This window comes from Halorubrum sp. Hd13 (genome assembly GCF_002252755.1).
Classification (GTDB): Archaea; Halobacteriota; Halobacteria; order Halobacteriales; family Haloferacaceae; genus Halorubrum.
This window is the reverse complement of sequence record NZ_NHOY01000071.1, coordinates 53,795-98,066: the sequence shown is the minus strand read 5'-3', so window position 1 is coordinate 98,066 and position 44,272 is coordinate 53,795. Positions and strand designations below refer to the sequence as shown.

Annotated in this window: 38 protein-coding genes and 1 pseudogene (1 of these 39 only partly in view); 15 read left to right on the top strand and 24 right to left on the bottom strand. The window is 70.6% G+C overall.

Annotated elements, in window-relative coordinates:
* The first annotated feature begins 216 nt into the window (after nucleotides 1-216).
* Nucleotides 217-1,107 carry a hypothetical protein gene (locus DJ81_RS10010; protein WP_094522457.1) on the top strand — a complete coding sequence of 297 codons (891 nt, stop codon included), beginning with the start codon at nucleotides 217-219 and terminating at the stop codon, nucleotides 1,105-1,107.
* A 27-nt stretch (nucleotides 1,108-1,134) separates the two neighbouring features.
* On the opposite strand, the gene DJ81_RS10005 is transcribed toward DJ81_RS10010, so the two are convergent.
* Nucleotides 1,135-1,431 (bottom strand): hypothetical protein, encoded by a 297-nt coding sequence (locus tag DJ81_RS10005; protein WP_094522455.1) that lies wholly within the window; start codon nucleotides 1,429-1,431, stop codon nucleotides 1,135-1,137.
* 105 nt (nucleotides 1,432-1,536) lie between these two features.
* Between DJ81_RS10005 and DJ81_RS10000 the strand changes: the two genes are divergently transcribed.
* Together DJ81_RS10000 and DJ81_RS09995 are read left to right on the top strand one after the other, a co-directional pair.
* Nucleotides 1,537-2,424, top strand: a complete 888-nt coding sequence (locus DJ81_RS10000) for a DMT family transporter (protein WP_094522453.1) — start codon at nucleotides 1,537-1,539, stop codon at nucleotides 2,422-2,424.
* A gap of 60 nt (nucleotides 2,425-2,484) precedes the next feature.
* Nucleotides 2,485-4,125 carry an ATP-binding protein gene (locus tag DJ81_RS09995; RefSeq protein WP_094589506.1) on the top strand — a complete coding sequence of 547 codons (1,641 nt, stop codon included), beginning with the start codon at nucleotides 2,485-2,487 and terminating at the stop codon, nucleotides 4,123-4,125.
* A 28-nt stretch (nucleotides 4,126-4,153) separates the two neighbouring features.
* On the opposite strand, the gene DJ81_RS09990 is transcribed toward DJ81_RS09995, so the two are convergent.
* Complete coding sequence (locus DJ81_RS09990) at nucleotides 4,154-4,651, bottom strand: SRPBCC family protein (protein ID WP_094526215.1); 498 nt, start codon at nucleotides 4,649-4,651, stop codon at nucleotides 4,154-4,156.
* 143 nt (nucleotides 4,652-4,794) lie between these two features.
* Here DJ81_RS09990 and DJ81_RS09985 point away from each other — a divergent pair, with 143 nt between their 5' ends.
* Both DJ81_RS09985 and DJ81_RS09980 read left to right on the top strand, forming a co-directional pair.
* Nucleotides 4,795-5,721 (top strand): DNA-3-methyladenine glycosylase, encoded by a 927-nt coding sequence (locus DJ81_RS09985; protein WP_094522447.1) that lies wholly within the window; start codon nucleotides 4,795-4,797, stop codon nucleotides 5,719-5,721.
* Nucleotides 5,722-5,809: 88 nt separating this feature from the next.
* Nucleotides 5,810-6,196: a DUF555 domain-containing protein gene (locus DJ81_RS09980; protein ID WP_094522445.1), complete on the top strand. Its 387-nt coding sequence runs from the start codon at nucleotides 5,810-5,812 to the stop codon at nucleotides 6,194-6,196.
* A gap of 222 nt (nucleotides 6,197-6,418) precedes the next feature.
* On the opposite strand, the gene DJ81_RS09975 is transcribed toward DJ81_RS09980, so the two are convergent.
* The 5 genes and pseudogenes from DJ81_RS09975 to DJ81_RS09955 all read right to left on the bottom strand — a co-directional run bounded on the left by DJ81_RS09975 (nucleotide 6,419) and on the right by DJ81_RS09955 (nucleotide 10,728).
* Nucleotides 6,419-6,652: a UPF0058 family protein gene (locus DJ81_RS09975; protein WP_094522443.1), complete on the bottom strand. Its 234-nt coding sequence runs from the start codon at nucleotides 6,650-6,652 to the stop codon at nucleotides 6,419-6,421.
* Nucleotides 6,653-6,861: 209 nt separating this feature from the next.
* Nucleotides 6,862-7,041: a hypothetical protein gene (locus DJ81_RS09970; protein ID WP_094522441.1), complete on the bottom strand. Its 180-nt coding sequence runs from the start codon at nucleotides 7,039-7,041 to the stop codon at nucleotides 6,862-6,864.
* 107 nt (nucleotides 7,042-7,148) lie between these two features.
* Nucleotides 7,149-8,159 (bottom strand): transcription initiation factor IIB family protein, encoded by a 1,011-nt coding sequence (locus DJ81_RS09965; RefSeq protein WP_094522439.1) that lies wholly within the window; start codon nucleotides 8,157-8,159, stop codon nucleotides 7,149-7,151.
* A 273-nt stretch (nucleotides 8,160-8,432) separates the two neighbouring features.
* Nucleotides 8,433-9,387 (bottom strand): annotated as a pseudogene (locus DJ81_RS09960) (mechanosensitive ion channel family protein).
* A gap of 72 nt (nucleotides 9,388-9,459) precedes the next feature.
* A complete protein-coding gene (locus DJ81_RS09955; RefSeq protein WP_094526218.1) occupies nucleotides 9,460-10,728 on the bottom strand; it encodes a Zn-dependent hydrolase in 1,269 nt (422 codons plus the stop codon).
* A gap of 95 nt (nucleotides 10,729-10,823) precedes the next feature.
* Between DJ81_RS09955 and DJ81_RS09950 the strand changes: the two genes are divergently transcribed.
* Entirely contained in the window at nucleotides 10,824-11,036 is a 213-nt protein-coding gene (locus DJ81_RS09950) for a PLDc N-terminal domain-containing protein (protein WP_094522434.1), read from the top strand.
* A gap of 4 nt (nucleotides 11,037-11,040) precedes the next feature.
* Here the strand turns inward: DJ81_RS09950 and DJ81_RS09945 are convergent, their stop codons facing one another.
* The 4 genes from DJ81_RS09945 to malA form a co-directional block, all read right to left on the bottom strand.
* Nucleotides 11,041-12,072, bottom strand: coding sequence for a sodium:calcium antiporter (locus DJ81_RS09945; protein WP_094526222.1), 1,032 nt, complete (start codon nucleotides 12,070-12,072; stop codon nucleotides 11,041-11,043).
* 4 nt (nucleotides 12,073-12,076) lie between these two features.
* Nucleotides 12,077-13,567: a 4-alpha-glucanotransferase gene (malQ, locus tag DJ81_RS09940; RefSeq protein WP_094526225.1), complete on the bottom strand. Its 1,491-nt coding sequence runs from the start codon at nucleotides 13,565-13,567 to the stop codon at nucleotides 12,077-12,079.
* Between the two features lie 77 nt (nucleotides 13,568-13,644).
* A complete protein-coding gene (gghA, locus tag DJ81_RS09935; RefSeq protein ID WP_094589504.1) occupies nucleotides 13,645-16,308 on the bottom strand; it encodes a glucosylglycerol hydrolase in 2,664 nt (887 codons plus the stop codon).
* Entirely contained in the window at nucleotides 16,308-18,440 is a 2,133-nt protein-coding gene (malA, locus tag DJ81_RS09930) for an alpha-amylase MalA (protein WP_094522427.1), read from the bottom strand. The genes gghA and malA overlap by 1 nt, the downstream gene beginning before the upstream one ends.
* Nucleotides 18,441-18,552: 112 nt before the next feature.
* On the opposite strand from malA, the gene DJ81_RS09925 reads away from it, so the two are divergent.
* On the top strand, nucleotides 18,553-23,283 hold the full coding sequence (locus DJ81_RS09925; protein WP_094589502.1) for a glycoside hydrolase family 15 protein: 4,731 nt from the start codon (nucleotides 18,553-18,555) through the stop codon (nucleotides 23,281-23,283).
* A gap of 27 nt (nucleotides 23,284-23,310) precedes the next feature.
* On the opposite strand, the gene DJ81_RS09920 is transcribed toward DJ81_RS09925, so the two are convergent.
* Together DJ81_RS09920 and DJ81_RS09915 are read right to left on the bottom strand one after the other, a co-directional pair.
* Nucleotides 23,311-23,787 (bottom strand): hypothetical protein, encoded by a 477-nt coding sequence (locus DJ81_RS09920; RefSeq protein WP_094589500.1) that lies wholly within the window; start codon nucleotides 23,785-23,787, stop codon nucleotides 23,311-23,313.
* Entirely contained in the window at nucleotides 23,780-25,627 is a 1,848-nt protein-coding gene (locus DJ81_RS09915) for a DNA mismatch repair protein (protein ID WP_094522421.1), read from the bottom strand. Before DJ81_RS09915 ends, DJ81_RS09920 begins: the two co-directional genes overlap by 8 nt.
* A 132-nt stretch (nucleotides 25,628-25,759) precedes the next feature.
* Here DJ81_RS09915 and DJ81_RS09910 point away from each other — a divergent pair, with 132 nt between their 5' ends.
* Nucleotides 25,760-26,434: an MBL fold metallo-hydrolase gene (locus tag DJ81_RS09910; RefSeq protein ID WP_094589498.1), complete on the top strand. Its 675-nt coding sequence runs from the start codon at nucleotides 25,760-25,762 to the stop codon at nucleotides 26,432-26,434.
* 28 nt (nucleotides 26,435-26,462) lie between these two features.
* Here DJ81_RS09910 and DJ81_RS09905 read toward each other — a convergent pair whose 3' ends face one another.
* The 4 genes from DJ81_RS09905 to DJ81_RS09890 all read right to left on the bottom strand — a co-directional run bounded on the left by DJ81_RS09905 (nucleotide 26,463) and on the right by DJ81_RS09890 (nucleotide 31,189).
* Nucleotides 26,463-27,611 carry an acyl-CoA dehydrogenase family protein gene (locus DJ81_RS09905; protein ID WP_094522417.1) on the bottom strand — a complete coding sequence of 383 codons (1,149 nt, stop codon included), beginning with the start codon at nucleotides 27,609-27,611 and terminating at the stop codon, nucleotides 26,463-26,465.
* A 64-nt stretch (nucleotides 27,612-27,675) separates the two neighbouring features.
* On the bottom strand, nucleotides 27,676-29,607 hold the full coding sequence (gene menE, locus DJ81_RS09900; protein ID WP_094589512.1) for an o-succinylbenzoate--CoA ligase: 1,932 nt from the start codon (nucleotides 29,605-29,607) through the stop codon (nucleotides 27,676-27,678).
* A gap of 27 nt (nucleotides 29,608-29,634) precedes the next feature.
* Nucleotides 29,635-30,069: a universal stress protein gene (locus tag DJ81_RS09895; protein WP_094580947.1), complete on the bottom strand. Its 435-nt coding sequence runs from the start codon at nucleotides 30,067-30,069 to the stop codon at nucleotides 29,635-29,637.
* Nucleotides 30,070-30,232: 163 nt separating this feature from the next.
* Nucleotides 30,233-31,189 (bottom strand): transcription initiation factor IIB family protein, encoded by a 957-nt coding sequence (locus tag DJ81_RS09890; protein WP_094522413.1) that lies wholly within the window; start codon nucleotides 31,187-31,189, stop codon nucleotides 30,233-30,235.
* A gap of 290 nt (nucleotides 31,190-31,479) precedes the next feature.
* Here DJ81_RS09890 and DJ81_RS09885 point away from each other — a divergent pair, with 290 nt between their 5' ends.
* Both DJ81_RS09885 and DJ81_RS09880 read left to right on the top strand, forming a co-directional pair.
* Complete coding sequence (locus DJ81_RS09885) at nucleotides 31,480-31,869, top strand: hypothetical protein (protein ID WP_094522411.1); 390 nt, start codon at nucleotides 31,480-31,482, stop codon at nucleotides 31,867-31,869.
* A gap of 3 nt (nucleotides 31,870-31,872) precedes the next feature.
* Nucleotides 31,873-32,496: an METTL5 family protein gene (locus DJ81_RS09880; protein WP_094526240.1), complete on the top strand. Its 624-nt coding sequence runs from the start codon at nucleotides 31,873-31,875 to the stop codon at nucleotides 32,494-32,496.
* Between the two features lie 58 nt (nucleotides 32,497-32,554).
* Here DJ81_RS09880 and DJ81_RS09875 read toward each other — a convergent pair whose 3' ends face one another.
* From DJ81_RS09875 to DJ81_RS09865, 3 genes are all read right to left on the bottom strand, one after another.
* The gene (locus tag DJ81_RS09875; protein ID WP_094589495.1) at nucleotides 32,555-34,462 is read right to left on the bottom strand and encodes a rhomboid family protein; all 1,908 of its coding nucleotides are present in this window, start codon (nucleotides 34,460-34,462) and stop codon (nucleotides 32,555-32,557) included.
* Between the two features lie 68 nt (nucleotides 34,463-34,530).
* Nucleotides 34,531-34,809, bottom strand: coding sequence for a UPF0058 family protein (locus DJ81_RS09870; protein WP_094522405.1), 279 nt, complete (start codon nucleotides 34,807-34,809; stop codon nucleotides 34,531-34,533).
* A 116-nt stretch (nucleotides 34,810-34,925) separates the two neighbouring features.
* Nucleotides 34,926-35,141, bottom strand: coding sequence for a cell surface protein (locus tag DJ81_RS09865; protein ID WP_094522403.1), 216 nt, complete (start codon nucleotides 35,139-35,141; stop codon nucleotides 34,926-34,928).
* 343 nt (nucleotides 35,142-35,484) lie between these two features.
* Here DJ81_RS09865 and DJ81_RS09860 point away from each other — a divergent pair, with 343 nt between their 5' ends.
* Complete coding sequence (locus DJ81_RS09860; protein WP_094522401.1) at nucleotides 35,485-36,123, top strand: sulfite oxidase-like oxidoreductase; 639 nt, start codon at nucleotides 35,485-35,487, stop codon at nucleotides 36,121-36,123.
* 114 nt (nucleotides 36,124-36,237) lie between these two features.
* Nucleotides 36,238-37,599, top strand: coding sequence for an isochorismate synthase MenF (locus tag DJ81_RS09855; protein WP_094558379.1), 1,362 nt, complete (start codon nucleotides 36,238-36,240; stop codon nucleotides 37,597-37,599).
* Nucleotides 37,600-37,694: 95 nt separating this feature from the next.
* On the opposite strand, the gene DJ81_RS09850 is transcribed toward DJ81_RS09855, so the two are convergent.
* Nucleotides 37,695-38,435, bottom strand: a complete 741-nt coding sequence (locus DJ81_RS09850; protein WP_094522399.1) for a proteasome assembly chaperone family protein — start codon at nucleotides 38,433-38,435, stop codon at nucleotides 37,695-37,697.
* A gap of 112 nt (nucleotides 38,436-38,547) precedes the next feature.
* On the opposite strand from DJ81_RS09850, the gene DJ81_RS09845 reads away from it, so the two are divergent.
* Both DJ81_RS09845 and DJ81_RS09840 read left to right on the top strand, forming a co-directional pair.
* Nucleotides 38,548-39,495 (top strand): RsmB/NOP family class I SAM-dependent RNA methyltransferase, encoded by a 948-nt coding sequence (locus DJ81_RS09845; protein ID WP_094558380.1) that lies wholly within the window; start codon nucleotides 38,548-38,550, stop codon nucleotides 39,493-39,495.
* Entirely contained in the window at nucleotides 39,492-40,052 is a 561-nt protein-coding gene (locus tag DJ81_RS09840) for a hypothetical protein (protein WP_094522395.1), read from the top strand. The genes DJ81_RS09845 and DJ81_RS09840 overlap by 4 nt, the downstream gene beginning before the upstream one ends.
* A 97-nt stretch (nucleotides 40,053-40,149) precedes the next feature.
* Here DJ81_RS09840 and DJ81_RS09835 read toward each other — a convergent pair whose 3' ends face one another.
* The 3 genes from DJ81_RS09835 to DJ81_RS09825 all read right to left on the bottom strand — a co-directional run bounded on the left by DJ81_RS09835 (nucleotide 40,150) and on the right by DJ81_RS09825 (nucleotide 42,553).
* Nucleotides 40,150-40,407 (bottom strand): hypothetical protein, encoded by a 258-nt coding sequence (locus DJ81_RS09835; RefSeq protein WP_241881481.1) that lies wholly within the window; start codon nucleotides 40,405-40,407, stop codon nucleotides 40,150-40,152.
* 13 nt (nucleotides 40,408-40,420) lie between these two features.
* Complete coding sequence (locus DJ81_RS09830) at nucleotides 40,421-40,954, bottom strand: DoxX family protein (protein ID WP_094522393.1); 534 nt, start codon at nucleotides 40,952-40,954, stop codon at nucleotides 40,421-40,423.
* Nucleotides 40,955-41,038: 84 nt separating this feature from the next.
* Nucleotides 41,039-42,553: a DUF790 family protein gene (locus DJ81_RS09825; protein ID WP_094589493.1), complete on the bottom strand. Its 1,515-nt coding sequence runs from the start codon at nucleotides 42,551-42,553 to the stop codon at nucleotides 41,039-41,041.
* Nucleotides 42,554-42,640: 87 nt separating this feature from the next.
* On the opposite strand from DJ81_RS09825, the gene DJ81_RS09820 reads away from it, so the two are divergent.
* Nucleotides 42,641-44,272 carry the 5' portion of a tRNA uridine(34) 5-carboxymethylaminomethyl modification radical SAM/GNAT enzyme Elp3 gene (locus DJ81_RS09820; protein WP_094522387.1) on the top strand. It continues 117 nt past the right edge of the window, so only the first 1,632 of its 1,749 coding nucleotides appear in the window; it begins with the start codon at nucleotides 42,641-42,643; its stop codon lies off the right edge, out of view.

Sequence of the window (44,272 nt, the reverse complement as noted above, 5' to 3'; positions counted from 1 at the left end):
CGCGGTTCGCCGCCTGCCCATTCATAGGGGCGATTGCCCCACACGATTTTTTTGGAGACGCGTAGCGCGAGCGGTCGGCAGAGTTGACCGTGGTACGACCCCGGCAACCGCGGTGCGACCAGTTTACGTCACCGATCGCCGCGAAGCAGCCGAATTTCAATATTGAGATGTCTACCCATAAGTTTATGAATTTTGTCGCTGAAGCTAACGTCACACATGGCCGTTCCGACGGACCCTGATCACGACGTCACGGTGCGACTGTCCGCGACGGGGCAGCCACCGGTTCGTGACGATGTGCCGTCGGAACGAGTGATCTCCGTGCTGTTCGGAACCGGAATCGAGGAGTGGCGACGCGGGTGGCGCGACTCGCCCGGGTCGGGGCCCTCCAGCGAGGCGATCGTCTCCGCGAGCGACACCACCCGGGGATCGACGGCGACGACACAGGTCGTTCCGGGACGGCGGCTCGCGTACACGATGCTTGACGCGTCCACCGAGCTCGATCGCGTGGTCGACGCCGTTTCGACGTACGTCGCCGATTCCGAGGGGGAAGTGCCCTCGATCGTCGTTGACGACATCGTTCCGGTGGTGACCGACAGAGGAGTCGCTGCGGCTCGGTCGTTCGTAACGGGGTTGCGCGGGCTGTCCGGCGTCGACGACGTCGTCGTCGGGTGTTCGTATCGTCCCGAAGTGGCCGCGGACGTCCGATCGCTGTTCGATCCGACCGGCGACGTGGGAAGCGTTGACCATCCCGTCGCGGGAGCCCTGGACCGACTGCACCGTGACGACCCGACGACGTTCGGGTACGTGCGCCGCCACTGGGCAGAGGCGCGCGAGGGGGTGGAGCGCTGTACGCGGAATTACCCCCAGTCGCGGCAGGTCCACGCCGCCCTCTCCGACCCGGAGACGACGCCGCGGACGCTCGGCGCGACGCTGTCGGGGCTCGTGCGGCTCGGTGTGCTCGACACGTGGGGGGAGACCGTCGGCTCGACGCGGTACGATCTCACCGCGTACGATCGAGATCGGATGTGGGTCGTCGGGGCCGTCCTCGCGGCGTCGGCGGACGAGACGGATCCGGACGGCGGACCGGGGACGGTCGGCGACGACTGACCGGTGGACGCGTTCGTCCCGTCCGATTCACTCCGTCTCGTCCTCCGGCGTTGAAGTCGGGGGGTTGAGCTCGTGTGACACGACGGTACCGTCCGATTCGAGCGTGACGGTCCCCAGCGTGACGGTCGTCTCTGCCTCGAACCGTTCGGCGATGGTCCCGAGAACGACCTGCTGATCGAGCAGGTCCCAGACGGTCTCTGCGACCAACGATTGGAACGCCTCGGGGTCGGTCCACCCGGAGTCGACGTCCGACGGGACGTGAACGACGAACTGGAGTTCCGTATCGGTGAGGTGGATCCCCACGCCGAACGTGTCAGCGCACATGCGTCGCCGTTCGAACCGGAGTCGCAAATCTCCGTCGGCACGTTACCGAAGGCGACGACTCGTCCCGAAACCCGTAAGCGACGGGGGGCGAAACGACCGACGACGATGTCCGCCGACCCTCGCGTCCCACCGACGGCCGCCCTCGCGACCGCGGTCGTCGCCGTGAGCGCCGGGGCGATTCTCGTCAGGCTCAGCGCGGCGCCGAGTTCGGTGGCCGCGTTCTACCGCGTCCTGTTCACGACGCTACCGCTCCTTCCGGCCGCGATCTGGCGGTATCGGACCGAGTTCGTCCGAATCGGCCGCCGCGATCTCGCGTTCGCGACGCTGTCGGGGGTCGCGCTCGCGCTCCACTTCGCCGCTTGGTTCGAGAGCTTGGAATGGACGAGTGTCGCGGCGAGCGTCACGCTCGTCCAGGCGCAGCCGGTGTTCGTCGCGCTCGGCGCGTGGCTGCTCCTCCGAGAGCGAGTGACGCGCCGAATGGCCCTCGGCATCGCTGTCGCGGTCGCGGGGATGGTCGCGATGTCCGTCGGCGACCTCCTCGGCGGAGTGCTCGTCGGTCCGCGACCGCTCTACGGGAACGGATTGGCGCTGTTCGGCGCGGTGACGGCCGCCGGCTACGTCCTCGCCGGTCGCTCGCTCCGGCAGCGCGTCTCGCTCGTCCCGTACGTGGTCGTCGTCTACGGCGTCTGTACCGTGGCGCTCTTCGCGGTCGTGCTAGCAAAGGGGCATCCGCTCGGCGGGTATCCACCCCGTGAGTGGGCGCTCTTCGCGGGGCTCGCACTGGGCCCGGGACTGCTCGGTCACACCGTGCTCAACTGGGCGCTCGCGCACGTCGAGTCGAGCGTTGCGTCCGTGTCGCTGCTGGGCGAACCGGTCGGCGCGACCGTGCTCGCGTTGGTCCTTCTCGCCGAGGTTCCGACTCCGATCACGCTGGTAGGGGGCGCCGTCGTCCTCGCTGGGATCGCGCTGACGTCGACGGGGACGGCGAGCTAACGTTCTCACGGCCGATATTCGGGCGTTAACGTTGAAATGTTATCGGCCGGACCTATCTGTATGCCTCGTCGTTCCGCAGTCGTCTACGTCGGTGACGACACGAACGTCCGCCGCCGCGTCCGCGAAGCGGTCGCGGACGCGTGGAGCGCCCCCCGGACGCCGGAGTACGGGGTGGCCGCCCCGGCGGCGCTAGCGCCAGCCGCGGAGGAGGAGCGGTCGCCGCTCGCCGACGCCTGCGGGATAGTCACCACGGCCGATGCCCTCGCGTCGGGAGACGTTCGGAGACGCCTCGCGGCGACCCCCGAGAGCGTGCCGGTGATAGTCGCCGTGGAGGAGCCGGGAGTCGAACTGACCCGCACCGTCATAGACGCGGGCGCGGACGACGTCGTCCGCGTCGATCCGAACGAGCGAGCGGAAACTGACGGAAGTTGCACCGACTCACTCGTCGAGCGCCTCCGGGACGCGATCGAACCCGCGCTGACGCGACTCGGCGCTGACGACGTCGTACGGCTTCGGGAGGCGCTGCTGGACGCCGGTACCACGCTGATGAGCACTCGGTCGGACGAGGTCGAGACGAAAATCGTCTGGACGATGGAGCAGGTCGGCCGGCAGGTCGAGGTGGACCGAATCATCTGTTACTTGGACGCTGGAGACGCGTTCGAGCCGGCGTATCACTGGTCCTCGGGGAACTGCGACCCCGGCTCGAAATCGTACGCGGAGTTTCCGGGTCCCGAGGCGCTGTCCACGTTCGAGAACGTCGTCCGTCCACCGATCTCCGCCGGTAAGTCCGGGGACGCGACCCCGACCGACGAGGGTCCGCTGTCGGACACGGGATCGCCCCCGGGCGCGAACGCCGGTTCGGTTCCGGGTGCCGGGGACGGAGCCCCGCCGGCGACGGTTCACGTCCCGCTCGTCAGCGACTGGGAGCTCATCGGCGTCCTCGCGTTAGAGACCGATGAACCGCGAGCGTGGACCGAGGACGAAGTCGCCGCGTACCGCACCTTCGGTGACCTGATCGCGCACACCCTCGCGCGGAACGAACGCCGGCTCGAACTCCGTCGCCAGACGGAACGGCTCGAGCAGTTCAGCGCGGTCGTCTCTCACGACCTCCGGAACCCCCTCAACGTCCTCTCCGGGTACCTCGACCTCGTCGAGGACGACGTCGCGCGCGCGGAGTACGAGGCGATGGAACGCGCGGTACACCGGATGGAGACGCTCATCGAGGACCTCCTCATGCTGGCGAAGCGCGGCGACGCGATCGACGAGACGGAGTCCGTCCCGGTGGCGTCGCTCGCCGAGGGCGCTTGGGACTGCGTGCGGGCGCCGAAGGCGACGCTGACGGTCGGGGACGACGTCGGTCACGTGGAAGCCGATCCGGAGCGTTTGCGGCAGCTGTTCGAGAACCTCTTCCGGAACGCCGTCGACCACGGCGGGCCCGATGTCAACATCGAAGTGGGAACCGACGGCGATGGCTCGGGCGCGCGTGGGCTGTACGTCGCTGACGACGGACCGGGGGTACCGCCCGACGCGCGCGACTCGCTGTTCGACTCGGGGTTCTCGACCGCCGGGAGCTCGGGGCTCGGGCTCGCGATCGTCGACCGGATCGCGGACGCCCACGGCTGGGTGCTCGAGGTCCGAAACGACGGCGGTGCGGTGTTCGAACTCACCTTCGGAGCGGAGACGGCGGCCGCTCCCGCCTGAACCGGCGAACCGCCCGCTTCCACGACCGTTACGCCTCGAACCGCTCGATCGTCCGCCGGTGTCGGTCGCGGAACATCCCCTCGAACCCGACCTTCGCGAAGGGGCCGGCGACGTCGCCGAGCGGGCCGAGCGGGAGCCGGTACGAGACGCTGTCGACGAGGAGGGTCTCCTCGCCGTCGGCGTAGAAGGCGTGGGTGTGTTCCCACCGACGGAACGGGCCACCGACCATGTCGTCGACGAAGCGCGCGCTCTCCTTGACCGGGGTGTCGCCGTCGGGCTTCCGCTCGACGATTCGGGAGACCCACCGCTGTCGGGGCCCGACGCCGAACGGTCGCATCGACATCCGTATCCGCGATCCCTCGACGAGCACCGCCGGGTCCGGCTCCCCGTCCGGCCCCTCGACGCCGGCGATCCGGAGGTTCATCCAGTCCGGTGTGAGTGCGCGGAGGCCGTCGATCGTGGAGTGAAACGCCCACACTTCGTCGATGGGGGCGGGCACGCGGGTCGTCCGGCGGTACGTCGGCATACACCCGCTACGTGGCGACCGGTCAAAAACCCCGCTTCGCCCGTGGGAGTTGCCGCCGATCGGTCCCGACGTCTCGGACGCGACGTCGCTGGCCACCGCCGGTACCGAAATCCGAATACGGCTGCGACCCTCTCAGATCGGTAATGGAACGAGGCGCGATAGATATCGCGGACCTGGACGGGCCGTTCGATCTGCAGGCGACCGTCGAGAGCGGTCAGAGCTACCTCTGGAACCGCGCGGACGGCGAGACGTACGCGGACCTCCACGCCCACGGCGGCGACGACTGGTACGAGACGGTCGTCTCCCCGATCCCCGGCGTCGTCGACGAGCGCGTCCCGCTGCGGGTCAGACACGAGGGCGGGGTCCACGACGGGAGGCTCCACTGGGAGTCGGCGATCGACGCCGTCCCGCTCCTCAAACACCTGTTCCGGCTCGACGACGACCTGGACGCGATCCTCGACGCGACCCCCGACCTCCCCCTGCTCGAACGAGCGTACGACGCGTACGAGGGAATGCGACTCACTCGCGATCCGGCGTTTCCGTGTCTGATCTCCTTCATCTGCTCGGCGCAGATGCGCGTCGCGCGGATCCACGGGATGCAGCGCCGCCTCCGGGAGACGTACGGCGACGTCGTCGAACTCGACGGAGCGGCGTACCACGCGTTCCCGACGCCGAAGCAGCTCGCCGCCCGGACGGAGGCGGAGCTTCGCGACCTCTCGCTGGGCTACCGCGCGCCCTACGTGCAGCGGACGGCCGAGATGGTGTCGTCCGGCGAGGCGGACCCGCTGGCGGCGGCGGAGCTCCCGTACGAGGAGGCGCGCGAATCGCTGACCCGGTTCGTCGGCGTCGGGGACAAGGTCGCCGACTGCGTGCTGCTGTTCTCGCTCGGCTTCCTCGAGGCGGTGCCGCTCGACACCTGGATCCGGACGACGATCGAGGAGTACTACCCCGACTGCGAGCGCGGCGGCTACGTCGAGACGTCGCGGGCGATCCGCGAGCGCTTCGGCGGCGAATACGCCGGATACGCCCAGACGTACGTGTTCTACTACCTCCGGGCGGGCGGCGAGTGAGTCGGGACGCTCGCGCGCGGTCGTCGTTTCGACGTTTCGACCTGTCGGCCGAAGTTTCATACTCGCGCGTGTGGTACACGTCACCGTGATGGACTGCCGAGTCGTCGTGGAGGCCGCCGTCCCGGTGTACGACGTCGGGACCGCTGACGAAGCCGTCCGGATCGCGATCTCGAAGACCGGCGAGATGCTGAATCCGGACCTCAGCTACGTCGAGATAGAGACCGGGAGCCGCACGTCTCCCGCCGGCGAGGAGCTGCCGCCGGCCTTCGTCGCCGCCGACGAGGCGCTCGTCGCGCTCGAACTCCGCATGGACGTGTTCAACGTCGAACGCGCCGAACACGCCAGCCGGGTCGCGCGCAAGGAGATCGGCCAGCGCCTCCGGAACATCCCCCTGAAGGTACTCGACGTCGAGGAGTTCGAAACGGACGACGAGGGGGACGACGAGTCGGAGTCGCTACCCGACGACGGGCCGTAACGCGCCGGCGACCCCGAGCGAGACCGTGGATCGGAGCGAGTCGGACAGCCCTTGGTGTCGACGTCGCTCTCGCGGGCCGAGAGATCCACCGGGTCGACTACCGACTGGGCGACTACCGACTGAGCGAGTGCCGACTACGCGAGCGTCGACTGCGCGGGAGGCGAGCCCGCGAGTACGGCTACCGCTCGGCGAGCGGGGAAGGACAGGAAGCGGGACGAAATTTCAGTCTGCGGTCGGGGCCAGCGGCTCCGATTCGGACTCCTCCATCGGCTCCGTGATTCCCTCGGTCAGCTTAAAAACGGCCGCTTTGTGGTCGGTCTTCGACTTGTGAATCGATGTCGGCTTGACGCCAAGTTCTTCGTAGGCTTCGAGGTCAATATCCTCGTTCCAGAATTCGCACTGTTTTCGTACCTCCGCGAGAAGGCCGTGAAGATGGATGAGCTCCTGCTTCTTCATGAGTAACAGCCCTTTGCTACCGGAGGTTTATATTATTATCTTGAGTCACGTTACCATGCAACTTTGCGTATTCACCGGATACGAGGCGTAGACGGGTCTTTTCGGGTTATCGATCGGGAAGGATTCGTTCGCACGCGCCCGCTGAGGGGGCCCGAGACGGAGAGCCGTCCCGCCGCGGAGCTGACTCGGTTTCGAAGGTCGCGTGCGACTTACTGGAACTGCTTGACCGCCTCGAGGTCGCGCTCGGTCCGCATGAACTCCGTCAGCCGGCGGGTCGCGTGACACTCGGGGCAGCTGAAGTTCGAGCGGAGGCTCTGGAGATCAGCGGGGTTGTCCTGCCATTCCTTCGTACACTCCGGACAGACCAGTCTGACGAACGCATCCACCATGGCCTGCCGTACACGCGGCCGGGTTAAAAGCGTACGTGGCGAGGGCTATTCGAACGCGCTCGAACGCGGGAAGAAATGACAGGGAGAGAACGGATCGAACGGCGGTGTTAGGCCGCCAGCCCCTCGCTCGCTTCGAGGAGCTCCTTGTACCGGTTCCGGATGGTGACCTCGCTGATGTCGGCCACGTCGGACACCTCGCTCTGGGTCACCTTCTCGTTCGAGAGGAGCGCGGCCGCGTACACTGCGGACGCGGCGAGCCCGACCGGGGACTTCCCGCTCGTGATGCCGGACTCTTTCGCGCCGTCGAGGAGCTCGCGGGCCAGCCGCTGGGTCTCCTCGGAGAGCTCCAGCCGCGAGACGAACCGCGGGACGTAGCTCCCGGGGTCCGCAGGCTGGACGCGAAGCCCGAGTTCGCGGATGACGTAGCGGTACGTCCGGGTGAGCTCCATCTTCTCGACGCGGGAGACGGCGGTGAACTCGTCGAGGCTCCGGGGGTTCCCCACCTGCCGGGCGGCCGCGTACAGCGACGCGGTCGCGACGCCCTCGATGGAGCGGCCGGGCAGGAGGTTCTCGCTCAGCGCGCGGCGGTAGATGACCGAGGCGGTCTCGCGGACGTTGTCCGGGAGGCCGAGCGCCGAGGCCATGCGGTCGATCTCGCCGAGCGCCTGCTTCAGGTTGCGTTCCTTCGAGTCGCGGGTGCGGAACCGCTCGTTCCAGGTGCGGAGCCGCTGCATCTTCTGGCGCTGCCGGCTCGACAGCGACTTGCCGTAGGCGTCTTTGTCCTGCCAGCCGATGTTCGTCGAGAGCCCCTTGTCGTGCATCATGTTCGTCGTCGGGGCGCCGACGCGCGACTTGCTGTCCCGCTCGCCGGAGTTGAACGCGCGCCACTCCGGCCCGCGGTCCACCGAGTCCTGTTCGACGACGAGCCCGCAGTCGTCGCACACCGTCTCGCCGTGCTCCGTGTCGGTGATGAGGCTCCCGCTACACTCGGGGCAGGTCGTGGTCCGCTCCGCCGTCGTCGACTCCGTTTCCTCGGATTCCGTCTCGGTCGTTCCGCTTCGATTCGTTCGTTCTCGCTCCGTCTCCCCGCCGTAGTCGCGCGTACGTGTTTCTGTCATGGGTTCTCTCCGATCGAACTCCCGACCGAAATACTGGTGCCGGGCTCGCCGATTCGTTAACCAATAGTAAGTCACCAGAGTATATAAATGTGACGTGTTTAAAGTTACCACACACCTCATTTAACGGCCCATATAGGCCCGATACCGCCCGTTTCCGTATTATCGCATCTTCGTCGGGATCGGCGGCCGGATGACGACCGAATAGTTACAGTATATAAATCATGACGGAACGGCGACCGACCTCCGTCCGGCGGCGGCTCGATCGCCTCCGCGCTAGCGATTTCGGCTCACCGGGAACGCCACGCGACCGGGCGCGTCGTTGAAACGGTCGAGGATCCGCTCGTTCAGCCGGTTCTTCACGCGCTGCCGCGACGCGGATGCGCGAGGTACCGGACGCGGAGCTCCACCCACGACTCGCCCTGCGTCACGTTCACTATCGGACGGTCGTGCACCTCCAGCTCCACGGGCGTCTCGGCGAGGGCCTCCCGGTACGCCGCGATTCCGGCGGCCATCTCGTCGCCGATCAGGTCGCTCGCCTCCTCGGCCATGACCTCGCGCGCGAAGTCGAGATCGGTCTTGTAGGCGACCTGGACCCCGACCTCGTTCCACACGTAGGGGGAGCCGCCCCCGCCGAAGTTGACGACGTTCGAGGAGAGCACGACGCTGTTGGGCACCGTCACCACGCGTCCCGACGGCTGGTTCGTCGTGACGAGCTCGCCGTTGATCTCCCACAGCGTCGTCACGAGGAAGTCGACGCCGATCACGTCTCCCTTCGCGTCGTCGATCCGGACGCGGTCGCCGACGCCGTACGGTTGTTTCACGGTGATGTACACCCACGCGATCAGCGACAAGAGGGGCTGTTGGAGCGCGAACGTGACCGCGAAGCCGATGACCCCGAGCGAGAACAGGAGTCCGAGCCAGTTCTCGGTCAGCACCGCGAGCGTCGCGATCGTCCCCACGAAGCCGAAGACGAGTCGCAGGAGGTTGCGCGTGTTGTACGTGCGCCGCTTGTTCGCCGACCGCATCAGGACGCCGACCGCGAGGAGGTACGACCCGTACAGCAGCGCCCCCACGGCGACAACGAGCAGCGCCCGCCCGACGACGAGCGTCGCGGGGTAGCCACCCAGGTCGGGCCAGCCGCCGAGGACACCCGTCGTTTCGACGATCGTGCCAACGGCGGCGGCGACGACGCCGAGCGCGACGGCGGCGACGCGAGTGGACGTCTCACGCTAGCCGCTCGCAGCCGACCGGCAAAACGGTTGTGACGTCCGGTCGTCCGATCCGACCCCGAGTCGCCCCGCTACGCCTCGTCGCCCGTGACCCGCGTCAGCGCCCCCGCCAGCACCTCGGTCGCGGCCGCGCAGTCCTCCCAGTCGGTCCACTCGCGGGGGTTGTGCGAGATCCCGTCCCGCGAGGGCGCGAAGAGGAGGGAGGCGTCGGTGACGCGGGCCACGCGCATCGCGTCGTGCGCCGCGCCGGAGTGGAGGTCGAGCGCGTCCCGTTCGGCGTCCGCCGCGGCGGCGTGGGCGGCCTCTCGGAGGCGCTCGCTCATCGGCGTCGGCGCCACGTCGAAGGGGCGGTCGAACGACGTCTCGACCCCCCGTTCGCGCTCCAGTCGGGCGAGCGACTCGCGCGCGGCCGAGACGATCGCGTCCATCGATTCGGTCTCGACGTCGCGCACGTCGACGCCGGCCTCGACGTGGCCCGGAACAACGTTCGTCGCGTTCGGCGAGACGGAGAGCGACCCGACGGTGCCGACCGCGGAGACGCTCGACTCGTCGACGACGTCGTTCGCGGCCGCCTCCACGTCGAGGACGAACTCGCTCGCGGCCGCGAGCGCGTCGGTCCGGTCGCCCATCGCGGTCGCGCCGGCGTGGTTCGCCTCGCCCTCGACCGTCACCTCGCAGTGGGTGATCCCCGTGATCGTCGTCACCACGCCGGCGTCGGCGCCCGCCTCCTCCAAGACGGTGTCCTGCTCCACGTGGAGCTCGTAGAACGCCGCCCACGACGCGGGGTCGATCGCGTCGTCGCCGCGGTAGCCGATCCGGTCGAGCGCCTCGCCCAGCGTCTCGCCGGCGTCGCTCTCGTACGCGAGGGCCTCGTCGACGGCCGTCTCGCCCGTCGCCACCGACGACCCGAGCAGCCCCTCCCCGAAGGTGCCCCCCTCCTCCTCGGTGAAGCTGACGACGCCGACCGGTCGCGCGGGTTCGACGCCCGCATCCCGCATCGCGCGCACGGACTCCAAGGCGGCGTACACCCCGAGCGGGCCGTCGAAGATCCCGCCCTCAGGAACGCTGTCGAGGTGGCTCCCGCTCACGACGGGAGCAGCCTCCGGGTCCGCTGAGTCGGGGACCCACGTTCCGAGCACGTTCCCGACTCCGTCGACCGCGACGTCGAGGCCGGCCGCCTCCAGGCGCTCCACCAGCCGGTCTCGCGCGGCCGCGTTCGCCTCGCTCCCGGTCCGGTTCGTCCGTCCGCGCCTCTCCGGGTCGTCGTACTCCACGCGTCCGAACGCCGCGTTAGCCTCCAGGTCCGCGCGGAGTCGTTCGGCGTCGACTGGCAGGTCCATGCGCGGATCGGAGGGCCGCCGGAGCAAAACGGTTCATGGTCGGCGCGGGACCGGGCCCCAAAGACACTTATTACGCCCCCGAGTGATATCGGCCGATGTCCCCGATACTGCTGCAGGAGGCCTTGGCCGGCGGGATCGCCTTCCTGTTCGGTCTGCTGGTGCTGCTCGTACAGCTCGCCATCATCGTCTGGATCTACTCGGACGCGCAGCAGCGTAGCGACCAGCCCGCGTTCCTCTGGGCCATCGTCGCCTTCCTCGCGCCGCTGCTGGGCCTCGTGCTCTACTTCATCATCGGTCGGACTCGGTAGGCGCTCACACCCCCCGCAGGAGGCTCGTTACGCCGACCGTCTCGGCGATCATCCACGCCACGAACAGCAGGTACGTCGCGAGTAGGATGTACGACTCGCGGCTCGTGAGCGACAGGTCCGTCCGGAGCGCCGCGAACAGCAGGACCGTCGCCGCCGTGAGCACCCCGAACATCGGAACGGCCGTCGAGAAATTCACCTCAACGCGGCCGACGATGAGCACGCCCAGCGGGATGGCGACGAGGAGGTCGAACGTGTTCGAGCCGAGCACGTTCCCGAGGCTCGTCGCGCCGCGCCCCTCCTGCGCCGTCCGGAGGCTCACCAGCGTGTCGGGGAGGCTCGTCGCCGCCGCGACGATCGTGACGCCCGCGAGGAACTCCGGGATGCCGAAGGTCGTGCCGAGCGACTCCACCGACGCGACCAGCCGCTCGACGGTCACCACGATGACGAGCAGTCCGGCCGCGAGCTTCCCCCACTCCCGTCTGACGTCGACACCGTCGCGCACCGTCTCGATGTCGGCGTCGCCCACGTCTTGGTACTGAATGAACAGGTAGAGCCCGTACAGCGTCAGCGGGATAAGCGCGAGCGGCCGGGTCAGCTCGCCCGCGATCGCCTCGGCGGGAACCGGGACGTAGATGACCGCGAGCGAGAAGGTGACGACGAGCGCCGCGACGGCGATCATGTAGAACTGCGCCTCCTTGTACACGATCGTCCGGCTGGACTCCAAGGGGCCTTGGGCGCCGATCCCGGCCAGCGCGGGGATGACGAGCACGTTGAAGATGGCGGAGCCGACGAGCGCGCCCACGCCCATGTCGAAGACGCCGACGAGCGCGGTGACGAGCACGCTCACCAGCTCCGGGAAGCTCGACCCGACGGCGACGACGATCGAGCCCTGCACGACGGCCGGCAGTCCGTAGTACGCGGAGAGCGTCTGGGCCGACTCCTCGATCCACCCGCTGCCGACCCAGATGGCCGCGGTCGCTCCGGCGATCACCGCGACGTGGAAGAGTGGCGAGTCCGGGAGGATGCCACCGAACACCGCGTTACCGGACGTGCCGTCCGGCGAGCTCCCACAGGCGGTCGGCGATCTCGTCGTCGAGGTCGTCCCGAGTCACGCGCCACTCCCAGTTGCCGTCGACGGTCCCCGGCTCGTTGAACCGCGACTCGCTGCCGAGCCCGAGCAGGTCTTGCATCGTCGTCACGGCGAGCACAGCCTCGGAGTCCCACACCTCGTCGATGATCTCCCACTCGGGCGCGCGGTCGCCGTCGGCGCCGACGTTGTACCGGAAGCAGTCCCGCTGGCGCTCCGGGAGGTCCTCGAAGTAGCCGATCCACGTGTCCGTGTCGTGGGTCGAAGTGTAGCCGACGACGCCCTCGGGGTAGTGCATCGGCTGGTACGGGTTCCCCTCCTCGCACCAGTCGGCGTACTGGGAGACGCGCATGCCAGGGAAGCCGAACTCCGCCATCAGCTCGTTCATCGCCCGCTCCTCGAACCCGAGGTCCTCGGCGATGAACGGGGCCTGTCCCAGCTCGCGCTCCACCGTCTCGAACAGGTCACGCCCCGGCCCCTCCCGCCACTCGCCGGCGGCCGGGTCGTCGCGGTCGGCCGGGATCGCCCAGTACTTCACGAACCCCAGGAAGTGGTCGAGCCGCGCGACGTCGGCGAGCTCGAACAGCCGCCGGAACCGCGCGATCCACCAGTCGTACTCCCGCTCGGCGAGCCGATCCCAGTCGTAGACGGGGTTCCCCCAGCGCTGTCCGTCGTCGCCCGGGTTCGGCGGGACGCCGGCGACCGCGGTCGGACGGTTCCCCTCGTCGAGTCGGAACGCCTCGGGCTTCGCCCACACGTCGGCGGAGTCGAGCGCGACGTATATCGGCACGTCGCCGACGATCGAGACGCCCTCCTCGGCCGCGACCGATCGGAGCTCGCGCCACTGCCGGTCGAACGTCCACTGGACGAACTCGCGGAACCGGACCTCGGTCGCGCGTTCCTCGCGCGCCTCGGCGAGCGCCTCGGGGTCGCGGGTTCGGATGGGTTCCGGCCACTCGACCCACGTGTCCTCGGGCCGCGCGTCGGCCAGCGCCCGGAACAGCGCGTAGTCGGCGAGCCAGGGCTCGCGATCGCGGAACGCGTCGAGGTCCGCCTCGTCCTCCTCTCCCGCTTCCGCGTCGAACCGCTCGAATGCGTCGCGCAGCAGCGGGAGCTTGTACTCCCGGACCGCGCCGTAGTCGACGCGGTCGTCGGGGAAGTCGGGGACCGGTTCGAGGTCGGACGAGTCGAGCCAACCGTCGGCGACGAGCCCGTCGAGGTCGATCAGGAGGGGGTTGCCGGCGAACGCCGACGGCGACTGGTACGGCGACTCCCCGGCGGCGTGTATCGTCGGCCCGAGCGGACAGATCTGCCAGTGGTCGACGTCGGCGTCGCCGAGGAACGAGAGGAACGCCGCGGCGCCGTCGCCGAGGTCGCCGATCCCGTGTCGTCCCGGCAGCGAGGTGACGTGGCAGAACACGCCGTCGGAGCGGTCGAATCGCATGCGTCTCCCTGTGACCCCCACCGACTCAAGCGTTGCGTCCGAACGGGGGGCTCGGATGTCGCGGCCAGGCGGCCGACTCAGTCGCCGCGGCCCGCGCGCCAGACGACCGCGTCCGCGGTCTCGAGCGTGACGACCCCCGCGTCCGATCCCACCGAGGCGTCGGTGTCGGGCGCCGCGAGCGCGACGGTCCAGTCGGGCGCCCCGTCGCGCTCGCCGCCGTCGTCGCGCCCGGCGACGCCGAGGTCGTCGAGGACGTCCGTCGGCGACACCTCGACTGGGGTTCCCTCCACGTTGCATGCGACGAGCAGCGCCTCGTCTCCGTCGGGGTCGCGTCTGAGCGCCTGGTACACCACGGTTCCCTCCGTCGGATGCCGGTAGCCGAACGCCTCGCCGCGGTCCGGGTCGACGTCGCGGCGGAGCCAGGGCCGCGGCTGGCGGAACTCGCGGACGCGGCGGTCGAACGCGGTCCGCGCATCGCCCTGAGCGTCTTCCCAGCGGTCCAAGACGAGGTACTCGGCCACGTCGGCGCTCCAGGCGAACGAGAACGCTTGGAGGTCGGTGGCGGCGAGTTCGCCGCGAGCGTTACCTCGAAGGGGGGTGCCCTTGACCGACAGCAGCTCCGCGATCAGGTCGAGGTCGTAGTCGGTCGCGTCGACCAGGGCCGCGAGCGTCGTGACGAACTCCCTCAGCTCGGCGCGCGTCTCGAATCCGAGCTGTTTCAAGCGCGTGAACGAGTCGCGCTCGCCGTACGCCCCCTCCGGGACGTGCCAGTCGATCCACGGCGCCTCCTCGGCGACGACCTTCACGTTCCACGTCGGGTCGGTGTCCCTGACGAACCCCCACGGCGCCCGGTAGTTCGCGTGGAGGAAGTCCATCGGGACGCCCGGCATCGCGACGTGGAACCAGACGAGCGCGGCGGGGCTGTCGTACGCCTCGCGGATCGTCTCGGGCGGCGAGTCGGCGAGGTACGGGTTGATCAGCGCGCCGCCCCAGTCGTCGGTCACCTCGACCTGCGAGCCGCGCCGCAGCGTGTCGTGGTTCGCGACGCCGGTGATCCACTGGCTTCCCATCTCGCCGACCTCGCGCATGCGCCACCACTTCGTCGCCCAGAACGTGAGGAGCGCGGGCTTGTTGTGCGCGAACGTCACCGGCGACCACTGGAACGCGTGCGGGTGCTGCTCGATCAGCGTGCGGTACGTCGACGCGAGCTCCCAGTCCTCCCGCGGCCACGGGCGGCCGTCCTCGTAGATCATCCACGGGCGGTACTCGGTCCCGGCGACCTCGTGGGTCACCCGGTCCATCTCGGCGAGGAACGCGTCGTCGTGGACCTGCTCGCCGGTCTCCTCGTCGTGGTACGTGAAGTCCTGCGCGCCGTCGATCCGGATGCCGTCGGCGCCGAAGTTCGCTTTCCGGCGCTGTAACTCGAGTATGATCGCCCGAACGACGGGCTGGCGGTAGTTCAGGTGGAGGCCGTACATCCCCGGCCCCTCGAAGAACGGGTCGGGAAGCAGCTCCGCCGCCGACTCGTCCGCGTGCCCGAGCGCGACGTCGAAGACGACCCGGATCGGGTCGGGCATCCCGTGGCAGGCGGCGATGAACTCGACGAGCTCGTCGGGCCGTCCCGTCTCCAGTATCGCGGGGTTCGCCGCTCCGAAGCCGCTCACAACGACGTCGTACCCCCAGTTGGTCTGGTCGGGGCGCTCGACGCCGACCCTCGCGCGCTCCAGGTCGCGCTCGCGGTCGAACGCCGACGCGGGGTCGACTGGCGCGTCGTCCGACCCGCCGCCGCGCTCCGGGCCGGACCCGCGAGCGTCCTCGCCGTCTCCGGGCTCGTACGTTCCGCCGGGGCGCCAGTACCACTGGCGCCCGTACGCCTGCGTTAGCGGCTCGACCGGCATGAGCTGGATCGCGTCGTACCCGACGTAGTTCCGCTCGTGAGGTGCGAGCGGCTCGCCGGTTCGGAGCTTCTCGCCGATCGCCTCGAACCGCTTCGCGAGCGCCGCGAGCGACCCCGATTCGGTCGACGTGCCGGGGTGGATCTCAACCATGCTCGTCGCGGGGTCAATCCGCGGGAGCCCGTCGTCCGCCGTCGTCGGGAGCGCCTCCTCGTCGGTCCCGAGCGAGTCGAAGTGGTCGCCGTCGGGGCGCGTCGCGTCGAGGCGCGGCCAGTCGTAGGCCTCCGCGGGCGCGAACGCCCCGAACGGGAGCGAGTACGCGAGGGGGTCCCGAACCGTCTCCCATTCGTCGCCGCCAGCGGTCCGGTACACGAGCTGATACAACGCGCCGAGCCGGTCGCGCGTCCCGAGCGCGATCCCGTCGACGGCGACCCAGTGGAACTCTTCGTCGCGCTCCACCGGGAGTCGGTCGACGCGAAACGTGGCCTCGCGGAGGTCGTCGCGGCCGGGGTCGACCGCCGTCTCGTCGCCGTCGCCCCCGTCCTCGGCGACGGGAGTGAACAGCTCCAGTCGCACGTCGTCGACGGGGACGCCGGCGTCGACGAGGTCGGGCGTCCAGAAGCCGAAGGCGACGCCCTCGGGCGGGTCGGTCGCCGGGTCCGCGCCCTCAGGTCTGATCGGATGCGCGCCGAGGCGCTCGGCGAGCGACCGGGCCGCCTCGAACCGATCGGCCGCCGCCTCGCGGTCGGCCCGCGCCCGCTCGACGAGGGCTTCGGTCCGGTCGGGGAGCGTCTCGCGCGTTCGATCGCGCGACGCGTCCCCCGCGTCCCCCGCGTCCCCGCTCATCACTCCGTCTCCCTGACGATAGCGACCTCGTCGACGCGGATCCGCTCCGTCCCTTCCCCGTCGACGACGACGCACGACTCCCCGGTGACCAGGTCGCGGTCCGTGTGGTCGGCGTCGACCGCGACGCTGGCCTCGTCGGGCGCGAAGTTGAGGACGACGATCAGCGACTCCGCGCCGTCGCTCCGGCGGAACGCCACCACGTCGTCCGGGTGGACGTCGCCGCTAGCGACGATCGGCCGCTCGCTCAGGTCGCCGCTGGCGACGTGGTACCCCACCCGTTCGAGGCCGCCCTCGGGCCCGAGCGCCGGGTGGTCGTCGCGAGTCGAGAGCAGGCGCTCGTAGCGATCTCGGACCTCGTCGCGCGCGTGCTCCCACGCGATCGCGTCCCGGCGGCCGCGCTGACCGATCTCCTGTCCGGCGTACACCATCGGCACGCCGGGCAGGGTGAACGTCGCGGCGCCCGCGGCGGCCGCGGCGGCGTCCCCGCACTCGACGCGGTAGCGCGTCTCGTCGTGGTTCTCGATGTACTGGAGGAAGCCGGCGTGGTCGGGGAAGCCGATCTCCGCGCGCTGGTCGATCGCGTCTAACACCGAGGCGGCCGGCTCGGCGCCGCGGCCGACCTGCCGGAGCTGGAAGTACAGCGTCGCGTCGAAGTGGATGTCGAACATCCCCTCGTGGAAGCCGGGGATGTACGGGATCGTCTCGTCCATCAGCAGGAACTCGCGGTCGATGTCTTTCACCCGGTCGCGGAGCTCGCGCCAGAACGAGTCGGGGACCGCCCACGCCATGTCACAGCGGAACCCGTCGACGAGCGGCGCCCACTCGTCGATCACGTCGAGGAGGAACCGCCGCACGTCGAGGTTCGCGTGGTTCAGGTTCGCGATCAGCTCCCAGTCGAAGTACGTCCCCGGCTCGCCCGACTCCTGCCACTCGAAGCGGTCGCGGTACGGAGAGTCGGGGTTCCGGTAGGCGTCCTCGAACCACTCGTGGTCGCGTGCGGTGTGGTTGGCGACGAAGTCGAACAGCACCCGCATCCCGTGGTCGTGGGCGGCCTCCACGAGCGCCTCGTACTCGTCGCGGTCGCCGAGGTCCTCCGCCACGTCAAAGAAGTCGACGATGTTGTAGCCGTGCGGCTTCCCGTCGTGCTGGAGCACGGGCGTGAGCCACAGCGTGTCGACGCCGAGGTCGGCGATCTCCGGGATCCGCTCCGCGATCGACTCGAACGCCTCGCCCTCGTCGGCGTCGGCGAACGTCCGGACGTACACCTCGTAGACGGTCGCGTCCGCCGTCCACTCGGGCGGCTGGTTCAGTCGGACCGTCTCGAAGGCGGGGCCGTCGGCGTCGACGGGGGTCGTCAGGTCCGGGTCGGCGGTCTCGTCCTCGTCAGCGTCCGCGAGCTCGCTCCGGTCGGCCCGCTCGACGGCGACCGCGTCGGCGACGCTCACCCGCTGTTCGCGACCCGGCTCGCGGGCGACGGCGACCGCGTGGACGCGGAGCCGGTCCGGGACGGCGTCGACCGGAATCCGAAGCGCGCGTCCGTCGTCGGTCGTCCGGAACGCGTCCCGCGGGTTCCGCCGCCCCTCCGCGACCGCTCGCTCGACGTCGCGATCGTCGACGACGAAGGTGACCGCGAGCTCCGACGCGTCGAGGGCGGACTCGGGGTTCGGTGTCGGCGTCGCGCGAACGACGACCTCGGTGCGCTCTCCCTCGCCCGCTGCGTCTCCGCTCGCTCCGCCCCCCTCCGCCTCCTCGACGGTCGCGTCGAGCCGGACGCGGGGACGGCCGACGCCCTCGTGGGGCCGCTCGGCGCCGTAGTCGATCGCGGCGTGGTCGGCGTCGCGGTCGCGGATCGCCGTTCCGCTGCCGCCGGCGACGTCGACGCCCTCGTAGCTCGCCGCGAACGCGCGGACCGTCAGGAGGTGGTCGCCGTCGGGCGCGTCGAGGCCGAGGCGGTACTGTCCGGGGACGTCCGGCGTGAACTCGGTTACCGAGTCCTCGCCGACTGTCGCCTCGCTGTCCGGCGGCGCGTCGGCGACGCGCCACTCGTACTCCGCCGTCGGGTCCGGGTCCCGCGGGGCGAGCTGCGTCGTCTCCCCGGTCGAGAGGAATCGGGGGGGTCCTGGGTGGTGCATGTGCCATCCATCGGCACCCGGGGTATTCGTTGTTCCCCTTCGCCGGATCGCGGCGAAACCGGTCGGTCGCCTCGTTCGTCAAGGCTTTTACCGAGGGAATCGCAGGGCGACTATGCGACTGCGAACCGCTCTCACGGAGCACGAACGTCGGCGCGGCGAGCGCTATCCGGCGGAGCGTCCCACGACCGCCGGCGCGTTCACGGGCGACGACGGCCGTCTGGTCCACGTCGGGCCCGACGGCACCGTCCACGACTGTTCGTACTCCCTGTCGGGAGTCGGCGGGGCCGACCGGCTCCGGATGGGGATCACGGCCGGCCGCGGCGTCCGCTGGTTCGACGATCTCACGACGACGCGACAGCACTACGACGAGGACACGCCGCTCGTCGAGACCGAGTACGACGCGGGCCGGTACACGATCCACCAGTTCGACCTCGTCGTGAGCGACACCCACCTGACGCACATCGAACTGCGGGGCGCGCCGCCCGCGGGCGCCGAGCTCGTCGCCGCCTGCGCGTTCTCGCCCGACATGGTCGAGGGCCGCGTCGGCAACCTGGTCCACGAGGGGGCCGGACCGGACGACGGGAGCGTCGTCGAGGTGTACCACCGCTCCGAGCACGACTTCCTCACGGCGTCGACGGGGCTCACGGCGGCGCACGGCCAGCGGCTCCGCACGATCACTGAACTGCTCGGCGAGGGCGGGGCAGGGTTCCCCCACCGCGGGGAGATCGACCAGCGCGAGGACTCGCGGCTCACCCCGGACGTCGTCGTCCGCGCGCCATTCGAGCGCGACGGCCGGACCGAGCGCGTCACGCTCGCGAGCCGGGCCGTCGTCGACCGGCAGGAGACGCGCGAGACGGGCGACGACGCGTTGGCCGCGCTCTCCGACGGTCCCGACCGCCGCCGGCGGATCGAGGAGCTCTCTCGGATCGCGACCGCCTACCCGGACGCCGACGACCTCCGCGAGGCGGCGGCCGGCCGTGGGCCGGAGGTGCCCGAAGACGTGCCGCGGCGGGACGTGATCAGGAGCGACCTCCGGGCGCTCGACCTGCTGACGGCCGAGTCCGGCGCTCGGATCGCCGCCCCCGAGTTCGACCCCTTCTACTCGACCTCCGGCGGCTACGGCTACACCTGGTTCCGCGACGAGGCGGAGACCGCGACGGCGCTGTTGACCGCGAGCGAGGAGGTCGGCCTCGACGCCGACGAGGAGCTGCTCGCGACCGCCTCCTTCTTCTGTCGCACGCAGGACGCCGACGGCTCGTGGCCCCACCGCGTCTGGGCCGACTCCGGCAAGGTCGCCCCCGGCTGGGCGAACGCCAGGATCGAGGGCGCGAACGGGACGGCCGGACCGAACGACCAGCTGGACCAGCCCGCGTCCGTGGTCGCGTTTTTGGCCCGACTCCGCCGGACGACCGACCTCCCCGAGGAGTGGCGCGAGCGGATCGACGCGACGATCGCCGACGCGGTCGCCTTCCTCCGCGAGACGACCGAGGACGACGGGCTCCCCCGGCGTTGTCAGAACTGCTGGGAGAACGCCCTCGGGCGGTTCACCCACACCGGCGCGGCCTACCTGCGCGCGTTCGCCGCGGTCGCCCGTGCCCCGGTCGACGACGAGACGCGCGTCGCGGCCGCGGCGGCGGCCGACGAGGCGATCGCCGGGCTCGACGACCGCTGGAACCCCGACACCGAGCGATTCCCCCAACGGGCGAGCGCGGAGAGTCGCGACGACCGTGCGGACGCCAGCACGTTCGCGCTGGCGAGCGCGACCGTCGAGTACGCGGCCCTCCGCGAGGAGCGCGCGGACGTCGACGGCGCGGTCACCGACGGCTCCGGCGCGGCGGTCGCGACGGCCGACTTCGAGGCGTTCCTCGACCGCGTGGAGAGGCACGTCCGGAACTCGATCGAGGCGCTCCGCCGGGAGACGGCCGATGTCGAGGGGATCGTCAGGTTCACCGGCGACGACTGGCGCACGGCCGAGCAGGGCGCCGCGAAGGTGTGGTCGATCGCGACGCTGTGGGGCGCGACGGCCGCCGCCTCGCTCGGCGGGCTCGTGCGTGAGCGCGACGGCGACGCCGACGAGCTGTTCGGGGCGGCCCGAGACCTCTACGCCCTCTGCGAGCCAGACGGTCACTTCGTCAACGACGCCGGGCTGTTCGCCGAGCAGGCGTTCGACGACGGGGACCTCGACGGCGCGACGCCGATCGGGTGGTCGCACGCGCTCCGGATCGAGGCGACGGTGACGCTCGCGAAGCACGGCGCGCTCCCCGTCCCGCACGACCGACCGACCGGACCGAGCGAGGCGCCCCACTGGACGACGGGCCGGAAGTTCGGCGTCGGGACCCCCGCCGACCACGAGGCCGACGACCCGGTCCCGGTCTGGTTCACCCTGACCGAGGGGGCGCTCACCGAGGCCCGCTTCCCGCGGATCGACGTGATGAACGTCCGCACGTTCGACTTCCTCGTCGCCGACCCGGAGACGGGCCACACCGTCCGGACGTTCGACGAGACGAGCCACGTCACGGCGACGGAAACTGTGGAGCGGACGACGGAACCGACCGCCGGCGACGCGCTCGCGTACACGCAGACGATCCGCGAGACCGGCGACGGCCACGGCCACGAGTGGACGCTGACCGTCGAGTACGCCGTCGACACCGACGGTGACGCGGTCCTCGCGGACGTCGACTTCGAGGGCGAGGGTGAGTACGACGTGTACGCGCTGGTCGACACGACGATCACGAACGTCGGGACGAACGACCGCGGCGACCGCGTGGCGGGCGCCGACGGGTACCACCTCCTCGCGCGCAACGACGACGCGGCCGAGCGGAGCACGGGGAAACTCGTCGACGACGGCGGCGACTCCTTCGAGGTCGCGCTCGCGCTCGCCAGCGACGACCGGTTCGAGTGGGCCAGCGTCCTCTCGGCCGGCGGTGACGAGGCCGACGCCCTGTTCAGCGAGGGGGAGCGCGGCGACGGCACCGCGGAGGGGACCGGCAACGTCGTGCTCGCCGGGCTCGTCGGGAGCGGGACCGCGGTCTCCGACACGGTCGCGCTCGGCTTCGCCGAGAACGCCGACACCGCGGCCGCGCTCGGCGAGGCCCGCGGCGCAATCTCGCGCGGCTTCGACGACGTCTCCGCCTCCTACGTCGAGACGTGGCGCGACTGGCTCGCCGGCCGGGAGTTCCCCGACTCGGTGACCGGCGACGCGGAGCTGGAGGCGCAGTACCGCTTCGCGCTGATGACCCTCGCGGCCGTGGAGGACAAGCGCCACGACGGCGCGGGGATCGCGAGCCCGTCGGTGCCGTGGGGCGAGACGGAATACGCCGCCGAGGACCGCGGCTACGGCTACAACTTCGTCTGGTCGCGCGACCTCTATCAGGTGTTCACAGCGCTGATCGAGGTCGGCGAGGTCGAGCGGGGCGCGAACGCGCTCGCGTACCTCTACAACACCCAGCAGGACGACGACGGCTTCCTGCCGCAGAACACCTACATCGACGGCCGCACCCGCTGGGGCGGCGAGCAGATGGACAACATCGCGTTCCCGTCGGTGATGGCGTGGCAGCTGTACGAGCACGGGACCGCGCCGGCCGACGCCGACTACACCTACGACCAGGTCCGGCGCTCGCTCGGCTACATCGCGGCGAACGGTCCGGAGACGGCCCAAGAGCGCTGGGAGGAGGAGGCCGGCTTCTCTCCGTCGAGTATCGCCGCCGAGATCGCCGGACTCGTCTGCGGCGCCGCCCTCGCGCTCGCGGAGGCGGGCCGGATCGAGTCCGGCGGCGGCCCGGCTGGCGGCTCGCGCGACGACCCCGCCCCCGACGAGCTCCGCGCCGACGCGCTCGCGTGGCTCGGGCTCGCGGACGATTGGACCGCGCGCGTCGAGGAGTGGTGCGCGACGTCGACGGGGACCGATCGGCACGCCGAGACGCCGTACTACCTCCGGGTCACCGCGGACGGCGACCCCGACTCCGGGCGACCGCGGACGATCGCCAACGACGGGCCGACCTACGACGAGCGGGAGATCGTCGACGGAGGCTTCCTCGAACTCGTCCGGCTCGGGGTGAAGCCGGCCGACGACGAGACGGTCCGGAACTCCGTCTCCGTCGTCGACGAATCGATCCGCGTCGACACGCCGTACGGCCCCGCGTGGTACCGCTACGTCGGCGACGCCTACGGCGAGATCGCCGCCGGTGACCCGGGCGCGCCCTGGGCCGGCACCGGCGACGGCCGCGGCCGGCTGTGGCCGATCTTCACCGGCGAGCGCGGCGAGTACGAGCTCCGCGCCCGCGCCGACGGCCCCGACGCCTTCGGCGGCACCGAGGAGGCCGAGCTCGAACCCGCCGCCCTGCTGGAGACGATGGCCGGGTTCGGCAACTCCGGGCGGATGCTCCCCGAGCAGGTGTGGGACCGCGAGCACCCGACCGACTACGGCTGGGAGTTCGGCGAGGGAACCGGGGGGGCGACCCCGCTCGCGTGGTCGATGGCGGGCTACATCCGGCTCGCGCACGGCGTCGACGCCGGGGAGCCGGTCGAGACCCCGACCGTCGTCCGTGAGCGGTACGTCGAAGGCGACCGCCCCGCGGCGCCCGACCTCACCGCCGCCGTCGAGTACGCGGGCGAGGACCTCGTCGTCTCCGGCGAGACCGACGCCGAGGCGGTCGCGGTGTACACCGCCGACGGCTCGACGCTCGCGACGCCCGACGACGGCGCGTACGAGGTCCGACTGGACGCCGACCTCGACGCCGACACGGTGGTGGTCGCGGCGGCGACGGCCGACAGCGGCGACGCGGACGCGGCGCTCGCCGACTTCGGCGGCGCCGGCACGTCGGTTAAGCGGCTTCGGCTGTAACGGATCCGCGGCCTCTTTTAAAAATAGTCACCCGAGCGCGGTCACGTCGACCGCGCGGGTCTCGCCGTCGACCTCCAGCTCGACGGCGTCGACGATCGACCCGCTGACGCGCTCGCGCCACCCCTCGACGGCCTCGGCGTGACGCTCCCGGCGGGTCTCGACGTCGGCGTCGGGGTGTGCCGCCGCCGTCTCGTCGACCTCGGGGTACGGGGGGACCTCGGCGACGAGGTCGCGGGGATCGACGTGAATAGGGGTCGGGGAGTCGCCGTCGCGTCCGCTCGTCTCGCTTCCGTCCGCTTCCGCGACCTCCGTCCCGGTGTCGATCGCGTGGAGTCGGGCCCGCATTCGACCGGAGAACGGCGGCGTCACCCGCAGGACGACCTCGCGGTCGCTCCGGAGCGTCGCCTCGAGCGCGCTCGCGACGTCCTCGCGGTGGACCGCGATCGACCGTATTCGCCCGCCTCCCGCGCCCTCCGCGGGGCCGCCCGCCTCCTCGTCAGTCATCGTCACCCGCCCACTCCGCGTCCGAGAGGGTGCGCTGGACCGCCTCCTCGCCGACGGCGCCGGCGAGGTGCTCGAACCCCGCGCGCACGCCGCGATCGCTCGCGTTCGCGACGAGTCGAGAGACGATGAACTCCGGCGTCGACTTGCCGATCGTACCGAAGCGGGGCTGGTAGTCGACGCGCAGTTCGAGGTCGTTCGTGAGCCCCTCCGCGAAGATCCCGTCGATCCGGGCGGCCTCCGGGAGCGGGCTCAGGTCCTCCGCGAGGTGCGTGACGTACACGCCGAGCGCGCCCCGCTCGACGGTGAGCGTCACGAGACCGTTCAACAGGTCGGCGGCCCGCCCCGGCTCCGTGATCGCCTCGAACTCGTCGACGAGCATCAGCGTCCGGCCCTCTTCGACGAGCGGCGGGACCACCGACTTCAGCGTCGACTCCAGTACGCCGGCGTTGAACGAGGCGTGGCGCCGGTGGAAGACGATCCGGTCGAAGGAGCCGACCTGCGCCTCCTCTGCGGGCACCGGGAGCCCCATCGACGCGAGCAGGGCCACCGCGCAGACCGTCTCCAGCAGCGTCGTCTTCCCGCCCGAGTTCGCCCCCGTAAGCACGCTCACGCGGTCGCCGGTCGGCGGCGCGTCGACGCTCGCCACGCCCGCGTCGCCCGCGAGCGAGTGGGTCCCGACCGCGTACGACACCGGCTGCACCTCGCCGGCGATGAACGGGTTCCGCGCGTTCCGCACCGCGATCCCGTCGTCGACGAGCGTCGGTCGCGCGAGGTCGTACGCGGCCGCGAAGCGCGCGAGCGAGAGCAGGAACGCGGCGTCCGAGACGGCGGTCACCGCCCGGGCGACGTGGCTCTCCCGCTCGTCGTCTCCGTCGCCTCCGCCGTCTTCGCCCGAGTCCGCCCGCGCGCCGCCGATCCGCTCCCGGATGTCGGCGGCGACCGCCGCCTCGCGCTCCGCGACCTCCGCCTCCAGCTCCGCCGCGAGGTCGCGGAGGGTCGCCGAGACGAAGTCGGCGGCGTCGAGCGCGTCGTCGGGAGCCACCGACCGCACCGTCGCCGGGTCGACGCCGGTCTCGCTCGCGACGTGGTCGATCGTCGCGGCCTCCAGGGCCTCGAAGTCGCGCAGCGAGCCGTCCCGGACCGCGTCGAGCACGTCGAACGCGGAGTTCGCCAGCTCCTCGGCCGCGTCGAGCCGGTCGCGCAGGCGGTCCAGCTCGTCGTCGGCGCCGCGAGCGACCTCGATGTCGCCGTCGCCGTCGACGCTCGTCGGGTCGATCGACCCGCGCACGTCGGCGAGGGCGCCGGCGGCGTCCCGCAGGGCGTCCGCCTCCAGCGCGCCCACCGCTTCGAACGGGCCGTCGTCGAGCCCCGCTTCCCGCAGCGCGATGGCGGTTTCGACGGCCGCGAGGTCCGAACCCTCGGCGTCGTCGTACGCGTCGAACGCCTCGGTCACGCGCTCGCGGTCGGCCTCGACGAGCCCCTCCCACGCGTCGCGCGCGGCGACCACGCCGTCGAGTCGGGCCTCGACCGCCTCCCGGTCCGCTAGCGGCGTCAGCACTCGGATCCGGTCGGCGGCGTGGGCCGTCAGCGCGTGGCCGGCGGCCAGCGAGAGCAGGTCGTCGTACACCGAGCGGGTGTCCCCCGTCGCGAGGACGTCCATGCCGGCCTCGCCGTTGGCCCGGCGGAGGATCCGGGTGGCTCGCCCGCGGTGGAGTCCGGCGTCGACGAGCGCCCGGACGTCGGCCGCCTCGATCGCCTCGATCGCCCGCGAGGTCCCCAGCGCCGAGACGAGCCGCTCGCTCGTCTTCGGGCCGATCCCCCAGTAGTCCTCGAGTCGCATACGCCGACGTGACGCCGCGGCGTCTTGGCGTTTTCGTCGGCGGTGCGGTCGCCGATGCGAACACCGGACGCGGTGACTCCCGCCGTCCCTCGGTCGCCACCGTCAAATCCCCGTCGGTCGTTACCACTCGGTATGCCCACGGAACTCGCGGACGGAGTGTGGCGGTTCGAGCTGCGGGGCGTCAGCGCGTACCTCGTCGACGACGACGTCCCCACGCTCGTCGACGCGGGGACCCCGTGGGACGACGCAGCGATCCGGGAGGGGCTCGCCGAGGCCGGCGTGGACGTCGCGGACATCGGCCGAGTGCTGTTGACCCACTACGACCTCGACCACGTCGGGGCGCTCGCGGCGCTGACGCCGGAGCTCGACGCGACCGTGTACACCGGCGCGTTCGACGCGGCGATCCTCCGCGGGGAGCGGTCGCCGCCGCTGCGCAATCACAAGGGAGCGTTTCAGCGCCTCGCCGGCCTGTTCACGACGCATCCGGACCTGGAGGTCGAGTCCGTGTCCGACGGTCAACGGCTCGGCTCGTTCACCGCGTACCACACGCCCGGCCACACCCCGGGTCACGTCGCGTACGTGAGCGAGTCGCTCGGCGTCGCGCTCCTCGGCGACCTCGTCTCGGCGTCCGACGGCGGGCTCGACCCCTCGGAGTGGTTCATCAGCTACGACACGGACGCGGTACTGGAGAGCATCCGCGACCTCGCCGCCCGCACCCCGCCGTTCGAGGTGGCCTGCGTCGGCCACGGCGACCCCCTCACGTCGGGCGGAAGCGAGGCGCTCGCGGCGCTGGCCCGTCGGATCTGAGAAAAGCGGCCGACCCGCACTCCCGGCTCTACCGCGACTGGCGGTAGATCAGGTTCCGCTGGATGTCGTTGGCGCCCTCGTAGATCACCGGGATGCGCACGTCGCGGTAGACGCGGGCGATCCGGCGGTCGGTGAGGATCGACCGCCCGCCGTGGAGCTTCATCCCCTTCTCGGCGCAGTCGGTCGCGACCTCCGTGGACTTTGTCTTCGCCAGCGCGGCCCAGTACCCCGCGTCTTCGTTGTTCGCGACCTTCTCGCAGGCGCGCCAGTTGAGCGCGCGCGCCGACTCGAAGCCGATCCGCATGTCCGAGAGGGTGTGCTGGACCGCCTGGAACTCGTTGACCGTCCGGCCGAAGGCGTTACGCCCGTGAACGAACTCCTCGGCCTCCTCGATGGCGGCCGCGGCCAGCCCGAGCCCGTGCCCGCCGACGACCACGCGGCCGTGGTTGAAGAAGTCCGCGAGGACGTAGAAGCCGCCGCCCTCGCTGCCGACGACGTTCTCCTCGGGGACGAAGCAGTCCTCGAAGACGATGTGGCCCTGCTTCGAGGCGCGCATCCCCATCTTCTCCGGGATGTGCTCCGCCTCGTACCCCTCGCTGTCGGTCTCGACGATGAACAGCGTGTAGTTCGAGTAGCGGTCGTCGCTCTCGCCGGTCTTCGCGTAGACGGTGAGCCAGTCGGCTTCGACCGCGTTGCCGACCCAGTACTTCTCGCCGGTGATCTCGTACCCGCCGTCGACCTTCTCGGCTTTCGTCGTCATCCCCGCGAGGTCGGAGCCGGTCTCCGGCTCAGAGACGGCGAGCCCGGAGATCTGGTCGTTCTCCGCGACCGGCCGGAGGTACTCCTCCTTCTGCGCCTCGGTGCCGTACTGCTCGACCATCTCGCAGCCGAAGCTCGCGAGCTGGAGGGTGAGCGCGATGCCGGCGTCGGCGCGGTAGAACTCCTCCGCGATCGCGAGCACCTGCGCGAGGTCGAACCCCTTCCCCCCGTACTCCTCGCCGATGTCCTGCGCGATGAGTCCCGCGTCCATCGCCGCCTCCAGCACCTCCCACGGGTACTCGCCCGAATCGTAGTACTCCGCCGCGTTCGGCGCGATGTGCTCGTCGGCGAACTCGCGGGCCTCGGCCTTCACGTCGCGCGCGCGCTCCGGCACGACGCTGTCGTCCAGTAGATCCATGTCCGATCCGCGGGCCCCGCGGTCAAAACGTTCGTGGAACAACGAGAAATATCGGGAGAGTTTATTACTCGCCTCGGGCGTCGTCGGCATCGACGACCTCGACGTCGACCTCTGAGGTGTCCTCGTCGGGATCGTCTTCGCCTTCGCTTTCGTCGTCTCCGTTTTCGTCTTCGCCTTCGCTTTCGTCGTCTCCGCTTTCGTCTTCGCCTTCGCTTTCGTCGGCGTCGGCGACGTCGGAACCGCCCTCACCCGCGGTGGCGACGTCGGAGTCGTCCACGCCGTCGGCTCCGTCTGCCGCCTCGCCGGCGGAGTCGTCCGCGTTTTCCGCGGAGTCGTCCGCGTTCGCGACCTCTTCGGCATCGTCGATCTCGACTCTGTCGTCGCCGTCGTCGTCCGGGGGTTCGGTCGGATCCGCGGGCTCGAAGCCGGCCGTCTTCAGTTCGGCCTCCGGATCGCGATTCAGGTCCCGACCGGTCTCCCGAAGCGCCTCCCGCGCGGCCTCTCGATCGACAGTGCCCGAGACCGTCCGCGGGAGCTCGTCGACGAGGGCGATCGTTTTCGGGATCTTGAACCCGCTGAGCCGCTCGCGGGCGAACGAGGCGAGCGCCGCCTCGTCCACCGGTTCCCCCGTCCGGTCGCCGACCGCGAGCAGCGCGGCGACCCGCTCGCCCCACATCTCGTCGTCGAGACCGACGACGGCGACGTCCTCGACCGTGGGAAACTCCCGAAGCACGTCGCTCACCTCGCCGGGCTCGACGTTCTCGCCCCCGGTGATGATGCGGTCGTCGAGCCGGTTGAGCACGTAGAGGTAGCCGTCTTCGTCGATCCGTCCCACGTCGCCGGTGTGAAGCCCGTGGGGGCCGAAGATGGACTGATCGAGTTCGGCGGTCGCCCCGTCGCCCGCGTCCGTCGGGGGCTTCAGATACCCCGGCGACACCGTCGGGCCGTCGACGACGATCTCCCCCGACTCCCCGGCTTCGACCGGCGCGCCGTCCTCGTCGACGACCGTCACCTCGGTTCCGAACAGCGGGCGGCCGACCGTGCCGAGCCGCCCCTTCGTCTGCCGGGGCGTCGCGGTCGCGATCTGCGAGGCCGACTCGGTCATCCCGTACGTCGGATACACCGGGACCGAGTAGTCGCGGCAGCGCTCCAACAGCTCGTCCGGCGCCGGCGCGCCGCCGAGCAGGACCACGCGAAGCGTGTCCGACAGGGTGCCGCGCCTGTCGAGCATCCGCTTGAGCATCGTCGGGACGAGCGAGACGCCGGTCACGTCGTACGTGTCGATGTCGTCGGCGGTGCCCCCGGCGTCGAACCCCTCCCGGAGCACGAGGGTCGTCCCGTACAGCGCCGAGCGGTAGACGGGCGCGAGCCCGCCCATGTGGTGTAACGAGAGAGAGACGAGCCAGCGGTCGCCGGGGTCGACACCGAGCCGGAACGCGGAGGCGACGGCGGAACTGCACACGTTACCGGCGGTGAGCGGAACCGGCTTCGGCTCCCCCGTCGTGCCGGACGTGAAGAGGATACAGAGGTGATCGTCGAACTCCCACTCTGGGGGATCGACCGTCGCGGGCTCGACGTCGTGGACGGCGGTGACGGTCCCGTCGGTCGGGTCGTCGACGGAGAAGACGGGCGTGTCGTCGATCCCGTCGACGGCCGCCAACGCGTCGTCTTCCGTCGGCTCCGCGCAGACGACCGCGGAGAGGTCCGCCCGCTCCGCCCGCTCCGAGAGCTCCCTGGGCGTGAGCTCCTGTCCGAGCGGGACGAAAGTCGCGCCGATCCGCATCGCCGCGTGGACCAGTCCGACCGTCCCGACGTACGGGGGCGTGATCACGCCGAGCCGGTCGCCCGCCTCGATCCCGTGGGCGACGAGGCGCCCCGCCGTCTCCGAGACGAGTTGGTCGAGGTCCGTGTACGTCCAGGCCTCGCCGTCCTCGGCCCGCACGAGCGCCGCGGCGTCCGGGGAGGCGGCGACCCGGTGTGACAGCCAGTCTCGCACGGGGGTCACCCCCGTCGCGGCGGGCACTCACTCATCGCTCGGCTGTCGGACGGTGAGGACGGGCACGTCCGAGGTTCGGACGACCCGCTCGGTGACGCTGCCGAGGAGATACCGGTCGAGCCCCTTCCGGCCGTGCGTCCCCATCACGATCATGTCGATGTCGTTCTCGTCCACGTAGTTCCGGATCGAGCGGTACGCGGTCCCCGTCGTGACGACCGCCTCGCAGCTCACGCCCGCGCTCTCGGCCGCGTCCGCGACCCGCTGCGTGGCCTCCTCTCCCTCGGACTCGAGCGCGTCGACCACGATCTCGGCGCCCGCTTCGAGCGTCGCGTACGCCGCGCCGTCGACGACGTACAGCGCGTGGAGCGTGGCGTCGTACTGCTCGGCGAGGTCGATCGCATGTTCGATCGCGGCGTCCGACGCGGGGCTACCGTCCGTCGGGACGAGGATATGCGAGTACATCTCGCGAGAAGATACGCTCGGTACCGATTAAAAACCCGATCACGAGCGGCGCACCGCGGGAAGACCGCACGTCTGCGCCGCGTTTTCCGCCGCGACGAGGGCCCGTCGCCGGCGCCGCGTTTCCGGCCGCGACACGGCTGGCTCGCCTCCGCACGCGTCGCCGCTAGCGGAAGCCCATCGCTTCGATCTGCTCTTGATACCGGTTGCGGATGGTGACCTCCGTCACCTGCGCGACGTCGGCGACCTCGCGCTGGGTCTTCTTCTCGTTACACAGCAGCGAGGCCGCGTAGATCGCCGCGGCCGCGAATCCGGTCGGGGACTTCCCGGAGAGGAGCCCCTGCTCGGCGGAGACGTCGATGATCTCCGTCGCCTTCGACTGGACCTCCTCGCTCAGCTCCAGCGACGACGCGAAGCGGGGAACGAACTGCTTCGGGTCGACGGGCTTCAGTTCCAATCCGAGCTCCTGGGAGATGTAGCGGTACGTCCGACCGATCTCCTTCTGCGGAACGCGCGAGACGTCGGCGACCTCGTCGAGCGATCGGGGGATGCCCTCCTGCCGGCAGGCGGCGTAGAGCGCGGCGGTGGAGACGCCCTCGATCGACCGGCCGCGGATGAGGTCCTCGTTGAGCGCGCGTCGATAGATGACCGAGGCGACCTCGCGTACCGACCGCGGCACGCCGAGCGCGCTCGCCATGCGGTCGATCTCGGAGAGCGCGAACTGGAGGTTGCGCTCGCCGGCGTCCTTCGTGCGGATCCGCTCTTGCCACTTGCGCAGCCGGTGCATCTGCGATCGCTTCTCGGAGGAGAGCGACCGTCCGTACGCGTCCTTGTCCTTCCAGTCGATCGTCGTCGTCAGCCCCTTGTCGTGCATCGTCTCGGTGATGGGGGCGCCGACGCGCGACTTCGACTGCCGCTCCGAGTGGTTGAACGCCCGCCACTCCGGCCCGCGGTCGATGTTCCGCTCGTCCAAGACCAGCCCGCAGTCCTCACACACGAGCTCTTGGTCGGCGTCCGTGACTATTTCTTCCGAATCACACTCCGGGCAGGAGACCGTCTCCGTCTCGTCCGACTCTCGCTCGGTGTTCCGCTCCTGTTGACGCTGGCGGCTCGGACGTTCCATTATAAGGTTTCTGGTTATTGTCCTATTTAAACCTTTGTCCCGGATCCGCACGCGTCGCCGGTCGGTTCCGGTTCCTCTCATCTGGTGTGAATGAGTCCGTTGGCGCTTCAAACGCCAGTTACTGACGATCCAGTGCCGAGGATCCCGACTCGCCGACCGTCGGCGCTACCGGTCATCGAACACGAAACGTGACCGCCGAGCGCGGTCATATTAGCGCCGCGACGATCGGCGCTATAATTACTATCAAACATTCACAAAGACTTTTGTATAACTACAACATATGGGTTTCCATGAGCACGACGCAGTCCGACGGGATCGAGGGGACGCTCCGCGGCTGTCGACCCGCGGAGATCGACCCCATCGTCATCGACGCCGACGACCTCGACAGCACCGCGCCCGAACACCTCCGCGAGCTCAAGGCCGAGCTCTCAGCCCGCGGCTACCAGCCGGCGACGCTGTCGGTCGAGGCCTGCTTCGACTGCGAGGACACGCTCTCGACGCAACGGGAGGCCGACCGGCTCCGCGAGTTCGTCCGCGCCGCGTCGTTCCTCGGCGCCGGACGGATCGAGGTCCGGCTGGGGGAGGTGTCCGACCCCGACGCCGCGGAGCCGGCGCTGTCGGCGCTGGCCGAGCGCGCCGACCGCGAAGGGGTCGAACTCGTCCGGACCGCCGCGGCCTGACGGATGGCGTCGAAGCGCTCGCTCGCGACGAAGCTCGGCGTCGTCGCCGGGTTCGAAGAGCCGCGCGTCGCGCTCGAACAGTACCCCACGCCGCCGGACCTGGCCGCGCACGTCGTCCACCTCGCGGACCTCCACGGCGACGTCGACGGTCGCACCGTCCTCGATCTCGGCACCGGGACGGGGATGCTCGCGCTCGCGGCCGCCCTCCGCGGCCCCGCCCGCGTCCTCGGCGTCGAACTCGACCGCGACGCGCTGCTCACCGCGACCGGCAATCAGCGCCGGGTGGCCGCCAGCGCCCCGGTCCACTGGATCCAGGCCGACGCGACGCGGCTCCCGCTGGCCGTGCCCGATCCGGTGACGGTCGTGATGAACCCCCCGTTCGGCGCCCGAGACGGGAACCGCAACGCCGACCGCGGTTTTCTGGCGACGGCGAGCCGCGTCGCGACCGTCTCCTACTCGGTCCACAACGCGGGCAGCCGGGAGTTCGTCGAGGCGTTCGCGGCCGACGAGGGCGGCGAGGTGACCCACGCGTTCGCCGCCGACTTCGCGATCGACGCGCAGTTCGACCATCACAGCGACGAGTCGCGCGATATCGACGCCGAGGTGTACCGGATCGAGTGGGCGTGAGCCCGTCGGGTTCCCCGCCCCGATACCCCCTCACTGCCGCCCTCGGTCCGACCGCGCGTTACTGCCGCCCCTCGTACCGCTCCCGCGTCGCGATCCGCACCCGCGTCTCCCCGCGCTCCGCGAACACCGCGTCCTCCTCGCGCACGAACGCGACCCCCTGGAGCGTGACCGTCTCGTTCGCCGCGGGGAGCGCCGCCCGCTCGGTCTCGCCCCCGTGGGCGACGCGCAGTTCGAAGCCCCCCTCGACGGCCGCGACGGTGACGTTGCGCCCGTCGATCCGCGGCTCCGCCCGCGCCGGCTCGCTCGTGAACAGCGTCGAGCGCGTCTCGTTCCGGACCGCGTCGACCCGGTAGGCCGGGCCGCCGTTCGCCGCCACCCACCCCACTCGTTGGACCCAGACGGTCTCGCGCCACCCGGTCCCGCCCACGTCGACGGCGCGGTACCCCCAGAAGGCGAGGTTCCCCCGCGAGACCGCCGTCGTCCAGATCTCCCGCTCGGCGTTCTTCACGATGACCCCCGAGGTGTTGACGCTCGTCGACCGACCGAACGCCTCGACGTCGACGACGCCCACCACTTCGTCCTCCACGTTCTCGGCGTAGGTCACTTGGTACCCCTCGATCTCGATCGGGTCGCCAGGAAGGTCGCCGTCGTCGACGGCGACGAGGTTCGGGACCACTCCCGGTCCGGCGACGACCGCCAGCGCCGACGCGAGCAGGAGGAGTCCGATCGCGGCCGGCGTGGCGGACCGGACCGCCCCTCGGATCGTGTCGGGTTCCGGCACGGCCGCGTCCGGACGCAGCGGCTCGTCTCGCCCCGCGACCGCGAGGGCGACGATCGCCGCGAGGGCCGCGAGCAGCCCGAATCCCAGCGCCCGGTACAACTCGTACCGCTCGTTCCCGAGGTACCAGTACACCGCCCAGAGCCGACGGGATGCGCCGAAGAGGAGCACCGCGCCGAACGCGGCGAGCGCGGTCGTCCCAGAGCCGCCGCTCGACGCCGTCACCGCCTGACCGCCCTCCGCGCCGTCCGAGCGGGCTTCGCGCTCGCGGCGCCGCCGGACGAGCCACACCGCGGCGAAGATCCCGGCGATGAGCCCGAGGGTGTGGCCCTGGATGGCGACGTTCGCCCACCCAGGCGGCCCGTAGGAGCCGCTCGCTCCGGCGGTGACGACCGGGTCCCGAAGGGCCCGGTAGGCGACGTTCACGAGCGTCGCCCCCGCGAGCGCCGCGATCGTCCCGACGGGATAGAAGACGAGCGCGAACCCCCACAGCGCGAAGACGACCACCGAAAACCCGATCACCGGCCCCAGCGCGAACAGCGCGCTGGCGACCCCGAAAAGCGCGATTGCGCCCGGCACGACGACGAACGCCCGAACGGAGGGACGCTCCGCGAGCGGATCGGTGTCCGGACGCGACGCGCTCATCGAGAGCGACGCGAGCGTCGAAAGTCCGACGGCGCCGAGGCCGAACCCGGTAGCGCCCTCGGAACGGACCCGGCGCAGCGACTCTCGCGACGGGAGGGACTCCCGGCTCGGCAGCGCCGACCGCAGCGTGCCCGTCTCCTCATCGACCTCGCGTCCGCCCGGAAAGTGCCCGTAGGCGTACTCGGCGATTCCGCCGGCGACCAGCGCCGACAGGAGGTTCCCCGTGATGTGCCCGCGGTTGGCGTGCGCGAAGCTCGACCAGAGGAGCCCCTCCGGGTAGAAGTACGACCACGAGCGGAACGGGATCACGACCGGGCGGTCGGGGTTCTCCAGCCCGCTCTGGACGAAGAGGTACACCCCGATCACGCCGGCGACGGCGACCAGCGTCCCCCACGGCACGCCGAGCAGGAAGCGCGAGCGGAGCGCGCGGGTCCACGATCCGGCCGGCCGGTCGGTCGTATAAACGACCGCGACCGCCACGGCGACGAGCCCGCCGCCGACAGCGAGGTGGGCGGCGTCGGACGTCAGCGCCTCCGCGACCATGTGGGAAAGGGAGCGGTCGACCGCTTATGAATCCGCGGGTCGGTCGACCGGGAGGTGGCACCGGGCGGTCAGATCTTGTTCTCGGCGTCGTCCGCCAGCTCCTTCATCCGCTTGCCGACGCGGCCGGCGGGGGAGAACTCGTCCTCGCTCATCGCGTTCGCCAGGGCGTTGCCGAGCACGAACACGGCGTGTTTGTGCTCGCTCTTCGATTTGTGGACGTGCGAGGGGTCGACCTCCAGCTCGTCGTACGGGTCGAACAGCGAGCCGTCGACGGTCTCGTTCGCGCGGAAGTGCTCCATGATCGTCACCATCTGTTCGTGGAGTTCGAGGAGCTCGTCTTTGTGCATACCAGAGATACGAGTCGTAGACAATTTAAGCGTTGTTGAGGGGAATACGCACGGCTCGCGGGGGGGTACCGGACGCGAACGTACAGCCGGGGAGAGATCGCGGGGACGGTCCCGCTTCAGAACACGTACTCGTCTTCGTGGCCCATCATGCCCTCGTCCTCGAACCCGCCGGAGTCGTCCTCGTCTCTCGGTCCGCTCGTCTTGTACGCCTTTATCCCCGTCGACAGGAGCTCTTCCACCGCCTCCTCTCGGTTGAGGAACTCCCCCTGCTCGACCATCTGGGCGATCTGCATCTCCAGATGCTCCGGCACGGTTATCTCTACTCGTGGCATTTCCTGCCCGGGAGTAATGGGAATGGGTATATAAATGTGGCGTCGACGGTACGGGTATGAGAAATCTCACGACGGCATTCTCGAAACTTCAGTTCGAAATATCTAAATTCTAGATCTGTTATACGAAACTTCTAATCGATGGGCGACACGTTCGACGCGCCTGCGTCCTCGCCGTCCGATCGGCGGTCTGCCGGCCTCGCGAACGACAGCCGTTTGAGCCCGCGAGTCAGGGCGACGCCCCCCGCCGTCGGCGTCGTTTTCCGGGGTGTGACTGGGGTCGACCCGGGTTCTGCAACCGACGCGGAGCGATACGCATAGGTGGGCGCGACGCCTACGCCGGCGTATGAGTGGATCCGGCGGCACGGACGCCGCGACCGAGGCCGACGGCGACGTTCAGGACCTCACGGGGCTCTACCGCGAGTACGGCGACGACCGACTCCCTCCGGGCCAGCGCGAGACCGACCGCTTCCCGGTGCTCTCGAAGAGCGGAACGCCCTCGTGGGACCCCGAGACGTTCGCCTTCGAGGTGTGGGGCGCCGTCGACGACCCCCTCGATCTCTCGCTGTCCGAGTTCCGCGACCTCCCGGCCGTCACCCAGCGACAGGACTTCCACTGCGTGACGGGGTGGAGTAAGTTCGACTGCGCGTTCACCGGCGTCGAGTTCGCCGAAATCGTCGACCACGCCGGGGTCCGCGACGACGTCGAACACGTCCTCTTCCACGCGCTCGACGGCTACACCACGAACCTCTCGCTCGACGAGTGCGCTCGAGACGGCGTCCTGTTCGCGTACGGCTACGACGGCGACGACCTCCCGGCCGACCACGGGGGACCGATCAGGGTCGTCACCCCCCACAAGTACGCGTACAAGGGCGCCAAATGGGTCTCGGGAGTGGAGTTCCTCACGGAGAAGGAGCTCGGCTACTGGGAGAAGCGCGGCTACAGCGACACCGCCGACCCGTGGAACGAAGAGCGGTACAGCTGACGGCGGCGAGCGCTTTCGCGCCGTAGGCGTTAGAGCGAGCGACCGCGCGCCCGTCGCCCGCGCCGACCCCCGGGATAGTCAGGATAAAGGGCCCGCAGTGCCGACCGTTACTTAATGGAACGGGCGCGTTCGACCTCGGCTCCGCCCCTCGTCAGCCGCACGACCGCGGTCGACGCGCCCCCGTTCGCGGCCGCCTTCGACGCCCTCTCGACGCCGCGGACGACGTGGAGCGCGCCGGACGACGCCCTCGTCCTCGGGAGCGGGGCAGCCGCGACCCTCACCGCGAGCGGCCCGGAGCGGTTCGCCGAGATCCGGAGCGCCGCCGCCGACCTGTTCGACTCCGGCGACGTCCACGCCGGGACCGAGGCCGCTCGTCCCCGGATCTTCGGCGGATTCGCCTTCCACGAGGGAGCCTGCGGCGGCGACACGTGGGGGCCGTTCCCGGAGGCGCGCTTTGCGCTCCCGCGCGTCCAGCTCACGTTCGCGGACAACGGCACTTGGCTCACGGTGAACGCTGTCGGCCCGGAGACCGACGTTGACGCCGTCGAGCACCGGCTGGCGGACGAGGTCGAACGCCTCGCCGCGGTCGACGGCGACGCGGCCGATCCGCCGCGCCCAGGTATCGCGGAGACCCGTCGGACCACGAGCCGCGAGGCGTGGCGCGAGAGCGTCGACGCCGCGGTCGACCGCATCCGCGGCGGCGACTTACGGAAGGTCGTCCTGGCGCAGGCGCTGGAGGCGGACTTGGCGGCCGAATTCCCGCGAGCGGCGACGCTGAAACGGCTCGCGGAGAAGTACCCCGACTGTCACCGGTACTACTTCGAGCCGGACGAGGAGGAGAGCGCCTTCTTCGGCGCAACTCCGGAGCGGCTGGTCTCGCTTCGCGGGCGGACCGTCGAGACCGACGCGCTCGCGGGGACGACGGGGCGAGGCGAGACGCCGGCGGAGGACGAGTGGCTCGCGCGGGAGCTGCTCGATGACGACAAAAACGTCCACGAGCACGAACTCGTCGCGGACACAGTCCGCGAGCAGCTGGAGCCGTTCGCGGCGTCGGTCTCCGCCGGCGAGCGTCGCGTCCGCCGGCTCGCGACGGTCCAGCACCTCCACACGCCGATCACGGCCGAACTCAGCGACGACCGCCACGTGCTCGACCTCGTGGAGGCGCTCCACCCGACCCCCGCCGTCGGCGGGCTCCCGCCCGACCGCGCCCTGGAGACGATCCACGAGACGGAGCCGTTCGACCGCGGCTGGTACGCGGCGCCGGTGGGCTGGATCGACGCCGCCGGCAACGGCGCCTTCGCGGTCGCGATCCGCTCGGCGGTCGCGGCGCCCCGGCGGGCCACCCTCTTCGCCGGGGTCGGCCTCGTCGCCGACTCCGATCCCGACCGCGAGTGGGACGAGATCCAGCTCAAGTACCGCCCGATCCTCGACGAGTTGGAGGCGGGAGACGGGTCGCCCGGCGCGGACGACGACTGAGTCGAGGGGCGCCCCGCTCGGCGCGGGCGTCGACGAAATCGAGAGACCGCCCGACCGGAGCCGCCGGCGTCCCGGTCGAGAACCGCGCGCGCCGCCTACTGGAACATCTTCAGCGGCTCGGCCTGCGAGCTCTCCTCGGTGGCCTGCTGCATCCGCTCGGCGAACGCCCGCTTCGCCTCGCGGATCTCGGTCGCCTGGTCGACGAGCCCCTCGGTGGGCGTCTCCGTCTCCGCGATCGGGTCGATGCCGTTCCGGATGAGGATCCGCGCGGCCTCGGGGTCGGGAAACTGCGGGTCCGACTCGACGACGAGCCCGACGGCGTCGCGGTCGCGCTCCAGCGCCTCCGCGAGCATCGCGCCCGTCGGCCCGGAGATCAGCCCGGCCTCCGGCGGGTCCTCGACGTCGGCGCGCTCGAGCCGATCGCCGCCGTCGCCGGTCGCCACGCCGTAGATCGACGGCGGCGCCTCCCCCTTCTCGCGGCCGCGTCCGGAGAGGAAGATCGGGAACGTCACCGTCTCCGCGAACCAGTTCTCCAGGCAGCCGGCGACCTCGGTCGCGGCGCCGGGATTCACGGGCACGTCGCTCCGGAGCGCGACGAGGTTGCTCTCCGGGTCGGCGTACAGCCGCACGGGAGTCGTCAGCGCCCGTTCGTCCTCGCGGTAGACGGCCACCCGCGGGAGCCCGTCGCAGTGGACGTTCGCGTAGTGGACCATCTCGTGTTCTTCGATCATGTGGTCCGTCGCGATCTTTCCGACGAGTCCGACGCCCGGGAACCCCTCCACCAGCGTCGGCTCGTCCAGCGAGACGTCCTCGTCGAGGACGGAGATGCGTGCCATGCGTTCGCCTACTCCGGGCAGGGACCTAAAACGTAGGGCGCGCGGGGCGTGCGACTGCGTGGCCTCGCGCGCGTCCCGAAACCGACTAACGGGCCGCCGCGAAAGGGGTGGCATGAATCCGTTAGAGCGGTACGAGCCGCTCGTCGACGACGCGTCGGCGTTCCGCGCGGCCTGCGACCGGCCGCTGCCCTCCGTCGTCCGCGTGAACGAGATGGCGGCCTCGCCCGATCGGGTCCGCGAGGCGTTCGACGAAGCGGGCGTCGCGTACGAGCCCGTGGCGTGGCACGACGGCCTGCTCCGGCTTCCGGACGGGAACCCCGGCGGGAACTGGCCGTACGTCCACGGCTGGACCCACGGGCAAGAGGAGGTGTCGGTGCTCCCGGGGCTCGCGCTCGACCCGCGGCCGGGCGAGCGCGTCTGGGACGCCTGCGCGGCCCCCGGTAGCAAGACGACGCAGATCGCCGACGCGATGGACGACGAGGGCACGCTCGTCGCCAACGACAACAACCTCGGGCGGCTCTCCGCGCTCCGGCACAACGCGGAGCGCCTCGGGATCACGAACGCGATCGTCACGAATCAAGACGCCCGGAACTTCTCGACGAAGCCGCTCGCGTTCGACGAGTTCGATCGGGCCCTCGTCGACGCCCCCTGCTCCTGCGAGGGCACCTGCCGCAAGAACCCGGACGTCGTCGACCAGTGGACGCTCGACCACGTCCACGCCGTCGCGGGGATCCAGAAGGGGGTCTTGGCCCGGGCCGTGCAGGCGACCCGCCCCGGCGGGACCGTCGTCTACTCCACCTGCACGTTCGCGCCCGAGGAGAACGAGGCGGTGCTCGACCACGTCATCTCGAACGAGGACTGCGAGGTCGTCGAGTTCGACCTCCCGCTCGACGCGGTCCCCGGCGTCACCGAGTGGGAGGGCGAGACGTTCGACGAGTCGGTGACGCGCGCGCACCGCGTCTACCCCCATCACAACGACACGGGCGGGTTCTTCTGCGCGAAGCTTCGTGTGGGCGGGGATGACGAGGCGGGCGCGGGCGACGGGGAGGTGGCGGCGTGAGCGACGGCCCCGGATCCGTCGACGACGCGGACGGAGACGCCCCGACTAACGACGGCCAGCGCTTCGACCGCCTCCCGGAGACCCCCGACGACCGCGAGGTCGACGGGCGCGCGAGCCGGCGTGAGGTGCTCGACTGGTGGGACGAGCGGTTCGGGGTCGACCCGAGCGTCTTCGAGGGGTACAGCTTCTGGGAGAAGGGCGCGGGGAAGGTCTGGATCTTCAACGGCGAGGCGACCGACCCCAGCGAGGTGGAGGCGATCGGGATGACCTTCCTCCGGACGCGACAGGAGCACTGGAAGCCCACCGGGCGCGCGGCCACCCGGTTCGGCCGCCACGCGACGCGGAACGTCGTCGAACTGGGCCCCGAGCAGGCCGCCCGGTTCGCCGCCGGCGACGATCAGGACCTCCCGGAGTGGGACGGCGACTGGGGGTATCTGATCGCGACCCACGAGATAGCCGGCGGGTCGGCGCCGATCGGGGTTGGACTGTACCTCTACGACGAGCTGCGCTCCGTGGTACCCAAGGGGAGCCGCGCGGACCTGCCCGTCGTGGAGTGAGGGGTCCCCGTCGCGGAGCGAGGGGCCCCCGTCGGATTCGATAAAAACCGCCCGTCGGAGCGCGGCCCGCTGACGGCGCTCCACCGCGTCGAACGCCTCAGATCGACGTGTCCTTCGGCGGCTTGGTGGCGAGGTTGGTGATCCCGTACGTGGCCATCAGGATCAGGCCGAGCAGGATCGTGTACGACCGCACGCTGAGACTGATCAGCGTCTCGTGGACGACCTGCCCTTCCCCCGACACCGGGTGCGGGGCTCCCGCGATTATCTCGAGCAGCCCCATCCCGACCGTCCCGATCAGGAGCAGCGCTGCGCCGCCGTACAGTCCGACTCGTTCCACTGTGGTGAGTTCGCTCATTGTTGTCTCCGTGTTAGCCGATCAAGTACCGCATCCGCGGGTGGTTCCTGACGAACTCCGTCTTCGCGAGGTACGCGTCGACGCCGAGCACGCGGCCGGCGCCGAGCGTGGCGATCATCGCGAAGATCAGCAGCCCCAGGAGGTCGCCGGTGATCACGCCGTGGGCCCAGCCGCCGGTCTCGCCGTTGATGAAGTAGAAGAACGTCATCAGGAACGCGCCGAAGAACGCGGCCAGCCGCGTCAGCGCGCCGACGATTAAGCCGAGCCCGATCAGCGTCTGCCCGAGCGGGACCATGACGTTGACGAACGACAGCATGATTCCGTCGGAGAACAGCGTGACAATCGGAGCGAGGCTGGTCCCCGCCGCGGCGCCGCCCACGAACCAACTCGCGTCGAACGGCCAGGCTAAGAACTTGTCGAGCCCCGCGTGGAGGAACCACCAGCCGACGATCAGCCGCATCACGACGAGCCAGTAGGCGAACCGTGACTCCTCGACCGGGAACGATACGTCTCTACCGAGCAGCCGCGTCTGGATGTTGGTGACCATAGCGTGCTCCAACCGGACAATTACCTTACCGAAATATATAAAATCAGTCTCATTTTCAGCCCAGAGTAATCCGCGATCGGCGCTTTACTTCCTTCTCCGGACCGTTCCACCGCCGAGTCCCTCCCACTCGACTCGGTACCCGAGCGCGGAGAGGGTCGCGCTCGCGTCGTCGATACCGTACCCGTCGAACACCGCCTCCGCCTCCGTCAGCGGGGCCCCGTCCGCCACCTCGTCGCCGATCCGCTCTAAGACCGCCGGCCTGACCAGCGTCCGCCCCACGAGCTCGTGCTCCGGGAACGGGCCGTCCTCCACCGCCGCCACGCTCACCCCGTAGCGGTCGGCGAGGTCGGTCAGCGTGAGCACGTCGTCCTCGGGCTCGAACGAGTCCGGGAGATCGGCCGCCGCGTCCGCGACGAACTCGGCCTCGTACTCGCGGAGCACGTCGACGACCTCCTTCACGCGGACGGTGCCGGAGTAGGTCACGACGCGGTGGTCGCGCGCCGCGACCGCCTCGCCGACGCCGAGGCTCTCGTCGACCGCGACCAGCAGGTCCACGTCCTCGACGTCTGCGAGCTGGCCGAGCTTCTTCTCGACGTACTCGGGGGTCCAGAAGCCCATCACCTCGAAGAACAGCCGGAAGTCGGCGTGATCGTAGTCGAACGCGAAGTCGGGGATCATCACGCGCGTCCCCGTTTCGAGCGGTTCCGGCTCCCGCACGAGCGACCAGTCGAGGTCGAGCCCGCGGAACCGCCCGGCGAAGTCGGCCTCGACCCCGCTGTCGAACGACGGCTCCGCGACCGGCTCGACGCCCGGCACCGTCACGTCGCCGTCGGAGAGGCGCATGGTGCGCTCGCGGCCGCGGTCGTCGATCGTCGCCTCCAGCGACCACTCCGCGGACTCCGCGACGGTCCGGAGGAGCCGCGCGAAGGCGGTCCCGTATCGCCGGGTGCGCGAAAAGAGGGTGTCGGGGCCGGTGACGACGAGCTCCCGCCCCTCGGGCGTCTTCTCCAGCTCGTACATCAGCCGGAGCCGCTTCACCGCCGAGACGAGCCGCTTCGGGTCGTTCGACCGGATCCGGACCTCGGTCGCGTCGAAGAGGGCGGTCTGCGCCAGCGAGAGGTCGTACTGCTCCAACAGGGAGTCCGGCCCCCACCGCACGTCGGCGTCGACGAGGACCTCGTTGACGTCGCGGTCGGCGTAGAGCGACGCCTCCACGTCGCCCGGCTCGATCCCCAGCGCGTCGGCGGCTCGGTCGACCGCGGTCTCCCGCTCCGCCTCGCTCGCGACGCCGACCGCCTCCGCCGCCTCGAACGCGGCCCGCCGGACGCGGCGCGGCGGGACCGGCGCCCGCGTCTCGAAGTCGCACTCGCGCTCGATCAGGGCCGCGAGCCCGCGGACGAGCTTGAAGTCGCCGCCGGAGTCGCCGGCGTCGGCCTCCAGCGCCGCCAGCGCGTCGTCGAGGTCGCCGCGGCGCTCCCCGACGTGGGACTCGAACGTCCCGAGCACCCGGGCCGCGAGCGGGCGGTGCTCGCGACCCGTAAAGCGCGGGCGGTATCCACCGCCGGCCCGCGAGACGCGCAGGAGGTCCTTGCGTAACACGGCGGCGGCTACGCCCGGGTCGGCCTAAAACCGGCCGGTTCCCGCGGTGCGACACGCTTAACTCCGAAACCCGTCGATCGGAGCGTAATGAGTACCGACGCGGCGAGTGACGCGGACGCCGGCGGCGAGGGGGGTGACGACGGAGGCGGGAACTCCGACGGCGACGAGCCAGAGGCGTTCGTCCGCACCTGCGAACACCTCGTCGACCGGATCCTCGCGGGCGAGATCGACCGCGACGACCTCGAGTCCGCCAAGCTCGACGCCTGCTCGAAGTTCTCGTCCCCGAAGGTCCCGAAGAACACCGACATATTGGACCACGCGCCCTTCGAGGCGCGCGACGACGTGATCGAGGTGGTCCAGCGGAAGCCGGTCCGGACCGCGTCCGGCGTCTCGCCGGTCGCCATCATGACCTCGCCGAAGCTTTGCCCGCACGGGAAGTGCCTCTACTGCCCCGGCGGACCGGCCTCGGAGTTCTCCTCGGCGCAGTCGTACACGGGTCACGAGCCCGCCGCGGCCCGCGGAGAGCAGAACGATTACGACCCGTACGGGCAGGTCACGCTCCGGCTCGAACAGCTCCGGAAGATCGGTCACCCGGTCGACAAGGTGGAGCTCATCCTGATGGGCGGGACGATGACCGCGCGCTCGCACGACTACCAGGAGTGGTTCGTGAAGCGCGCCCTGCAGGCGATGAACGACTACGACCTGGACGAGGAGCCGGAGCCGGCCGAGGGCGAGTCGTTCGCGCCCGCTCCCGAGGAGACCGAGTTCGAGTACCTCGAAGACGTGATCGCGGAGAACGAGACGAACGCGATCCGCAACATCGGGACGACGTTCGAGACGAAGCCCGACTGGTGCGACCCCGAGCAGATCGACCGGATGCTCGACCTGGGCGGCACCAAAGTCGAGGTCGGCGTCCAGACCACCTACGAGCGGATCAACCGCGAGATGCACCGCGGGCACGGAAACGAGGCCTCCCGCAACGCGAACCGTCGCCTGCGCGACGCGGCGTTCAAGGTGGGGTTCCACATGATGCCCGGACAGCCGGGGATGACGCGGGAGATGTGTATCGAGGACTTCCGACAGATCTTCGAGAACCCGGACTGGCGCCCCGACTACCTGAAGATCTACCCGACGCTCGTCGTCGAGGGGACTCGGGTGTACGACCGGTGGCGCCGCGAGGAGTTCGACCCCCTCACGAACGAGGAGGCGGCCGACGTCGTCGCCGAGGCGATGGACCACGTCCCGAAGTACACCCGGCTCCAGCGCGTCCAGCGCGACATCCCCGCCGACTTCATCGAGGGCGGCGTCTGGAAGTCGAACCTCCGACAGCTGGCCGATCAGCGCGCCGAGGAGAAGGGGATCGTCCAGCGCGACATCCGCGCCCGCGAGGTCGGTCACAACGACGCCGACCCGGACCCCGACGACGTCGAACTCGACGTGATGACGTACGAGGCCGGCGGCGGGACGGAACACTTCATCTCCTTCGAGGACCCCGTCCGCGACCTGCTCGTCGGGTTCTGCCGCCTGCGGTTCCCCTCGTTCGCGCCCGACCAGCCCGGCGCGCCCGGCACCGAGGACGACGCGATCCGCCGGGAGCTGGAGGACGCGGCGCTGATCCGCGAGCTCCACGTGTACGGCACCGAGGTCGCCATCGGCGGCGACGGCGACTGGCAACACAAGGGGTACGGCACCAGGCTCCTCGAACGCGCCGAGGAGCTC

Bases quoted from the DNA above. Each gene is read 5' to 3' on its own strand.
- DJ81_RS10010 (WP_094522457.1), top strand. From the start codon at position 217: ATGGCCGTTCCGACGGACCCTGATCACGACGTCACGGTGCGACTGTCC.
- DJ81_RS10005 (WP_094522455.1), bottom strand. From the start codon at position 1,431: ATGTGCGCTGACACGTTCGGCGTGGGGATCCACCTCACCGATACGGAA.
- DJ81_RS10000 (WP_094522453.1), top strand. From the start codon at position 1,537: ATGTCCGCCGACCCTCGCGTCCCACCGACGGCCGCCCTCGCGACCGCG.
- DJ81_RS09995 (WP_094589506.1), top strand. From the start codon at position 2,485: ATGCCTCGTCGTTCCGCAGTCGTCTACGTCGGTGACGACACGAACGTC.
- DJ81_RS09990 (WP_094526215.1), bottom strand. From the start codon at position 4,651: ATGCCGACGTACCGCCGGACGACCCGCGTGCCCGCCCCCATCGACGAA.
- DJ81_RS09985 (WP_094522447.1), top strand. From the start codon at position 4,795: ATGGAACGAGGCGCGATAGATATCGCGGACCTGGACGGGCCGTTCGAT.
- DJ81_RS09980 (WP_094522445.1), top strand. From the start codon at position 5,810: ATGGACTGCCGAGTCGTCGTGGAGGCCGCCGTCCCGGTGTACGACGTC.
- DJ81_RS09975 (WP_094522443.1), bottom strand. From the start codon at position 6,652: ATGAAGAAGCAGGAGCTCATCCATCTTCACGGCCTTCTCGCGGAGGTA.
- DJ81_RS09970 (WP_094522441.1), bottom strand. From the start codon at position 7,041: ATGGTGGATGCGTTCGTCAGACTGGTCTGTCCGGAGTGTACGAAGGAA.
- DJ81_RS09965 (WP_094522439.1), bottom strand. From the start codon at position 8,159: ATGACAGAAACACGTACGCGCGACTACGGCGGGGAGACGGAGCGAGAA.
- DJ81_RS09955 (WP_094526218.1), bottom strand. From the start codon at position 10,728: ATGGACCTGCCAGTCGACGCCGAACGACTCCGCGCGGACCTGGAGGCT.
- DJ81_RS09950 (WP_094522434.1), top strand. From the start codon at position 10,824: ATGTCCCCGATACTGCTGCAGGAGGCCTTGGCCGGCGGGATCGCCTTC.
- malQ (WP_094526225.1), bottom strand. From the start codon at position 13,567: ATGCGATTCGACCGCTCCGACGGCGTGTTCTGCCACGTCACCTCGCTG.
- gghA (WP_094589504.1), bottom strand. From the start codon at position 16,308: ATGAGCGGGGACGCGGGGGACGCGGGGGACGCGTCGCGCGATCGAACG.
- malA (WP_094522427.1), bottom strand. From the start codon at position 18,440: ATGCACCACCCAGGACCCCCCCGATTCCTCTCGACCGGGGAGACGACG.
- DJ81_RS09925 (WP_094589502.1), top strand. From the start codon at position 18,553: ATGCGACTGCGAACCGCTCTCACGGAGCACGAACGTCGGCGCGGCGAG.
- DJ81_RS09920 (WP_094589500.1), bottom strand. From the start codon at position 23,787: ATGACTGACGAGGAGGCGGGCGGCCCCGCGGAGGGCGCGGGAGGCGGG.
- DJ81_RS09915 (WP_094522421.1), bottom strand. From the start codon at position 25,627: ATGCGACTCGAGGACTACTGGGGGATCGGCCCGAAGACGAGCGAGCGG.
- DJ81_RS09910 (WP_094589498.1), top strand. From the start codon at position 25,760: ATGCCCACGGAACTCGCGGACGGAGTGTGGCGGTTCGAGCTGCGGGGC.
- DJ81_RS09905 (WP_094522417.1), bottom strand. From the start codon at position 27,611: ATGGATCTACTGGACGACAGCGTCGTGCCGGAGCGCGCGCGCGACGTG.
- DJ81_RS09895 (WP_094580947.1), bottom strand. From the start codon at position 30,069: ATGTACTCGCATATCCTCGTCCCGACGGACGGTAGCCCCGCGTCGGAC.
- DJ81_RS09890 (WP_094522413.1), bottom strand. From the start codon at position 31,189: ATGGAACGTCCGAGCCGCCAGCGTCAACAGGAGCGGAACACCGAGCGA.
- DJ81_RS09885 (WP_094522411.1), top strand. From the start codon at position 31,480: ATGAGCACGACGCAGTCCGACGGGATCGAGGGGACGCTCCGCGGCTGT.
- DJ81_RS09880 (WP_094526240.1), top strand. From the start codon at position 31,873: ATGGCGTCGAAGCGCTCGCTCGCGACGAAGCTCGGCGTCGTCGCCGGG.
- DJ81_RS09875 (WP_094589495.1), bottom strand. From the start codon at position 34,462: ATGGTCGCGGAGGCGCTGACGTCCGACGCCGCCCACCTCGCTGTCGGC.
- DJ81_RS09870 (WP_094522405.1), bottom strand. From the start codon at position 34,809: ATGCACAAAGACGAGCTCCTCGAACTCCACGAACAGATGGTGACGATC.
- DJ81_RS09865 (WP_094522403.1), bottom strand. From the start codon at position 35,141: ATGCCACGAGTAGAGATAACCGTGCCGGAGCATCTGGAGATGCAGATC.
- DJ81_RS09860 (WP_094522401.1), top strand. From the start codon at position 35,485: ATGAGTGGATCCGGCGGCACGGACGCCGCGACCGAGGCCGACGGCGAC.
- DJ81_RS09855 (WP_094558379.1), top strand. From the start codon at position 36,238: ATGGAACGGGCGCGTTCGACCTCGGCTCCGCCCCTCGTCAGCCGCACG.
- DJ81_RS09850 (WP_094522399.1), bottom strand. From the start codon at position 38,435: ATGGCACGCATCTCCGTCCTCGACGAGGACGTCTCGCTGGACGAGCCG.
- DJ81_RS09845 (WP_094558380.1), top strand. From the start codon at position 38,548: ATGAATCCGTTAGAGCGGTACGAGCCGCTCGTCGACGACGCGTCGGCG.
- DJ81_RS09835 (WP_241881481.1), bottom strand. From the start codon at position 40,407: ATGAGCGAACTCACCACAGTGGAACGAGTCGGACTGTACGGCGGCGCA.
- DJ81_RS09830 (WP_094522393.1), bottom strand. From the start codon at position 40,954: ATGGTCACCAACATCCAGACGCGGCTGCTCGGTAGAGACGTATCGTTC.